Annotated in this window: 47 protein-coding genes, 2 tRNA genes and 1 riboswitch (2 of these 50 cut by a window edge); of the genes, 31 read left to right on the top strand and 18 right to left on the bottom strand. The window is 64.7% G+C overall.

Annotation, left to right across the window (positions count from 1 at the left end):
* On the top strand, positions 1 to 315 hold the 3' end of the coding sequence (locus OOZ51_RS11470) for a VOC family protein (protein ID WP_265979693.1). Its footprint begins 465 nt before the window's first position; the window shows 315 of its 780 coding nt (coding positions 466-780); the start codon falls outside the window, past its left edge; its stop codon occupies positions 313 to 315.
* A gap of 118 nt (positions 316 to 433) precedes the next feature.
* Here OOZ51_RS11470 and OOZ51_RS11465 read toward each other — a convergent pair whose 3' ends face one another.
* On the bottom strand, positions 434 to 2,425 hold the full coding sequence (locus tag OOZ51_RS11465; protein ID WP_265979692.1) for an FAD/NAD(P)-binding protein: 1,992 nt from the start codon (positions 2,423 to 2,425) through the stop codon (positions 434 to 436).
* A gap of 59 nt (positions 2,426 to 2,484) precedes the next feature.
* Between OOZ51_RS11465 and OOZ51_RS11460 the strand changes: the two genes are divergently transcribed.
* Together OOZ51_RS11460 and OOZ51_RS11455 are read left to right on the top strand one after the other, a co-directional pair.
* Entirely contained in the window at positions 2,485 to 4,746 is a 2,262-nt protein-coding gene (locus OOZ51_RS11460) for a prolyl oligopeptidase family serine peptidase (RefSeq protein ID WP_265979690.1), read from the top strand.
* 96 nt (positions 4,747 to 4,842) lie between these two features.
* A tRNA-Ser gene (locus OOZ51_RS11455) sits at positions 4,843 to 4,930 on the top strand.
* A 190-nt stretch (positions 4,931 to 5,120) separates the two neighbouring features.
* Here the strand turns inward: OOZ51_RS11455 and OOZ51_RS11450 are convergent.
* Positions 5,121 to 6,560 (bottom strand): MFS transporter, encoded by a 1,440-nt coding sequence (locus tag OOZ51_RS11450; RefSeq protein ID WP_265979688.1) that lies wholly within the window; start codon positions 6,558 to 6,560, stop codon positions 5,121 to 5,123.
* The gene (locus OOZ51_RS11445; RefSeq protein WP_265979686.1) at positions 6,557 to 8,728 is read right to left on the bottom strand and encodes a RecQ family ATP-dependent DNA helicase; all 2,172 of its coding nucleotides are present in this window, start codon (positions 8,726 to 8,728) and stop codon (positions 6,557 to 6,559) included. The genes OOZ51_RS11450 and OOZ51_RS11445 overlap by 4 nt, the downstream gene beginning before the upstream one ends.
* A gap of 123 nt (positions 8,729 to 8,851) precedes the next feature.
* On the opposite strand from OOZ51_RS11445, the gene OOZ51_RS11440 reads away from it, so the two are divergent.
* The 4 genes from OOZ51_RS11440 to OOZ51_RS11425 all read left to right on the top strand — a co-directional run bounded on the left by OOZ51_RS11440 (position 8,852) and on the right by OOZ51_RS11425 (position 12,556).
* A complete protein-coding gene (locus OOZ51_RS11440) occupies positions 8,852 to 10,270 on the top strand; it encodes a phosphomannomutase/phosphoglucomutase (RefSeq protein WP_265979685.1) in 1,419 nt (472 codons plus the stop codon).
* 30 nt (positions 10,271 to 10,300) lie between these two features.
* Positions 10,301 to 10,753 carry a hypothetical protein gene (locus tag OOZ51_RS11435; RefSeq protein WP_265979684.1) on the top strand — a complete coding sequence of 151 codons (453 nt, stop codon included), beginning with the start codon at positions 10,301 to 10,303 and terminating at the stop codon, positions 10,751 to 10,753.
* Positions 10,754 to 10,777: 24 nt separating this feature from the next.
* Positions 10,778 to 11,227, top strand: a complete 450-nt coding sequence (locus tag OOZ51_RS11430; protein WP_265979682.1) for an RrF2 family transcriptional regulator — start codon at positions 10,778 to 10,780, stop codon at positions 11,225 to 11,227.
* Between the two features lie 168 nt (positions 11,228 to 11,395).
* The gene (locus OOZ51_RS11425) at positions 11,396 to 12,556 is read left to right on the top strand and encodes a globin domain-containing protein (RefSeq protein ID WP_265979680.1); all 1,161 of its coding nucleotides are present in this window, start codon (positions 11,396 to 11,398) and stop codon (positions 12,554 to 12,556) included.
* A gap of 18 nt (positions 12,557 to 12,574) precedes the next feature.
* On the opposite strand, the gene OOZ51_RS11420 is transcribed toward OOZ51_RS11425, so the two are convergent.
* The 4 genes from OOZ51_RS11420 to OOZ51_RS11405 all read right to left on the bottom strand — a co-directional run bounded on the left by OOZ51_RS11420 (position 12,575) and on the right by OOZ51_RS11405 (position 19,348).
* Positions 12,575 to 13,231 (bottom strand): TetR/AcrR family transcriptional regulator, encoded by a 657-nt coding sequence (locus OOZ51_RS11420; protein ID WP_265979679.1) that lies wholly within the window; start codon positions 13,229 to 13,231, stop codon positions 12,575 to 12,577.
* A gap of 1 nt (position 13,232) precedes the next feature.
* On the bottom strand, positions 13,233 to 15,794 hold the full coding sequence (locus OOZ51_RS11415) for a PEP/pyruvate-binding domain-containing protein (RefSeq protein WP_265979678.1): 2,562 nt from the start codon (positions 15,792 to 15,794) through the stop codon (positions 13,233 to 13,235).
* Positions 15,787 to 17,364: an MFS transporter gene (locus tag OOZ51_RS11410; RefSeq protein ID WP_265979676.1), complete on the bottom strand. Its 1,578-nt coding sequence runs from the start codon at positions 17,362 to 17,364 to the stop codon at positions 15,787 to 15,789. Before OOZ51_RS11410 ends, OOZ51_RS11415 begins: the two co-directional genes overlap by 8 nt.
* Positions 17,365 to 17,512: 148 nt before the next feature.
* Positions 17,513 to 19,348: a phosphoenolpyruvate carboxykinase (GTP) gene (locus OOZ51_RS11405; protein WP_265979674.1), complete on the bottom strand. Its 1,836-nt coding sequence runs from the start codon at positions 19,346 to 19,348 to the stop codon at positions 17,513 to 17,515.
* A gap of 283 nt (positions 19,349 to 19,631) precedes the next feature.
* Here OOZ51_RS11405 and OOZ51_RS11400 point away from each other — a divergent pair.
* Positions 19,632 to 19,705 (top strand) — tRNA-Arg (locus tag OOZ51_RS11400).
* Positions 19,706 to 20,234: 529 nt separating this feature from the next.
* Here OOZ51_RS11400 and OOZ51_RS11395 read toward each other — a convergent pair.
* Entirely contained in the window at positions 20,235 to 20,963 is a 729-nt protein-coding gene (locus OOZ51_RS11395) for a FadR/GntR family transcriptional regulator (RefSeq protein ID WP_265979673.1), read from the bottom strand.
* A gap of 350 nt (positions 20,964 to 21,313) precedes the next feature.
* On the opposite strand from OOZ51_RS11395, the gene OOZ51_RS11390 reads away from it, so the two are divergent.
* The 12 genes from OOZ51_RS11390 (at position 21,314) to OOZ51_RS11335 (ending at position 36,008) form a co-directional block, all read left to right on the top strand.
* Complete coding sequence (locus OOZ51_RS11390; protein ID WP_265979672.1) at positions 21,314 to 22,954, top strand: ABC transporter substrate-binding protein; 1,641 nt, start codon at positions 21,314 to 21,316, stop codon at positions 22,952 to 22,954.
* 142 nt (positions 22,955 to 23,096) lie between these two features.
* Complete coding sequence (locus OOZ51_RS11385; protein WP_265979671.1) at positions 23,097 to 24,053, top strand: ABC transporter permease; 957 nt, start codon at positions 23,097 to 23,099, stop codon at positions 24,051 to 24,053.
* A 2-nt stretch (positions 24,054 to 24,055) separates the two neighbouring features.
* A complete protein-coding gene (locus OOZ51_RS11380) occupies positions 24,056 to 26,230 on the top strand; it encodes a dipeptide/oligopeptide/nickel ABC transporter permease/ATP-binding protein (RefSeq protein ID WP_265979669.1) in 2,175 nt (724 codons plus the stop codon).
* A complete protein-coding gene (locus tag OOZ51_RS11375; protein WP_265979667.1) occupies positions 26,227 to 27,033 on the top strand; it encodes an ATP-binding cassette domain-containing protein in 807 nt (268 codons plus the stop codon). The genes OOZ51_RS11380 and OOZ51_RS11375 overlap by 4 nt, the downstream gene beginning before the upstream one ends.
* A gap of 50 nt (positions 27,034 to 27,083) precedes the next feature.
* Complete coding sequence (locus OOZ51_RS11370; RefSeq protein ID WP_265979666.1) at positions 27,084 to 28,001, top strand: dihydrodipicolinate synthase family protein; 918 nt, start codon at positions 27,084 to 27,086, stop codon at positions 27,999 to 28,001.
* 554 nt (positions 28,002 to 28,555) lie between these two features.
* Positions 28,556 to 29,512, top strand: coding sequence for an ROK family protein (locus tag OOZ51_RS11365; RefSeq protein WP_265979665.1), 957 nt, complete (start codon positions 28,556 to 28,558; stop codon positions 29,510 to 29,512).
* 46 nt (positions 29,513 to 29,558) lie between these two features.
* Entirely contained in the window at positions 29,559 to 30,245 is a 687-nt protein-coding gene (locus tag OOZ51_RS11360; protein WP_265979664.1) for an N-acetylmannosamine-6-phosphate 2-epimerase, read from the top strand.
* A gap of 157 nt (positions 30,246 to 30,402) precedes the next feature.
* Positions 30,403 to 31,863: a dihydrolipoyl dehydrogenase family protein gene (locus tag OOZ51_RS11355; protein ID WP_265979663.1), complete on the top strand. Its 1,461-nt coding sequence runs from the start codon at positions 30,403 to 30,405 to the stop codon at positions 31,861 to 31,863.
* Positions 31,864 to 31,938: 75 nt separating this feature from the next.
* Positions 31,939 to 32,658, top strand: a complete 720-nt coding sequence (locus OOZ51_RS11350) for a sugar ABC transporter ATP-binding protein (RefSeq protein ID WP_265979661.1) — start codon at positions 31,939 to 31,941, stop codon at positions 32,656 to 32,658.
* Positions 32,655 to 34,691 (top strand): YhgE/Pip domain-containing protein, encoded by a 2,037-nt coding sequence (locus OOZ51_RS11345; protein ID WP_265979660.1) that lies wholly within the window; start codon positions 32,655 to 32,657, stop codon positions 34,689 to 34,691. The genes OOZ51_RS11350 and OOZ51_RS11345 overlap by 4 nt, the downstream gene beginning before the upstream one ends.
* Complete coding sequence (locus tag OOZ51_RS11340) at positions 34,688 to 35,320, top strand: TetR/AcrR family transcriptional regulator (RefSeq protein WP_265979658.1); 633 nt, start codon at positions 34,688 to 34,690, stop codon at positions 35,318 to 35,320. Before OOZ51_RS11345 ends, OOZ51_RS11340 begins: the two co-directional genes overlap by 4 nt.
* Before the next feature lie 64 nt (positions 35,321 to 35,384).
* A complete protein-coding gene (locus OOZ51_RS11335) occupies positions 35,385 to 36,008 on the top strand; it encodes a hypothetical protein (RefSeq protein ID WP_265979657.1) in 624 nt (207 codons plus the stop codon).
* On the opposite strand, the gene OOZ51_RS11330 is transcribed toward OOZ51_RS11335, so the two are convergent.
* Positions 35,981 to 36,919, bottom strand: a complete 939-nt coding sequence (locus OOZ51_RS11330) for an EamA family transporter (RefSeq protein ID WP_265979655.1) — start codon at positions 36,917 to 36,919, stop codon at positions 35,981 to 35,983. The two genes, OOZ51_RS11335 and OOZ51_RS11330, sit on opposite strands and share 28 nt — an antisense overlap.
* A 72-nt stretch (positions 36,920 to 36,991) precedes the next feature.
* Between OOZ51_RS11330 and OOZ51_RS11325 the strand changes: the two genes are divergently transcribed.
* Positions 36,992 to 37,963: a LysR family transcriptional regulator gene (locus OOZ51_RS11325; protein ID WP_265979653.1), complete on the top strand. Its 972-nt coding sequence runs from the start codon at positions 36,992 to 36,994 to the stop codon at positions 37,961 to 37,963.
* 9 nt (positions 37,964 to 37,972) lie between these two features.
* Here the strand turns inward: OOZ51_RS11325 and OOZ51_RS11320 are convergent, their stop codons facing one another.
* The 3 genes from OOZ51_RS11320 to OOZ51_RS11310 form a co-directional block, all read right to left on the bottom strand.
* Positions 37,973 to 38,500 carry a SixA phosphatase family protein gene (locus OOZ51_RS11320; RefSeq protein ID WP_265979651.1) on the bottom strand — a complete coding sequence of 176 codons (528 nt, stop codon included), beginning with the start codon at positions 38,498 to 38,500 and terminating at the stop codon, positions 37,973 to 37,975.
* Positions 38,501 to 38,646: 146 nt separating this feature from the next.
* The gene (locus tag OOZ51_RS11315; protein ID WP_265979649.1) at positions 38,647 to 39,516 is read right to left on the bottom strand and encodes a winged helix-turn-helix domain-containing protein; all 870 of its coding nucleotides are present in this window, start codon (positions 39,514 to 39,516) and stop codon (positions 38,647 to 38,649) included.
* Positions 39,517 to 40,181: 665 nt separating this feature from the next.
* Complete coding sequence (locus OOZ51_RS11310; RefSeq protein ID WP_265979647.1) at positions 40,182 to 41,024, bottom strand: hypothetical protein; 843 nt, start codon at positions 41,022 to 41,024, stop codon at positions 40,182 to 40,184.
* A gap of 337 nt (positions 41,025 to 41,361) precedes the next feature.
* Between OOZ51_RS11310 and OOZ51_RS11305 the strand changes: the two genes are divergently transcribed.
* The 6 genes from OOZ51_RS11305 (at position 41,362) to OOZ51_RS11280 (ending at position 50,432) form a co-directional block, all read left to right on the top strand.
* Positions 41,362 to 42,102: a response regulator transcription factor gene (locus OOZ51_RS11305; protein ID WP_184740899.1), complete on the top strand. Its 741-nt coding sequence runs from the start codon at positions 41,362 to 41,364 to the stop codon at positions 42,100 to 42,102.
* 13 nt (positions 42,103 to 42,115) lie between these two features.
* Positions 42,116 to 43,591 (top strand): sensor histidine kinase, encoded by a 1,476-nt coding sequence (locus tag OOZ51_RS11300; protein WP_265979644.1) that lies wholly within the window; start codon positions 42,116 to 42,118, stop codon positions 43,589 to 43,591.
* A gap of 164 nt (positions 43,592 to 43,755) precedes the next feature.
* Positions 43,756 to 43,928: riboswitch (cyclic di-AMP (ydaO/yuaA leader) on the top strand.
* Positions 43,929 to 43,930: 2 nt separating this feature from the next.
* On the top strand, positions 43,931 to 44,659 hold the full coding sequence (locus OOZ51_RS11295; protein WP_265979643.1) for an aggregation-promoting factor C-terminal-like domain-containing protein: 729 nt from the start codon (positions 43,931 to 43,933) through the stop codon (positions 44,657 to 44,659).
* Positions 44,660 to 44,793: 134 nt separating this feature from the next.
* On the top strand, positions 44,794 to 46,251 hold the full coding sequence (locus OOZ51_RS11290) for a glycosyltransferase (protein WP_265979642.1): 1,458 nt from the start codon (positions 44,794 to 44,796) through the stop codon (positions 46,249 to 46,251).
* A complete protein-coding gene (locus OOZ51_RS11285; RefSeq protein ID WP_265979640.1) occupies positions 46,248 to 48,335 on the top strand; it encodes an ArnT family glycosyltransferase in 2,088 nt (695 codons plus the stop codon). Before OOZ51_RS11290 ends, OOZ51_RS11285 begins: the two co-directional genes overlap by 4 nt.
* 6 nt (positions 48,336 to 48,341) lie before the next feature.
* Positions 48,342 to 50,432 carry an ArnT family glycosyltransferase gene (locus OOZ51_RS11280; RefSeq protein ID WP_265979639.1) on the top strand — a complete coding sequence of 697 codons (2,091 nt, stop codon included), beginning with the start codon at positions 48,342 to 48,344 and terminating at the stop codon, positions 50,430 to 50,432.
* A 19-nt stretch (positions 50,433 to 50,451) separates the two neighbouring features.
* Here OOZ51_RS11280 and OOZ51_RS11275 read toward each other — a convergent pair whose 3' ends face one another.
* The 3 genes from OOZ51_RS11275 to OOZ51_RS11265 form a co-directional block, all read right to left on the bottom strand.
* Positions 50,452 to 51,129, bottom strand: a complete 678-nt coding sequence (locus OOZ51_RS11275; RefSeq protein WP_265979638.1) for an HAD-IA family hydrolase — start codon at positions 51,127 to 51,129, stop codon at positions 50,452 to 50,454.
* 54 nt (positions 51,130 to 51,183) lie between these two features.
* Positions 51,184 to 51,561, bottom strand: a complete 378-nt coding sequence (locus tag OOZ51_RS11270; protein ID WP_265979637.1) for a VOC family protein — start codon at positions 51,559 to 51,561, stop codon at positions 51,184 to 51,186.
* A 162-nt stretch (positions 51,562 to 51,723) separates the two neighbouring features.
* Entirely contained in the window at positions 51,724 to 53,193 is a 1,470-nt protein-coding gene (locus OOZ51_RS11265) for an MFS transporter (protein WP_265979635.1), read from the bottom strand.
* Positions 53,194 to 53,294: 101 nt separating this feature from the next.
* Here OOZ51_RS11265 and OOZ51_RS11260 point away from each other — a divergent pair, with 101 nt between their 5' ends.
* Complete coding sequence (locus OOZ51_RS11260) at positions 53,295 to 54,002, top strand: TetR/AcrR family transcriptional regulator (RefSeq protein ID WP_265979633.1); 708 nt, start codon at positions 53,295 to 53,297, stop codon at positions 54,000 to 54,002.
* Positions 54,003 to 54,163: 161 nt separating this feature from the next.
* On the opposite strand, the gene upp is transcribed toward OOZ51_RS11260, so the two are convergent.
* Positions 54,164 to 54,799: a uracil phosphoribosyltransferase gene (gene upp, locus OOZ51_RS11255; protein ID WP_265979631.1), complete on the bottom strand. Its 636-nt coding sequence runs from the start codon at positions 54,797 to 54,799 to the stop codon at positions 54,164 to 54,166.
* Positions 54,800 to 54,822: 23 nt separating this feature from the next.
* Between upp and tadA the strand changes: the two genes are divergently transcribed.
* The 3 genes from tadA (at position 54,823) to OOZ51_RS11240 (ending at position 56,084) form a co-directional block, all read left to right on the top strand.
* A complete protein-coding gene (gene tadA, locus OOZ51_RS11250) occupies positions 54,823 to 55,332 on the top strand; it encodes a tRNA adenosine(34) deaminase TadA (RefSeq protein ID WP_265979629.1) in 510 nt (169 codons plus the stop codon).
* Positions 55,333 to 55,422: 90 nt separating this feature from the next.
* The gene (locus OOZ51_RS11245; protein WP_265979627.1) at positions 55,423 to 55,809 is read left to right on the top strand and encodes a VOC family protein; all 387 of its coding nucleotides are present in this window, start codon (positions 55,423 to 55,425) and stop codon (positions 55,807 to 55,809) included.
* Positions 55,806 to 56,084, top strand: coding sequence for an acylphosphatase (locus tag OOZ51_RS11240; RefSeq protein ID WP_265979625.1), 279 nt, complete (start codon positions 55,806 to 55,808; stop codon positions 56,082 to 56,084). Before OOZ51_RS11245 ends, OOZ51_RS11240 begins: the two co-directional genes overlap by 4 nt.
* A 25-nt stretch (positions 56,085 to 56,109) precedes the next feature.
* On the opposite strand, the gene OOZ51_RS11235 is transcribed toward OOZ51_RS11240, so the two are convergent.
* Together OOZ51_RS11235 and OOZ51_RS11230 are read right to left on the bottom strand one after the other, a co-directional pair.
* A complete protein-coding gene (locus OOZ51_RS11235) occupies positions 56,110 to 57,330 on the bottom strand; it encodes a DNA glycosylase AlkZ-like family protein (protein WP_265979623.1) in 1,221 nt (406 codons plus the stop codon).
* A 48-nt stretch (positions 57,331 to 57,378) separates the two neighbouring features.
* A protein-coding gene (locus OOZ51_RS11230) for a 6-pyruvoyl trahydropterin synthase family protein (protein ID WP_265979621.1) crosses the window boundary here: on the bottom strand, positions 57,379 to 57,671 show its 3' portion. It continues 103 nt past the right edge of the window; only the last 293 of its 396 coding nucleotides appear in the window; the start codon falls outside the window, past its right edge — the gene reads right to left on this strand; its stop codon occupies positions 57,379 to 57,381.

Here is a 57,671-nt window from a genome sequence, read left to right as displayed (position 1 = left end):
TCCTTCTACCAGAACGTCTTCGGCTGGGAAACCACCGTCGTGGGCGACACCCCGGAGTTCCGTTACACCACGCTCGGCGCGGGCGACGACTCCAAGGCGGGCATCATGGATGCCTCCGGTTTCTTGCCTGCCGAGGTGCCGTCCTACTGGGGCGTCTATTTCGCTGTGGACAAGGTCGATACCACTATCGAGCAGGCCGTCTCCCTGGGCGCTACCGTCATCCAGGCAGCTGAGGACACTCCCTACGGCCGCATGGCCACCCTGACCGATCCGACGGGTGCTATCTTCAAGGTCATCGAAAACCAGGCTTCATAAGCCCACACCACCACGGATGAGCATGCTCTCCCCCGGCCTTGGCGAATGGACATATTGGGATTATGTCCACGCGCAGGATCGGGCGGGGAGCATGCTCATTATTCTTGGTGGAATATGCTCATTTTTGCAGGGGTAGGCCGAGCATGTCCCTGGCGATTTCGTCCGCGTCGCGGAGGGTCCGCTGGCCGCTGCGGTAGGCACGACCATCGGAAGGCCGGGCTTCGGCGGCGATGGCCGTCCCCCACTGGGCGGAGGAAAGTTGCAGGCCCAGGGCGTACATCCCGGGAGTCACGGAACCGTTCGCACCCACCAGACGGTAGGGGTGCGCCTCGACATCCAACCCGGAGGTCTGCACCGGCATTCCTTCGGCCGACATCATCACCTTGGGCCGCACCAACCCGTCGGCGAGCAACTGCCGCAGGAACGGAGAAACGCTCGCGCCCACCCTGTTCGCCGGGGACATGGCCTCAATCAGCGTCTTGGCTTCCCCGGCGTCGTCGTGCACCCAGGCTGATACCGCACGGAAGACCCCCCTGCCACGGTCAACGTTGAATCGCGGATCCGGGCCCACGAAACTCGCGACGCCGGCACGCGCCAAAGCGGCCAACTGTTCGGCGCGCACGGCGGGCGGACCGCTCGCGAGCCCCTCGACGAAGGACTCGAACCAGCCCCGAAGTTCACCCACCCACGATTCGTCGGTGATGCCGCCGTCGGCCACGGCACTCTTCAGGATGGCCCTTCCCGTGTGCAAGGCACCGATGGCCATCTTCACGGGATCCGCCTCTCCGAGCGCGGAGCGGCGGGCGTCGTCGTCCAGATAGTCCACGACGGCGGCGTCGAGTTCCTTCCTTGACGCGAAGGAACGCGCAGCCAATGGCGCCGCGAGGCCCAGAAGGTCAAGGCGGCGCGACGCTGCAACGTGGTTGGCAACCAGCTCTGCAACCTGGTTTTCCCACCGCCCGGTGGCATGCGCATGCGGCTGCAACAGGTCCTCGAGGGCAGCCAGGAATTCCGTCGCTTCGGGAACGGCCACGGGTTCCGAAACAACCAAAGTGGAGTAATAAGCCCACAAGGCATCGCGATGCAGGAGGGGCCAGAGATCGTGGTCGAAGCCAGGTTGGATTCCCGCCGCGGCGAAGCGCTCTATGGCGCCTTCCGTCAAGTACCGCAAACGCACCGACTTCGGGTAGTAACCGTCCAAGCCGGCCTTGGCCCGGTACGGAGTGCCACGCCTGGATGCCGCGAAGATCTTCGGTTCCCGGCCCGAGGGCAAGTACTTGAGCTTCCCGGGGAGACCGTCGCCAGCCGCCACGAACTGTCCGCCGCGGCCTTCCGTCAACTGGCCCATGACGTCAAAGAAGTTCAGTCCCATGCCCCGTACCAGGACCGTCTCTTTGTCCGGAACCAAGGCCCAGTCGACGTCGGCAGGAGCGGCCGGCGGGAAGTACAGCAGCCCGAGCTCCCCCGCCGCCTCCCTAAACGAACGCTGTTCCGGGTTCAGCCGGGACTCAAGGTGACCCAGCGAAAGGACGAGGGAATCAACGGTGAGCCTGCCGCCGTTGTCGAGTTCGACGTCGAACCCTCCGCCCGGGGGGCCGCCCGGCAAACCGTCGGCCGCGCCGCCCGGCAGGGGACGCGCCGCCACAGCATGGCACCTGTGGAACGCGATCTCGACGCCGGCAGGGACGCGTTCCAGCAATTCCTCCAACGTTGAGCGCAAATACCGTCCGTAGAGGGCACGGCTTGGAAAGTCGTGGGAGGCGAGGATGGCAAGTTCCGCCCGCTCCTCGGGGCTCAGGCCCTTGCCGCCGGACGCACGCTTTTCCGCGCGCCATTGCTCGAAAGATCCCCCGGCCAAGGGCGGCGCGAGCTGCTCGTCCTCTGGAATCAGGGTGGGGTAAAACGACTGCGTGTTCATGAGGTATAGGCGGGACTGTTCGGGCTGCCAGACGTGTCCGGGACCGGCCGGATAGGGGTCTACGACGTCGATATGCAGGGAACGGGCTTCCGTTTCCGTCGCGGCCCAATTGGCGAGCAATCGCTCAAGCACACTGGTGCCGCGGGGACCTGCCCCGATCAGCCCCACCCGAATGTTCTGCGATTTACCCACGCCCAAGCCTAACTTCTTGTGACTTGCTTCCTTCTCAGACAGTCGCTCTAGGATGAGGGATGACCACCACAGCAGCTGATCAAGCGCCCGCGCCCGACAACGAAACTGCCCAGGGAACCGCGACCGCCTCCGAACCTGTCGACGAGAATATCTGGCTCGAAGACGTTCATGGCGAAGAACAGCTGGCCTGGGTGCGGGAGCAAAATGCCCGCACTGAAGACTTGCTAGACGACGCCGATTACGCCGCCTTGGAAGCCGGAATCCTGGAAGTCCTGGACTCCACGGACAAGATCGCCATGGTGAACAAGCGCGGCGAGCACTATTACAACTTCTGGAAGGACCGGCAGAACCCGAAGGGTCTCTGGCGACGGACCACATGGGAGAGCTACCTTAGCGACTCTCCGGAATGGGACGTGCTTCTGGACATCGATGCACTGGCCGGGGCTGAGGGCGAAGAATGGGTGTTCCACGGCGCCAACTTCCTGCGCCCTGCCGAGGGCGAACCGCACCGCCTCGCCATCATCGCGCTCTCCCCCGACGGCGGCGACGCCAACCGCCACCGCGAGTTCGACGTCGAGACCCGCACCTTCGTGGACCCTGCCGCAGGCGGCTTCGACCTTCCGACCGCCAAAGGCAACGTGAGCTGGCTAGACGCCGACACGCTGCTGGTATCCACAACCGCGGACGGCCTACCGAAAACCACCTCCTCCTACGCGCGGACCGGAGTGAAGCTCCGGCGCGGCCAAAGCCTGACTAAAGCCGAGCGGATCTTCGAGATCCCCGAAGACCACATGATGGCGCTCGTCGCCCACGACTCCACCCCGGGTTTCGAACGCACCTTCGCCGTGGACTGGATCGACTTCTTCAACCGAACCACCTCCGTGCTGCGTGACGACGCGTGGCTTGCCATCGACGTCCCCACAGACGTGAACCTCAGTTCCCACCGCGAATGGCTCATGTTCCGTCCGCGGCAAGACTGGAACGTTGGCGGTGCAACGTACCCGGCGGGCTCGCTGCTTGCTGCCGAATTCGAGGGCTATCTGTCCGGAGCACGCGACTTCACAGTGCTCTTCACCCCGGACGAACACACTTCCCTGCAGTCCTGGAGTTGGACGCGGGACTACCTGCTCATGAACCTGTTGCACGATGTCTCTTCCGAGATCAGGGTGCTCGCTCCCGCCCGAAAGGACTCCGCCGGCGAGTGGGCGGTGACCTTGCTCGATGCGTGCCCGCCGCTGCACGATGTGAACGCCTACGCGGTGGACGACGAAGACGAAACGGAAGGCGACGACGCTGGCAACGACTACTGGCTCGTGGCGACGGGCTTCACCACTCCCACCACGCTCATGCGCGGCACGCTGTCCCCGGGCATCGCCACCCACAGCCTCGACGCTGGCCACGACGGCGGGGTGTCCAGCACGCACGCCGTGGTGAAGTCATCGCCGTCGTTCTTCAACGAGACGGACTACGAGGTGCAGCAACACTTCGCCACCTCGGCAGACGGCACGCGGGTGCCCTACTTCCAAGTGGCGTCCAAAGATCTGGACCTCGACGGCGAAAACCCCACGCAGCTTTCGGGCTACGGAGGCTTCGAGATCTCCAGAACCCCGGCCTACAGCGGCGCCATTGGGCGCGCGTGGCTGGAACGCCGAAGTGAAAGCATCCAATCCGACGATGGCTCCTCGGAGCATTCCCGCGGCGGCGTCTACGTCGTGGCCAACATCCGCGGCGGCGGCGAGTATGGCCCAGCCTGGCACCGCGCCGCCTTGCAGGAAAAGCGGCACCGCGCGTTCGAGGACTTCGCCGCGGTTGCGCGGGACCTCATCTCACGCGGCGTCACAAGTCCGCGCCGGCTCGGCTGCGTGGGCGGATCCAACGGCGGGCTGCTGGTGGGCAACATGCTGACCCAGTATCCGGAGCTGTTCGGAGCGGTCTCCTGCGGTGTCCCATTGCTGGACATGCGCCGCTACACCAAGCTTTCGGCCGGCTACTCCTGGATTGCCGAGTACGGCGATCCGGACGTCCCGGAGCAATGGGAATTCATCCGAACCTTCTCTCCGTATCATCTGTTGCGCGACGGCGTCGACTACCCGGAGACGTTCATCTGGACGGCCACCTCCGACGACCGTGTGGGCCCGGTCCAAGCCCGGAAGATGGCCGCCCGGATGCAGGCGATGGGCATCCCCAACGTGTGGTTCCACGAAGCACTTGAAGGCGGTCACGCAGGCGCTTCGGACAACCGCCAAGCGGCCTCCCTCCAGGCCCGCAGCCAGCACTTCCTCTGGCGGGCACTCGCTGGCAAGCAGGGCGCGGGGCAGTGACGGTCGCCTAAGATCCACGCCCGCGGCTCCTCGGCTCCCCCGTTTTGCACTGGGTGCCCAGTTCTGCGTATCCTTGGTTGGCTAGCAATAGCAACTGGAGACGTGCCAGAGCGGCCGAATGGGCTTCACTGCTAATGAAGTGTGGGGCACAACTCCACCGGGGGTTCAAATCCCCCCGTCTCCGCGTTTTGGCCCCGGTCCTTGGACCGGGGCCTTTTTGCGTTCCGGGCCGGTCGACCGGATCCCGTTCACGCACACCGCTTCCTAACTAGAGCGATCCGGGCAGCACCTTGGGCCGAGCTAAAGACGCCGGGCGCAAGGATGCTGGGCCTCTGTTGGCGAGGTTCCGGGGTCTTTGGCTTCTCCTCGCGCCCCTAGCCTCGGCGCTTCTCGGCCTTGCTCACTGCACTACGGCTGACTTCGGCTCCGGCGTGCCTGTGCAGCGTGAGGCTGTCCGCGGTGCTCAACAGCATCGCGGCGGCCATCGCGAGGAAGGCGCCCCGGTACGCCGAGGAAGGGCCGCCGCCGAAGAGCGAAACATGGTCGAAAAGGCGCAGGAAGAGCGCACCTACCGCAATGCCGGCACCCGCGGCCAGTTGCACAAGCGTGGCTGAAACCGCGTTGGCCGAGGGAAGCTCCCCCGGAACGATGTCCGCATACTGCACGGATGCGTAGGCCGAGAACCCGATCGAACGGAAGGCGCCGCTGGCCAGCAGCAAGGCAAAGATCAAAGCTTCAGGGGTTTCGGGGGTGAGCATGGCACACGCGGCAAAAGTGACCGCCGAGGCGAGGGACGCGAAAACCAGCACCGGTTTGAAGCCGAACCGCCGGATGGTGGGCGTCGTGGCGGGCTTGATGCCGATGTTGCCAATGAAGACGGCAGCCACCATGGCCCCGGATTTGAGCGGATCCCAGCCAAAACCGTCTTGGAACAACAGCGGCAGAAGAAAAGGCACCGAACTGATGGTTAGCCGATAAACGAACCCTCCGGTGGAAGTGGCCCGGAACGTGCGGGTGGCGAAGACACGGAGGTCGAAGAGCGGAGCCTTGGCCTTGAGCATCCACCAGCCTGCCCCGGCCAAAGCCAATGCTCCGGCCAACATTACGACCGCGGGGATCACGCCCGCGCCATGACCTCCAACCCCTTCAAGACCTACTACAAGGGATCCGACGCCGAAGGTGGTAAGCGTGAGCCCTAGCCAGTCGAGCCGGCGACCCGCATTGCCTCCCGTGCGGGGAACCAGCCTCAGCGCCGCAATGAACGCAGCAATCCCCAGAGGAACGTTGATGAGGAAGATCCAGTGCCACGAAAGGTATGTGGTGAAGGCTCCGCCCACGAGGGGCGCCAGAACGGGAGCCAGCAATCCGGGCCAAATCAGGAACGCGGTGGCCCGGAGGAGCTCCGACTTAGGCGTACCTCGCAGCACCACAAGGGTTCCTACAGGCACCATCATCGCCCCGCCGGCCCCCTGCGCCACCCGGCTGAGGGTCAGCCAAGTGAGGTCTTGGCTCACCGCGCACAACAGCGACGCGACAGTGAACACCGCGATCGCCAGGCAGAAGATTCGGCGTGCCCCGAAGCGTTCTGCGAGCCAGCTGCTCAACGGAATTCCCATGGCCACGGTCACTAAGTAGGCCGTCATCGTGACGTTGACATCGGCCGAAGCCACTTTGAAATCGGCAGCGATGCTCGGCATGGCGGTGGTGAGGACTGTGCCGTCCAGGAACTCCATGAAGAAGGTGGCGGCAACCAGCAGCGCGAGCCGCGGCTGCCATTGGGACTCGGACTGGACGTCCGATGCCGCGCCGCTCAAGCCGCTTGACCAAGGACGAGGGGCAGCACCGATCCCGCTCCGGCTTGCCTGAGGACTCGCCCCGCAACCGTCATGGTCCAGCGGCTGTCCGCAAGATCGTCGACCAAGAGGATGCCCTGCCCGCCTAGCGCCGCGAGGTTCTGTCCGAGTTCCGGGCCCACAACGAGGCGGTCCCACACGCCGGCCAGCCGGTAGGCACTGTTGCCGCCCCTCCCGCCAGTAGGTCCACCGTGCTGGAGCTGGAGGGAACCCAGATACGGCATCTGGCCGATCCCGGCTATACCGCGCGCCAGGGATTCGACAAGCGCGGGCTTGTTCCTGGACGGGATGCTCACCACGGCTGCGGGCCGTCCTTGGCCGCTCCATCCTGCAGATCGGCCGTCTCCTGCGGCCCATTCCCGCAACACCTGCACGCAAGCCTGCAGCATGGCAGGCTCAACATCGCGGTCAGCTGCGCCGGAGGCAAAGAGTTCACGGAGGGCGCCTCCCCATCCGAGGTCGGTCAGCCGCGCCAGAACGCGGCCCTCGGCCAGCAGCTCGTCGGGCTTGATCTTGCCCTTCACGGCAACGCCCAGCCGGTCCATGCCGCTGGGCCATTGAAGCCGTGGTTCCAAGGCAAGACCCGCGCGCCTGAGGGTCTGCCCCGCGACGTCGGCGGCTGCTGCTGCCACGTCTGCCGGGAACCACGTGCCAGCGCAATTGTCGCAGCGACCGCATGCACGTGCCGACTCGTCGTCCAGGACGGCGGTGATGTACTCCATGCGGCATCCAGCCGTGTCCTGGTAGATCACCATTGAATCCTGTTCGTCCACCCGGGCCTCGGCGATACGGGCGTAACGCTCGGCGTCGTAGATCCACGGGCGTCCCGTGGACCTCCAGCCGCCACCCACCCGCTCCACCGCACCGTCAACCGCGAGGACCTTCAACAGGAGTTCCAGTGGCGTCCGGCGCAAGTCCACCCTTGCTTCGAGAGCCACAGTGGATAGGGCCGTGCCGGACTCAGCCAAGACGTTGAGGACGGCGGCAGCCTTTTCCTCTGACGGCATGGAAGCCGTGGCAAAGTACTGCCAGATCTCCCTGTCCTCGGATCCGGGTAGGAGGAGCACATCGGCGTTGGCGGCCCCACGGCCTGCGCGGCCCACTTGCTGGTAATAAGCAACCGGTGATGACGGGGCACCAAGGTGGATGACGAAACCGAGATCCGGTTTGTCGAATCCCATGCCAAGCGCCGAGGTGGCCACGAGCGCCTTCACCTGGTTGTCCTTGAGGAGTTGTTCAGCCCGTTCACGGTCGGCGGGGTCCGTGCGGCCGGTGTAGGACAGGACGTTGTGGCCGGCCTCGGAGAGCAGCCGGGCGGTGTCCTCCGCGGCGGAAACGGTCAGGGTATAGATGATTCCGCTGCCTGGCATGTCAGCCAGATGGGTCAGCAACCAGCCGAGGCGATCCCTTGAGTCTGCGAGCTTCAGAACGCCCAGACGCAGGGACTCACGGCCAAGTGTCCCGCGGATGGTGAGCACACCCGCTCCAAGTTGCTCCTCGATGTCATGGACCACCCGGGAGTTGGCCGTGGCTGTGGTTGCCAGCACGGGGACGCTTCCCGGCAGTTGCTCGATGAGATCGGAGATACGCCGGTAGTCGGGACGGAAATCGTGGCCCCAGTCCGAAATACAGTGTGCCTCGTCAATCACGAGGAGGCCGGTACGGCGGATGAGCTCGGGAAGCTGGTTCTCGCGGAACGCTGGATTGGTGAGCCGCTCCGGTGAAACCAAGAGAACATCGACCTCATCCGCAGCCAGTTGCTCGCGAACGTTGTCCCACTCGAGCTGATTGGCGGAATTGATCGCCACGGCGCGAACGCCGGCACGTGCGGCTGCCGCCACCTGGTCCCGCATGAGCGCGAGCAGCGGCGAAACGATGAGCGTAGGCCCGGCGCCCCGACGCCTCAGCAACAAGGACGAGACGAAGTACACGGCCGACTTGCCCCAGCCAGTCCGTTGCACCACCAAGGCGCGCCGCCCAGCGTCGACGAGGGCCTCGATCGCCTCGTACTGGCCGTCGTGGAATCGGGCGTCCGCGTTTCCCACAAGCTCCTTCAGTACCTCAAGGGCCTGCGGTCGGGTGGTGGACGGTTCCGCTGCGAGGAGGGCAGCATCCGGGTTGTTGGGCATGGCTTCAGTATTCCAGCACCGGCAGACAGCCAGAACCCAGGACTTCATCTATGTGGACAAAGGTTTTCCACACTGCCGGGTTCTGGCGTAGTGCCGACGGCGGTCCACAGTAAGATTGAGCGCGTGACTAGCGAGCAGAACAAAACATTCGACCTCTCGGCTTCCTTCAAGGCTTATGACGTCCGGGGGATCGTCGGTGAATCCATCACAGCCCACATCGTGGAGTCTGTCGGCGCGGCGTTCGTCGACACTCTAGGCCTCGCGGGCGAGACGGTGCTGGTTGGCGGCGACATGCGCCCGTCCTCCCCGGAATTCATCAAGGCGTTTGCGGACGGGGCTGCCCGCCGCGGTGCCAACGTCCAACTGCTGGACCTCATTTCCACCGACGAGCTTTATTACGCTTGCGGTGCCCTCAATGCTGCAGGCGCTACGTTCACCGCAAGCCACAACCCGGCTGAATACAACGGCATCAAAATGTCCAAGGCCGGAGCCCAACCGATCTCCTCGGAATCGGGCCTCAAGGAAATCCAGGCTCTGGCGGAGAAATACCTCAACGAAGGCAACATCCCGGATGCGGATGTGCACGGCAAGATCAGCGCCCGCGATGTCCTGAAGGACTACTCCGAGTACTTGCGAAGCCTGGTTGACCTCAAAGGCTCCCGTCCGTTGAAGATCGTCGTCGACGCCGGAAACGGGATGGCTGGGCTGACCACTCCCGCCGTGCTCGGTAGCGAACTGCTTCCTGCCCTGCCGTTCGAGATCGTCCCCCTGTACTTTGAGCTGGATGGCTCGTTCCCGAACCACCCGGCCAATCCGCTTGAGCCTGAAAACCTCCGGGATCTGCAAGCCGCAGTGATCGAACACGGCGCGGACATCGGCCTGGCTTTCGACGGCGACGCCGACCGTTGCTTCGTGATCGACGAGAAGGGCGAACCTGTGTCCCCCTCCGCCATCACTGGCATGGTTGCGCGCCGGGAAATCGCGCGTGCCCAGGCAGCGGGTGAAGAGACGCCCGTGATCATCCACAACTTGCTGACCTCGCTGGCTGTCCCGGAACTCGTGGCCGCGGATGGCGGCCGCGCCGTCCGTACCCGTGTGGGGCATTCGTTCATCAAAGCCGTCATGGCTGAAGAAGGTGCCGTCTTCGGCGGGGAGCACTCTGCGCATTTCTACTTCCGCGATTTTTGGAACGCAGATACCGGCATGCTCGCAGCCATGCACGTGTTGGCGGCACTGGGTGAGCAGGACGGCCCGCTGTCCGAACTTGGCCGTCAGTACGAACCATACGTCTCTTCCGGCGAAATCAACTCCGAAATCGAGGACAAGGTGGGCGCCATTGAGCGCGTCCGCGCCGATTTTGAGAACGAAGACGCCGACGTCGACACCATGGACGGCAGCACCTTCACCGCGAAGGACGGCACCTGGTGGTTCAACCTTCGCCCGTCCAACACTGAGCCGTTCCTGCGGCTGAACGCAGAGGCGAAGGACGTGGCCACCATGGAAAAGATCCGCGACCGCGTCCTTGCGCTGATCCGCTCTTAACCGGTCATCCCGACGAGCAATACGGAGAGCATGAACTCCCAGATCGACGGCCTTGAAAGTCCCGAGGAACGCGAACTCCGCGAGGTCCGCGAAACCCTTGGAACCGCCCTGGCAACAGCGCAGGAACACCTGGAACAAAACGGGGGTTTCATGCCTTTCGCAGTCACCCTTGCGGACGACCACGAGTTCCGACTCGTCTTTGTTACACCCGGAGAGCCGGACGACGAAGGAAACTTCGACACAGGGTCGATGCTGGCCGATATCCTCGAATTGCTCCGCCAAGGCCGTGACGGATACCGCGCGGTTGCCATGGCCAGCGATGTGGTCCTTCCGGAACACGGCTCAGACGGGATCCACGCCGCGGCTGAACATCGCAGCGGCGGACTTATGGCAGCCGTCGTCCCATACGTGCAGACTCCGGAAGGCTACACGTTCGGAGCTGCCGAAGCGGATGGACACGAACGCGCCGTCTGGGTGGACTAGACCTGACTCCGTAAGCTTATTGGCATGAAGATCAATGCCTTCGCGGATGTGAGCCTGCGCGCGCTTCTGGTTCTGTCGTCCGCGCCCGTGGGTGAACTCCTGACGACCCAAAACATCGCAGACGCCGTGGGGACTCCTTACCACCACGTCAGCAAGGCCATCGTTCGGTTGCGGGAACTGGGCCTGATCGACGTCGAGCGTGGCCGCAACGGCGGATCCCGGCTCAGCGCGGCCGGACAGAAAGCCACAGTGGGCCAGCTCCTGCGGGAGCTGAATACCAGGGCGGATCCCGCGGAGTGCCATTCCACCAACGGCGACTGCCCGCTCATTACCGAATGCGGCTTGCGCCATGCGCTGGCCCGTGCGCGGGAAGCCTTCTACCGGGAGCTGGACGACGTCGTCGTCTCTTCCCTGCCTCGCCTACGGCAAATGACGCCGGTATTCCAGGCAATCGGGTTGCGCCCCGGGCTGTAAGCCAGACGAAAGCGCCCGCGCGGTTGCGCACGCCGAAGGTCCCTGGGCCTGTCGATTGGCAAAAATCTTCTACAGCGTGTAGAACTTAACTAAAGATACTTGCATTTCAAATACAAGTATTGATCCCGGTCCGCTCGCACCCCACGGGCCACTACGACAGGAGTTCCCATGCTCTCGGACAAGTCCTTCCCCGTCATCGAAGCCACGTTGCCGCTCGTCGGCTCCCGGATTGGCGACATCACCCCCAAGTTCTACGCCCGCCTCTTCGCTGCGCACCCCGAACTGCTCGATGGGCTCTTCAGCCGTTCGAACCAACGCTCGGGCAACCAGCAGCAGGCCCTGGCCGGAAGCATCGCCGCCTTTGCAAGCCATTTGATCAGCAACCCGGGAACCTTGCCGGAGACAGTGCTGTCCCGCATCGCGCACCGCCACGCCTCACTCGGGATAACCGAGCCGCAGTACCAAGTGGTCTACGAGCACCTTTTCGCCGCCATCGCTGAGGATCTCGCCGAAGTCATCACCCCTGAAATCGCCGAAGCCTGGACAGAGGTCTACTGGCTCATGGCGGACGCCCTGATCAAGATCGAAAAAGGACTCTACGCGGCGCAGGCCAATGGAAAGATGTGGAGCCCTTGGAAGGTCGCGTCCAAGACTCCCGCCGGCACCGGATCCAAGACCTTCACCCTCGAGCCGGCCGACGATACCCCCATCACCGAAGCACTGCCCGGCCAGTACATCAGCGTCAAGGTCACGCTCCCGGACGGCCTGCGCCAGGTCCGTCAGTACTCTCTTTCCGGCGACGCCGGCACCAGCCGAAGCTTCACCACCAAGATCGACGACGGCGGCGAAGTCTCGCCCGTGCTGCACCACACCGTAGAGGTTGGCGACGTCCTCGAGATCTCCAACCCCTATGGCGAGATCACGCTGAAGGACGGCAACGGCCCAGTGGTCCTCGCCTCCGCCGGCATCGGCTGCACACCCACGGCATCCATCCTGCGCTCGCTCGCAGACTCCGGCTCGGACCGCCAGGTCCTGGTCCTGCACGCGGAGAGCAATCTGGACAGTTGGGCGTTGCGCGGTCAGATGACGGACGACGTCGAACGCTTGGATGGAGCCGAACTCCAGCTCTGGCTGGAGGAACCGCAGCCCGGGTCCAATGCCGGCTTCATGTCACTGCGCGAAGTGGACCTGCCGGCCGACGCCTCGCTGTACCTGTGCGGGCCGCTGCCGTTCATGAAGCACATCCGCAACGAAGCCATCAATGCCGGAATCCCTGCCACGAAGATTCACTACGAGGTCTTCGGACCGGACATCTGGCTGGCCAACTAGCCCACCTAACCGCCGTTGTCAGCCCGCCGTCCCCGGCGGGCTGACAACCAAGCCTGGCGGCCTGACTAGCAGCAGCGGCAGCATCACCTCGTCCACCACCTTCACCAGGAAATCGGCATCGATCGGTGCTCCCGAGAAAATGAACCGCTGCCGCAGCAAGGCGGGGCCGGCCTCGATTCTTGTCTCCGTGGCCACGTTGGGATCGCATTCGCCGCGCGCCGCAGCCTGCTCAATGATGGCTCGCATGATCTTTCCTACGTTGCCGCGCGTGTACTCGTGGACTTCAGCAGCCACCGCTGGGTTCTGGAGCGCTTCCCCCAATAGCCCGCGCATGGCTTGCCCCACTGCTCCTTCCAGCTGTTGCGCTACTAGCCTCAGGATCGCCAGGGCGTCCTCACGCAGGCTACCCATATCCGGCGCGGACGAAGGACTGGGCATGGCGTCGTAGGCCGCCTCGAGCACCAACGCCGCGCGCCCGGGCCACCGCCGATAGAGCGAGGCTTTGCTCGCCCGGGCGCGATCCGCGACGCTGTCCATGGTCAGAGCGGCGTACCCGAATTCAGCGATCTCCGCCCGGACAGCTTCGAAAATTGCACTGTTCAGGGCGGCTCCGCGCCGGCGCGGCAGCTTGCGGTGGTCCTGCCGTTCCGCCGAAAGGTCCCGCTCCTCCGCCATGTCAAACACTCCCCGACGAAGCGGCCGGCAGGACCACTCCCAGATTCCCGTCGACGAGCACCCACTGCCCGTCGGCCAAGACGCTGGTTCCCGAACCTGTGCCCATGACTGCCGGAATTCCGTATTCCCTGGCCACGATCGCCGCATGGGAGCCGAGTCCGCCGGCATCCACTACAACCGCGGCGGCCCGTTGGAACAACGGGGTCCAAGCAGGGTTGGTGTACGGGCAGACCAGGATTTCGCCGCTGCGGAGCCGGCCGAACTCGGCCGGCCCACGGATCACGCGGACAATCCCGCTTGCTTGGCCGCGGCTGGCCGGAGTACCGGAGACAAGTGCCCCTGACACGCGGCGGCCTCGAACACGGTGATCTCGGCCAAAGAGCAAAGCCGGATCAAGCAGCGGAATACCCTCCAACTCGCGCCGTTTGGCCGCGCGCGCCAGCACCAGCGGCCGGTAACGATCCCGTAGGGAAGTTGGCAGCGCACCGCCGTCGTCCGCATCCATGATGGATTCCAATTCCTCGAACCGCAGGTGATAGATGTCGTCGGGTTCGTCGATCACGCCAGCCAACACCAACCGGCGGCCGAGCTCCCGGTAGGCGCGGCGGATGGGCGGGATGACCTTGGTGGCGTAGAAGTGGCTGTCCTCGCGGAACGCCATTCCGGCTCGCGCGGATTCGACGGCGGCGAGCACCGTCCGTCTCACTGGTTCGTAACGGAGAGCCGGGTGACGCGTCAACTCCGCAAGCGCCGTCCCGGTCTGGTCGTCCGTTTGGTGCCGCTCTCCGGACATGGCTTTCACCAGCCCAAGCACCACTTCGGGGGCATCGGACCAGGTGGGCGAACTACTCAGGACAACGCTGGTGGTTTCCCGGTGGCCGTATTCGAGCTGAAATGCCTCGAAGGCTTCCCTGAAAGCACGATGCTCGGGATCCTTTTCCACCAGGTCCACCAGTTGGCGGGGGTCTGCTTCGAGAAAGGCGTGTGACAAGCTCAAGTCCTCTGCCGCTAGGGAAGCGAGCCGTTCAAGTGCCCGATTCGCCTGGCTCGTCCGGGTTTCCGCCCCAGCGATCAGCGCAGGCGCAAGCCTTGTCTTGCCGAGGAACAGGAGCATGAAGCGCATCTTCAGCGCCGGCACCAGAATGCCGGGCAGGTAGGAGACCCTCAAGTCCGTGATACCCCGCATCGTCGCGAAGCATCCCTCCAGGAAAGCAATGACCGCACCCCATCGCAGCGGACCGAGATCCTTGCCGTTGAGCCGTTCGACATTGCCAAGGAAGAGGGCGAAGCGCGGATCTTGGGTCCACGCTTCGGGCTTGAATTGCCTTGACCGACGCAGCAAAGACACGGGTGCGGCGAGCGTGCGGATGGTCGGGCGCGGCACCGGCGGAATGAGCTGCACCACCACGCCGTCGTCTTCCGGCAACAACTCCTCAACCTTCGGGAAGACCACGCCCACGCTCCCGGCCATCCCCTGCAACATGGCCAGGATTCCCCGGCTCATCCACCCGGAGACGTCCAACGGATACGGCCGTTCCTGGAACATCTCGATGAAGAACGGCCCCACCCGCCGTTGGACCGCGTTGAGGCTGGGCGGTTGCGGCGGGAGTGCGGTCATCGGGCGCGACTGCAGCACGTACATCACGCCTCCGGCCATAGCCCACTCGATGTCCTGTGGCCGCCCGAAATGCTGCTGGGCTTCCTGTCCCAACCGGGCCAGCTCCGCCAATTGCCCTGCGACGAGCCCTGGCTTGGCGGCGGGCGTACCAGCCCTTTCCCGCGTCCCACCGCCCGCTGCCGCGCTGATCACCACCTCGCGGCCGCCCGGCCTGAAGCCAAGAACCTTTCCCCAACGGTCCAGGACGTAGTGCTCCGGCGTCACCCTGCCCGAGACCACGGCCTCCCCCAGCCCGGGATTCGCGTCCACCACGATTTCACCCCGCTCGCCCGTGACCGGATTCGCAGTAAACATGACACCCGCCATGGCCGCCGGCACCATTTTTTGTACGACGACGGCGATAGCCACCTCGTGCGGGTCGATCCCCTGCCGTCGGCGGTAGGCCATGGCCCGGTCGGTCCACAACGACGCCCAACAAGCGACCACCGCCTGGACCACGTCGTCCTCGCCAAGCACGTTGAGGTAGGTATCCTGCTGGCCGGCAAACGCGGCACCCGGCAGATCCTCCGCCGTGGCACTGGACCGGACTGCGACAGCTCCGCCGCCCAGCTTCGCATACGAATCGAGGATCTCATGCCGCGGCGAACCGGGCATTTCCGCCCCGGCAAAGAGGGCCCGGATGGCGGCGCCGCCGGTTCTGTAACCGCCGTCGGACGCTCCGGCGTCGGGCGCTGCGCCGGGCTCCCTGGACAGCAGGACGTCCAGCTCCACCCCCACTTTCGTTTCCGCCAGGAAGGACAGGAACGCGCCCGTGGTGATGATGAAGCCCGGCGGCACCGGAAACCCCTGGCGCACAAGCTCCCCCAAAGCGGCGCCCTTACCGCCCGCGGCGGCGATGTCCCTAGCGCCAAAATCGGCCAAGGGGGCTGCGGTTTGCTCAGTCATTTTGGGCTCCTGGTGCGGTGCTGTCGGCGGGGTCGGAGGCTTCCGGGATTGCGGCGTCGGAGCGGGTGGTATCTGCGTGAGCGGTGGTCCGCAGTTCCCGCTCGGGGAGGAAAAGCGTCAATACGAACGCCACAGCCAACACCACCGCGGCAAACCCGAAAACCGGCGGAACCGCATGGCCGAATGCCTGGGCAACCGCGATGCGGTCCGCGGCCGGCAGGGCTTCCAGGGCCTTGGGCGTCAAGGATTTGATGCGGTCGCCCAAAGCGGCGGCCAGCGGGGCCGGGACCGCCGCGGCGAATCGCGCCGTGATCAGGGAACCCAAGACAGCCACGCCGACGGCGGCACCCACTTGGCGGAGAAAGGTCACCGTGGACGTCGCAGCACCCAGGTCGCGGCGCTCCACGGAGTTCTGCACCACCAGCACCATGACCTGCATGACGAGCCCAATTCCCAGCCCGAGAAGCAGCATGGAGAGCAGGACGAGCCACGGGCTGCTACCCGAGTCCATGGTGCTGAAAAGCCAGATTCCGGGAACCGCAAGGAGCGTTCCGGCCACCGGATACAGCTTGTAGCGCCCGGTGAGGGTGATCAGTGCGCCGGATCCCGACGTCGTGAGCAGAAAGCCAACCATCAACGCAATCAGCATGCCGCCGGACGCAGTGGCCGACATGCCCATCCCCACCTGCAAGAACGCCGGAAGGTAATTCAGCGTGGCGAACATCGCAAAGCCGACCAGGAAACTCACCGCGGTCGGTATGGCAAAGGCAGGGTCCCGGAACAGGGACAAGGGGATGATCGGATCAACCGTGCGGCGCGCCCTGAACAGCCAGGCGGCCAACGCCACAAGAGCCACCGCGCCGAGGACCGGAGCCACCCAAACCGGCCCGGCGTAGCTGCCACCGCTGGACAGGAAGATCACTGCGACGATGGCAAGACCCAGTAAGGCCGCGCCTCCATAGTCCACGCGTCGTCCGCGCGGGGTGACCGGGAGCCGTAAGGTAAACGTCACCACGGCAAGGGCAGCCAAGCCGAGCGGAACGTAGAAGTAGAAGATCCAGCGCCACGAGAAATGGTCCACCACCGCGCCGCCTGCCAAAGGTCCGGTCACCGCGGCCATGACGAAGGCTGCGCCGATGATGCCCAGAAGCCTGCCGCGCTCGCGGGGACTGACTAGTTCGCCGATGACCGATTGCGCACCGATCATGAGCCCTCCGCCACCGATGCCCTGAACCGCGCGGAAGGCGATGAGCTGCGGCACGGACTGCGCCAGCGAGCACAGTCCCGCGCCGATGATGAAGAAGATAAGGGAAGCCTGCAGGATCCGTTTGCGCCCGAAAGCGTCGCCAAGTTTGCCTGTCAGCGGCATGGCGGCCGTGGCGGCGACAAGGTAGCCGGTGATGATGGTGGACATCTGATCCAGGCCGCCCAGCTCCCCGGCGACGGTCGGCAGGGCCGAGGCCATGACAGTTTGGTCCAGCGCGCCGAGGAACATCACCAACAGGATGCCCGGCAGCGCAGTCCTGATGGCAGAGTGGACTCTCTTGGTGTGCTGCTGGGCATCGTCCATGGCCCGGTCCCGGAAATTAGAGAACTGCTGGTTCTCTAAAAGCTACTCTCGCCGCTTGCGCGGCACAATGGCTGGAATCAAGGAAACGACGGCGGTCCCGCACCTTGAGCGCAAGGTGCGGGACCGCCGTCTTACGGGGACTGGTGGTCTAGGCCAGGCGGGACTTCAGGCCTTCGAGTTCGGACAACAGCGCGGCCGGCAGGGAATCGCCGAACTTTGCGTACCATTCCTCGATCGATGCCAGTTCGGTCTTCCACTCGGCGGGGTCGACGCGAACTGCCGCTTCCACCTCGGCGGGGGTCATGTCCAAGCCTTCGAGATCGATGGACTCGCCGGTCGGAACGAAGCCGATGGGAGTCTCGACCGCGTCGGCCTTGCCTTCGAGGCGTTCAATGGCCCACTTGAGGACACGGGCGTTGTCACCGAAGCCGGGCCATGCGAAGCCACCCTCGGCAGTGCGGCGGAACCAGTTGACCAGGAAGATCTTGGGCAGTCGGTTTTGTCCAAGTGAGTTCGCCTTGGCGGACAGGTTCACCCAGTGGTTCAGGTAGTCACCTGCGTCGTAGCCGATGAACGGCAGCATGGCCATGGGGTCGCGACGCACGACGCCGACGGCACCGGCCGCAGCAGCGGTGGTCTCCGAGGACAGCGTGGAACCCATGAAGATGCCGTTAGACCAGTCGCGGGCCTCGGTGACGAGCGGGATGGTGGTCTTGCGGCGCCCGCCGAACAGAATCGCGGAGAGTTCCACACCTTCGGGGCTGAAGTACTCCTCGGCGAGCATGTCGATCTGGTCGATCGGCGTGCAGAAGCGGGAATTCGGGTGTGCCGCAGGCTTGTCGGAGCCCCGGGTCCACGAGTTGCCCTGCCAGTCAGTCAGATGCGCCGGAGTTTCCTCCGTCATGCCCTCCCACCAAACGCCGCCGTCGTCGGTCAAAGCAACATTGGTGAAGATGCTGTTGCCCTTGGCGATGGCGCGCATGGCGTTGGGGTTGGTGCCCCAACCGGTGCCGGGAGCGACGCCGAACAAGCCGGCCTCGGGGTTGACCGCACGGAGTTCGCCTTCCTTGCCGAAGCGCATCCAGGTGATGTCGTCGCCGAGGGTCTCCACCTTCCAGCCCTTGATGGTGGGGTCGAGCAGCGCGAGGTTGGTCTTGCCGCAAGCGGAGGGGAACGCCGCAGAGATGTAGTAGGTCTTCTGCTCAGGCGAAGTCAGCTTCAGGATGAGCATGTGCTCGGCCAGCCAGCCTTCGTCACGGGCCATGACAGACGCGATGCGCAAGGCGTAGCACTTCTTGCCAAGGAGGGCATTGCCGCCGTAGCCCGAGCCGAACGACCAGATGGAGCGTTCTTCCGGGAAGTGCACGATCCACTTGTCCGGGTTGCAAGGCCACGCAACGTCTGCCTGGCCGGCTTCCAGCGGAGCGCCCAGGGAGTGCAGTGCAGGGACAAAGAACGCGTCGGTCTGGGTGATACGTTCCAGGACGTCGGTGCCGATGCGGGCCATGATGCGCATCGAGGCAACAACGTAGGCGGAATCGGTGATCTCGACGCCGAACTTGGGGTCTTCAGCATCCAGGTGGCCCATGACGAACGGAATGACGTACATGGTGCGGCCACGCATGGAGCCGGCGAACAGTCCGCGCAGCTTCTGCTTCATCTCGGCCGGAGCCATCCAGTTGTTGGTGAAGCCGGCGTCGTGCTCCTTCTCGGAGCAGATGAAGGTCTGCTCTTCCACGCGGGCTACGTCCGCGGGATCAGAGAATGCAGCGAAAGAGTTGGGGAAGAGCTCCTGGTTCAGCCTCTTCAGGGTGCCGGCGGCGACGAGTTCGTCGGTCAGCTTCTTGTTTTCAGCTTCGCTGCCGTCAACCCAGTGGATGCGGTCCGGCTGTGTCAGCTCGGCTACTTCCTCCACCCAGGCCAGCAGACGTGCATGCGTAGTAGGTGCCTTCTCAAGCAGCGGCAGTCGCGCCAGATCGCCCATCGTGGTTCCCTTCCTCGGGTTCAGTGGTGTGTCCTAAATGCTAGGGGTCGCGGAGTAGACCAATCTGGGTTCGGACGTGGGATCTCTTGACCATTTCGGAGCAAAACCCCTAAAAATCAAGGATCCGCGTCGGGGATTCCTCAATTTTAGTGACTAAGGTCACATAGACCGGTCTAGTTAGGCAGATTACACCACGTCGATTTGGCACCAACAGGGATCTCGCGTAAAGTTTATTGAGGTTCGAGGGGGGAACGAGTTTGAAAATCCCGAGAATCACGAAAATGCGCCCATAGCTCAGCTGGATAGAGCGTCTGTCTACGGAACAGAAGGCCGGGGGTTCGAATCCCTCTGGGCGCACAAAAAGAAGACCCGCACCGGGACCGGTGCGGGTCTTTTTCGTTGGATTCCGGGCTCGGGTTTGGTTGCCGTACCGCCCTCCCCTAGTTTGCTCCGCGAATGACGGGACTCGCCGTGTCGCACAGGCTTTCTCAAACCAAAGATGGGGACGACGATGCGATCGCCTACGGCCCCGACTGCTGCTCGCCCAAGTGAAAGCCAGTACGACCGGGTACGATTCTGCTGGATCACCGGCGCTGCCAGACGTCGGCACCCGTGGAATCACGCGGCCGGAGACCTTCCCCAAGGGGAGTGATCCAGCAGAATCGACGCCTACCCACGGCTTCGGCTTGCCGGCAAACCGACGTCGCGCTCTTCTACGGGTTTGCCAACGCCCCGGAATGACGAGACTCGCCGTGTCGCAAACGCTTTCCCAGACCAAAGAAGGTCAGGACGGCCCAGGCTCCCGTGAGACAGCCAAAAAAAGAAGGGCCGCCGTCGTACTTTATGAAAAAGTACGACGGCGGCCCTTGCGCTCGAATGCTCGGCGTTAGGCTGCGACGGCCTCGCTGATGCGGCGGCGGATTCCGTCAAAGTGACGGTTGAGCAGTTCGGCCGCCGCGGTCTTGTCTCCGGTTGCGACGGCGGTGTAGATGCTTCGATGCATCGCCGCGGTGGCCACAAGGTCTTCGTTGGCGGAGCCGATTTCAACGTGGATCTTCCGGTAGACCTTCCAGAAGACGCCCATGAGGTTGATGAGGAGTTCGTTGTTCAGCGGTTCGAACAGCCGTCGGTGGAACTCGGCGTCGGCGGCCACGAAGTTCTCGCCGGCGTGTGCGAGCTCTTCCATTTGCTTGACGGCTTCCTCGATCAAGGCGAGCTGTTCGGTACTCATGACGTCCATGGACGAGCCGATTAGCCCGGACTCGAGGGCCTGTCGCACGTCGACGAGCTGCAGCGCCTCAAGGCCCTGGTGGCGCAACGACAAGCGTCCCCGGAACGTCAGGCCGTCAGCGAGTGCCTCGAAGTTGCTGGGCGCGACGAACATGCCAAAGCCATGGCGAATCTCGATGACACCCAGGGCTTGCAGCACTTTCAGGGATTCGCGCAGGGTGTTTCGGCCTACCCCCAGCGCCATGGAGAGTTCGTTTTCCGTGGGCAAAGGATCACCCGCCTCAAGCTCGCGCTCAAGGATCAATTCCATAATGTCCGCTTGCAGCGCCCTGAGCCGGGCCTGTGCGCTGAACCGCGCCTGCGGAACGACACCGGAAGTGGTCATGGCTCTCCTTGCAAAAGTACTCATCCCTGGCCGGTCCCCTTTCAGGAACCGGGACAAGGAATCAGTGCGGTGTTAATGTTGAGGTGAGCCTAGCGCCCACCGAGAATACAGTGCTTCGCAACATACAATATCGGATGTCCCATCTCCTTGATAGATGTTCGCCTCGATTTTTGACTGAGCGGCCAAGGTAGACGGCGCCGCAGTCGGCCGGCAGCCGCCCGCCGGCAACGCCACAGCTGGCGGCGCGGCCGCCAGTGATCCACATCTCGCTTGACGACTTCATGTGACCGCCCTTACAGTTTTCTTTACGAGCATCGGATGTCCTACATCCGATAACCAGAAAAACTTGAATGGTGAGGCATCTTATGAGCAACACGATTAACAAACTGCCGCTGGTCAGCGACGCCAGCCGACGCAACTTCCTCAAGCTGACCGGGGCGGTTGGAGCCGCGGCGGCCTTCACGGCCACCCTGTCAGCATGTGGCGGTCCTGCCTCCACCACTACGGGCGGAGCGAGCAACATCGCTGCCGTCAACAAGGACCTCACCATCGAGGCAGGCATCTCCTATGCCCTGTCCACGGGTTTCGACCCGCTGACTTCCTCCGGCGCCACCCCTCTGGCGGCCAACCTGCACGTCTTCGAAGGCCTCGTGGAACTCCACCCGGCCACCCGCGAGCCCTACAACGCACTCGCCGCCAGCGACCCCAAGAAGATCAACGACACCACGTACCAGGTGACCATCCGCGACGGCGCCAAGTTCCACAATGGCTCCCCGGTCACCACGGAAGATGTGGCCTACTCCTTCACCCGAGTGATGGACCCGGCCAACAAGTCCTTGTTCTCCCAGTTCATTCCATTCATCAAGGACGTCAAGGCGCTTGATGCCAAGACGGTCGAGTTCTCGTTGAAGTACCCGTTCCCCGGCTTCGGACCGCGAATCTCCGTGGTGAAGGTGGTTCCGAAGGCACTGGTTTCCACTGACCAGAAGGGCTTCGATGCCAAGCCGATCGGCTCCGGCCCCTACAAGCTGATCTCGGCCGTCAAGGACGACAAGATCGTCTTCGAAGCATTCGCCGACTACAACGGCCCCAAGCCTGCGCTCGCAAAGGGCATGACGTGGCTGTTGCTCTCAGACGCCGCCGCCCGCGTCACTGCGGTCCAGTCGGGCCGCGTCCAGGCGATCGAAGACGTCCCCTACCTGGACGTTGACGGACTCAAGTCCAAGGCGCGGGTTGAATCCGTGCAGTCGTTCGGTCTCCTGTTCCTGATGTTCAACTGCGCGAAGGCGCCGTTCAACAACAAGCTGGTCCGCCAGGCGCTCCACTACGGGCTGGATAAAGACGCCATCATCAAGAAGGCCCTGTTCGGCAATGCCAAGGCTGCGTCGTCGTACTTCCAGGAGGGCCACCCGGACTACGTCAAGGCCAAAAAAGTCTACGGCTACGATCCCCAGAAGGCCGCGGACCTCCTCAAGCAAGCCGGCGTGAGCAACCTCGAATTCGAGCTGCTGACCACAGACACCGCGTGGGTCAAGGACGTTGCCCCGCTGATGCTGGAGTCCTGGAACAAGATCCCCGGCGTCAAGGTCACCGCAAAGAACTTGCAGTCCGGCGCGTTGTACTCCGACAGGGTAGGCAAGGCCGACTTCTCGGTGGTCGCTGCCCCGGGTGATCCTTCCGTCTTCGGCAACGACGCAGACCTGCTCCTGAGCTGGTTCTACTCGGGCGCCACTTGGATGACAAAGCGCGCCTACTGGACCACTCCCGAAAGTGCCACCCTGCAGGATCTGATGGACAAGGGCTCGCAGGCCGCGCCGGCTGATGCCAAGAAGATCACGGGCCAGATTGTGGATCTCGTCTCCGAGGAAGTCCCGCTGTACCCGCTCTTCCACCGCCAGCTCCCCAGCGCGTGGGACGAAAAGAAGCTCTCCGGTTTCAAGCCGCTGCCCACCACGGGACTGTCCTTCATCGGCGTCGGCCGCACGGCCTAGCCGCACCTCCCAGCCAGCTGCCCCCAACTGGCTCGCATTTGTTGTCGTTTAGACGGCTCAAAACGACAACTACTGCGAGCTAGTTGGGCCGACCCCGCGAGACCGCCACCCAGCGGCCGCACCAAAGCAACCGGAGAACACATTGGTCATGATATTGCGCCTGCTTGGACGCAGACTCGCGGCATTGCCCTTGATGATCCTGGGCATCACGCTTCTGGTCTTCCTCGTCCTTCAAGCAGCCCCAGGCGACCAGGCCAGCTCGGCTCTGGGCGAAGCCGCCAGTGAGGAAGCCAAGCAGCAGTACCGCCAGGAGAACGGCCTGAACGATCCCCTGTTCGTCCAGTACTTCCGTTTCCTAGGCAGGCTCCTTCAGCTCGATCTTGGCGTAACCACTCCCCCGTCCAAGTCGGTGGCTGGCATGATCGCCTCGGCTTTTCCGCTGACGCTGCAGCTGACCTTCCTCGGGGTGATCATCGCCGTCGTCCTGTCCTTGGTCTTCGGCATCATCGGTGCCCTCTACCGTGACAAGTGGCAGGACCAGTTGGTCCGGGTCTTCTCCATCGCAGCCATCGCAACCCCGTCCTTCTGGCTGGGCATCCTGCTCATCCAGTGGTTCGCGCTCGGTGACAACCCGCTGTTTCCCTCGGGTGGGATCGCGACGCCGGAGTCCGGCTTCGGCGGTTGGCTCAACTCGATGGCGCTCCCGGCCCTCGCGCTCGGCATTCCGGTCTCCGCTTCCTTGATCCGGGTTGTCCGGACATCCATGGTGGAAGAACTGGACCGCGACTACGTCCGCACGGCCATCGGCAACGGCGTCCCGCACCGCGAGGTGGTTTCCAGGAACGTCCTCCGCAACGCGCTCGTCACTCCGGTGACCGTGCTGGGACTGCGCGTGGGCTATCTCCTGGGCGGCGCCGTCGTGATTGAAATGATCTTCGCCCTTCCGGGCATGGGCCAGCTGATCCTCAACGGCATCACCAACCTGGACGTCAACCTGGTCCAGGGCGTGGTCCTCACCATTTCCGTCACCTTCGTCTTGGTGAACATCGTGGTGGACCTCCTGTACCTGCTCATCAACCCCCGAATCAGGACGGTATAGCCATGCGCAGCAAACTTGCTGAACGGCTCAGCGCCCCGGGCGTCCGCTTCAAGTCCCTCCCGTGGGGACCGCGTTTTGCCCTGTTGTTCCTCGTGATCATCGCCCTCGCAGCGATCTTCGCGCCGGTCATCGCGCCGCACGATCCCCTGGAAACGTTCATTCCAGCGCAAGCGCCGGACGCAGACCACTTCTTCGGCACCGACCGCTTGGGCCGCGACGTCTTCTCCCGGTTGCTCTACGGCTCGCAGTCTTCCCTCATGATCGGCCTCGGCGCAGTGGCCCTCGCGATCGTCGTCGGCGCCGTGCTTGGCTCACTCGCCGCGACGTCCAGCAAAGCCATCAACGAGATCATCATGCGCCTCATGGACATCCTCATGGCGTTCCCGGGCATCGCCCTCGCAGCCGTACTCCTGGCCGCGTTCGGCAACTCGGTGCCCACCATCATCATCGCGATCGCCATCATCTACACCCCGCAGCTTGCCCGTGTGGTCCGCGCCAATGTCCTCTCCCAATACGGTGAAGACTACGTCCGCGCCGAACGCGTGATGGGTGCCGGCCGCGCCTACATCCTGCTCAAGCACATTGTCCGCAATACCGCGGCACCGGTGCTGGTTTTCGCCACCGTCATGGTGGCCGACGCCATCATCCTCGAAGCCTCGCTGTCCTTCCTCGGTGCCGGCGTCCAGGATCCTGCGCCGTCGTGGGGCAACGTGATCTCCTACGGACGCAACCTGGTCCTGTCCGGCGGCTGGTGGGCAACCACCTTCGCCGGTCTCACCATCCTGCTCACCGTGCTCGCCCTGAACATCCTCGCCGAGGGCCTCACCGACGCCATGGTGAACCCGAAGCTGCGCAAGGCTCCCGTCGTGAAGGACGACGACGGTGCTGCCGCGGCTTTTGCGGCCGCGGCTGTGGCCGGCGCCGCCGTCGATACCGAGATCGCGACGTCGGTGGCCCAGCCTTCCGTTGTGGAACAGCACGAGCTCGACGGCGTGCGCGCCGCCAGCGGCGATCCCCTCTCCGAAGAGGACTACGCGGCGTCGGTCCTGAACGATAGACGTGTCCTGAAAGATCCGCGGCTCGCAGCAGAGAATCCGCACGCCCTGCTGGACCCCATGTCGGCGCTGAATCGGGAGCTCGGACTCCTGGCTTCAATCGAGTCCAAGCGCACCGACCGTCTCCCCCAGGTCCCCGCCTACGCCCGCAACGTGCTCGAGGTCAAGAACCTGTCCATCCGCTTCCCCGGGCGTTTCGGCGAAATCGCGATCGTGGACAACGTCTCCTTCACCGTCCGCGAAGGGGAAACCATGGGCCTCGTGGGCGAATCCGGTTGCGGCAAGTCCATCACGTCCCTCGCGATCATGGGTTTGCTACCGAAGACCGCCGAGATCACCGGTTCCATCACCTTCGATGGCAAGGAACTCCTGGATTCCAGCTCGAAGCACAGCAACGCCAAGGCCTACCAGGGCCTGCGCGGCGAACAGATCGCCATGGTCTACCAGGATGCGCTGAGTTCGCTCAACCCATCCATGAAGATCAAGGAGCAGATGACCCAGCTGACCAAACGCGGCGGCCGCAAGACCCCCACCGAGTTGCTGGAAATGGTGAAACTCGATCCCGTCCGCACGCTTGCCAGCTATCCGCACGAGCTCTCCGGCGGCCAGCGCCAACGCGTGCTGATCGCCATGGCGCTCTCCCGCTCACCGAAAATCGTGGTGGCAGACGAACCCACCACCGCCCTGGACGTCACTGTCCAGAAGCAGGTAGTGGAACTGCTCAACGAACTGCGCGAACAGCTCGGCTTCGCCATGGTCTTCGTCAGCCATGACCTCGCCCTGGTTGCCTCCCTGGCGCACCGGATCACGGTCATGTACGCCGGCCAGGTAGTGGAATCCGCGCAGGCGTCGGAGCTCCTGCAGAACCCCCGCCACGAATACACACGCGGTTTGTTGGGCGCCGTCCTGTCGATCGAGGCCGACGCCGTCCGCCTCCACCAGATTCCCGGCACGGTTCCGTCGCCGCGCGATTTCGCTGCCGGCGACCGCTTTGCAGCACGCTCGTTGAGGCCCGACGCCGATCCGAACCAGCAATTGGTCCTCGCAGTTGTTGAACCCGCGGGCGGCGGAGCGGACCGCGACCACTACTGGGCCAGCCACCTGAAGGAGGACGCAAAGTGAGCGTTTCAACCGGCAAGCCGGTCATCGAGCTCAAAGACGTCAAGGTCCACCACAGGGCCCGCACCGGCGGCCTCTTCCGGCCCAACATCGTCAAGGCCGTCAACGGCGTGGACTTCCGCATCAGCCGCGGTGAGACGGTCGGCATCGTCGGTGAGTCCGGCTGCGGCAAGTCCACGCTCGCATCGGTGCTCGTGGGACTCCAGGCTCCGACGTCGGGCCAGGTGCTCTTCCACGGCAAACCGGCCGTCAAACGCAATGCGCGCATGCGCAAGGAATTCGGGCGGGCCGTATCCGTGGTCTTCCAGGACCCGGCCACGGCACTCAATCCGCGCATGACCATCCAGGACATCCTCACCGATCCCCTGCAGGTTCACGGCATCGGAAACACCGCGTCCCGCTCGGACAAGGTCAAGGAACTGCTGGCCCTCGTGGGCTTGCCGCAATCGGCGGCCGAGGTCACGCCGTCGCAAGTTTCAGGCGGCCAGCGCCAGCGCGTGGCGATCGCACGCGCCCTCGCCTTGGATCCGGACATCATCGTGGCGGACGAGCCGACGTCGGCCCTCGACGTTTCCGTCCGCGCCCAAGTCCTGAACCTGCTGTCCGACCTGAAGACCCAGCTGAATCTCGGCATGGTCTTCATTTCGCACGATATCCAGACCGTCCGCTACGTCTCCGACCGCATCTGCGTCATGTACTTCGGACAGATCGTGGAGGAGGGCCCGGCCGCGCAGGTGTTCGACAACCCGAGCAACGACTACACCAAGAAGCTGCTCGGCGCCGCGCCCAGCCTGCTCCACACCTAAGTTTTCCCTTTCAGATCCAATCAAATCAGATCCAAGCAATGGAGTTTTCTGTGTCTACTCAGTTCCAGGGCGTCATCCCCCCGGTCATCACCCCCCGCCACGCCGACGGCCGCGTTGACACCGCGTCCCTGAAGAACGTCACCAAGCACCTGGTCGACGGCGGCGTGTCCGGCCTTTTCGTGTTGGGCTCCTCGGGCGAGGTCCCCTACATGACCAACGAAGAGCGCGAACTGGTGGTCTCAACGATCGCCGACGCGAACGCCGGCGCGGTGCCCCTCATCGTGGGCGCCAACGAACAAACCACCAACCGCGTCATCGAAGAAGCACGCAAGGTTGTGGACCTCGGCGCCGACGCGATCGTGGTCACCTCCATGTACTACGCCATCGGCAACGCCCAGGAAACCGAAACCCACTTCCGCAGCATCCACTCTGCCGTGGACAAGCCGATCTTCGCCTACGACGTCCCCGTCCGCACCCACTTCAAGCTGCCCACCGACCTCCTGGTCCGACTCGGCCGCGACGGCGTCATCGCAGGCGTCAAGGATTCCTCCGGCGACGACGTCTCCTTCCGCCAACTCGTCCTAGCAGCCAAGGACATCCCCGACTTCGACATCTTCACGGGCCACGAAATCGTAGTGGACGGCGCCCTCCTCGCCGGCGCCCAGGGCGTAGTCCCCGGCCTCGGCAACGTGGACCCCGCCGGTTACCGCCGCCTGTTCGACGCCGCCCAAGCCGGAGACTGGACCACAGCCGCCGCCGAACAGGACCGCTTGGCCGACGTCTTCAACATCGTCTACACCCCCAACGGCCGAGTCTCCGGCGGCGCAGCAGGACTAGGCGCCTTCAAGACCGCCCTCCAAATCATGGGCATCATCGAATCCAACACGATGAGCGCCCCGATGCTCCCCCTGAACGCCGAAGAAACCGCCGCAATCCGCACGATCCTCGAGCGCAACGCGCTGGTCTAGGGAGCGGCGCCGTTCTTCTCGCCTGAGTTTCGGATCTGTGCTCGCCGGGGCGGGTTTCCGAGCCGTCGCCAGATCTTGTTGCGGTGGTCGGGTCGTGTCGCAGTGCCAGTTTTGCCGTCCCTTAGACACCTCCCGACGCCGCATTCCCGTCGCTGAGCGACGTCCATGCAGCTTTGGTCGGCGATGCGGGACTACACAAAACCGTCCCTCCGACACTAGGGCGATCGGGTCACCGCACGCTTCGGGAACGTCGGCATCAGTCGGCGCGGCGGTCGACCGGTGAGTCGACAGTTCGCAGCGTCAGGTGGGATATCAGCGCAAAGCGCGGGCGCATTGTTTCGTGTAGGCGCGCATCGCCGACCAGAGCCGTTCGTAGGTCGCTCAGCGACCGAAGGACTGCGTCGGGAGGTGTCTAAGCGCCGGCGAAATGATGGGTCCGCGCTGACCCAGCCACAACTAACCCGACGACAGACAAACTGCCGCAAAGACGTGACCCAGCCACAGCTAACCTGACCACAGGCGCAACCGCTGCAGCAGAGATCCGGAGGATAAACATGATGTACGTGATCGGGGTTGATCTTGGCGGGACTAAGACGGCCGCCGGGGTTGTGGGGGCCGACGGGGAAGTGTTGTTTTCGGAGCAAATTCCTACGCTGAATCGGGGTGGGGGCGAGGCTATTTTGAGGGCGACCGCGGGGCTCGTGGGGCGGCTCCTGCGGCGGGCGGCGGGTGAGGGAATCGACGTCGGGCGTGTTGGCGTTGGTTCGGCTGGGGTCATCGATGCCGTGAATGGTGAGGTCGTTTCCGCAACTGATGCGATTCTTGGGTGGGCTGGGACCAGGTTGACGGCGGGTTTGGCGCAACTCCTTGGCTTGCCGCGGGGGTCGATCATGGCCGTCAACGATGTGCACGCGCATGCTCTTGGTGAGGCGTGGCGTGGGGCGGCTGCCGGGTCCTCGAGTTCGCTAATGGTGGCTTTCGGAACGGGTGTTGGCGGCAGTTTTGTGTTGGACGGCGCTCCTTTGTTGGGGCACCACTATGTGGGCGGGCACGTGGGTCATTTTGCTTCGCCGTATGCCTATCACGAGGGCAAGGCGCTCCCGTGCGTGTGCGGCGGGTCGGGCCACGTTGAGGCGATCGCCTCCGGTCCGGCCATCCATGAGTCCTTCCTCCGTTTCGGAGGCTCTCCTGATGTCCCGGATACCCGTGCAGTGTTTGCCTTGGCGCGGGCCGCTTCCGCTGACAGCCAAGGCGGGCCTGCCGCGATCAAGGCAATCGGCGTCGGTGCCGGTGCCGCCGGGCAGGCGATCGGTGGGCTCGTCAACATCCTCGATCCGGAAACGGTGGTGGTCTCCGGCGGTCTCGCAGACGCCGGAGACTTCTGGTGGAAACCCATGGAACGCGCCCTGCGCAAAGAGCTCATGGCCCCGCTTGCTGACATTCCCGTGCTTCGCGCGTCGCTGGGCAATACCGCGGCCATTGTGGGCGCGGCCAAACTCGTCCTCAACTGACACTCGAACGCCCAAACACCCGCACACCTCGCAAGGAGACACCCCCATGATCCTGACCCCCGATGACCTCGAAGCCCTCCGCTCGCAGTTGATCGTGTCGTGCCAGGCTTACCCGGGCGAGCCCATGCGCGATCCCCGGACCACCGGCCAGGTGGCGGCGTCGGCGGTTATCGGTGGTGCCGCGGCAGTCCGCGTCCAAGGCCTCGCGGACGTCCAGTTCACCCGCGCCGCTGTGGAGGTTCCGGTGATCGGGCTCTGGAAGGACGGGCACGACGGCGTTTTCATCACCCCCACACTCCGGCACGCCCTCGCCGTCGCCAACGCCGGCGCCCACGTCGTTGCTATCGACGGCACGCGACGCCCGCGTCCCGACGGCTTGAGCCTGAAGCAGACGGTTGATGGAATCCACGCCGAATCGCATGCCTTGGTCATGGCCGACTGCGGTTCCTACGCCGATGCGGTGGCCGCCGTCGAAGCCGGTGCTGACCTGATCGGCACGACGCTGGCCGGGTATACCGGGGATCGTCCTAAGACAGAGGGCCCCGATCTTGCGCTTCTCGCGGAGATCGCCGGCGCCGGACTAGGCAAGCCGCTCATCGCCGAGGGCCGCATCCATACCCCAGCACAGGCCCGCCAGGCCAGTGACGCCGGTGCGTTCGCCGTCGTCGTCGGCACCGCCATCACGCATCCGGCCAGCATCACCGGCTGGTTCAAGGGCGCGATGCACGCCTGACTGAGGCCAAAGACGTCGGATTTTGCTGGATCATTCGGATCCCGCGAAAAAAGACCCGCGCAAACACGGGCCGTGCGATTTCGCTCCGAGGAGTGATCCAGCAGAATCCGTCGCCGGGTCCCTGATCCCGGCCTGCGTCCGGGCGTAGGCTTCTCCCATGGCTGAGGAGAATATCCGGGAGTTCGATGTCATTGTGATCGGCGCTGGAGCGGTGGGGGAAAACGTTGCAGACCGAGTGGTCCGGGGCGGCCTTACCGCGGCCATTGTGGAAGCTGAGCTGGTCGGCGGGGAATGCTCCTACTGGGCCTGCATACCGTCCAAGGCGCTCCTCCGGCCTGGAACTGCCCTGCACACCGCCCAATCAGTGCCCGGAGCATCGGACTCCATCACGAAGGTCCTTGATGCCGAGCCTGTCCTGAAATACCGCGACTACTTCACCAACAAGTGGCAGGATGACGGCGCAGTGCAGTGGCTCGTGGACACGGGCATCGAACTCATCCGGGGCCGAGCGCGCATCACGGGCCCCCGCGAAGTCCAAGTGGACGGCAAGGATGGCAACAGTTATTCGCTCAAGGCCCACCACGCCGTTGTGGTGGCCACCGGATCCACCCCACTCATCCCGAAAATCGACGGCTTGCGCAACGTCCCCTACTGGACAACCCGCGGCGCCACCTCGGCGCAGCAAATCCCCAAGCGGTTCATCGTGCTGGGCGGCGGTGTCGCCAGTGTCGAGCTTGCCCAGGCGTTTGCCCGTTTGGGCTCGTCGGTTTCTATCGTTGCCCGAGGCCGGCTGCTGAGCGCGTTCCCCGAGGAAGCCGCCAATCTGGTTGCGGCAGGACTCCGGGCCGACGGCGTCGATCTCCACCTTGGGACAGACACCACGCTCGTCGAATACAACCCGGACCATGCCTTCAGCGTCACACTCGGCGACGGGACAGTCTTGAACTCCGACCAGTTGCTAGTGGCGACTGGTCGGCGGCCGGCCCTGGACAATTTGGGGCTCGAGAACGTAGGGCTCGACGCCGAAGAAGGCAAAGCTTTGCGCCTCACCACGGATTCGAGCGGCCTGGTTGAGGGCGCCGCCAGCGACGGCACCAGCGGACTGTGGCTCTACGCAGCCGGCGATGCCGCGGGATCGGTCTTCCTCACCCATCAGGGCAAGTACGAGGCCCGGGCCACCGGCGACGCCATCGTGGCCCGCGCCAACGGAACGCTCCACGGCACCCCGAAACCCTGGAGCGCCTTGGCAAAAACGGCTGACGAATACGCGATCCCCAGCGTGGTGTTCACGGATCCGGAAGTGGCATCCGTGGGTCCGAACCTCAAGCAGGCGCTACAAAAGGGCATCAACGCAAGCTCGGTGGAACTCCCCATCAACGTGTCCGGCTCTCAGCTGCATTCGGAAAATTACGAAGGTTGGGCACAACTCGTGGTGGACGAGGACCGGAAGGTAGTGGTTGGGGCAACGTTTGCCGGACCCGGCGTGGCTGAGCTGTTGCACGGCGCCACGATCGCGATTGTGGGTGAAGTCCCGCTCGACAGGCTGTGGCACGCAGTGCCGTCCTTCCCCACTATCAGCGAGGTGTGGCTGCGGCTTCTGGAGAAGTACGGGCTGTGATTGAGGTCTATTTGAACTGACCGGTCAGTTCAGTTACGATTGGAGCAGAATACAGCTTCTGCGAAAGGTCCAACTGTGCTGTCCGTACAGCAACTCCAGATCGACGGCCGCCGGGACGATCTCCTTCCTCCCACATCCCTCGAAGCCCGGCGCGGGGAGCTCCTCCTCGTAAGCGGCGACGGCCAGGACCAGCGCACGGCTTTGGCGCTAGCGCTGAGCGGCCGAATGAAACCCAGCAATGGCTCCCTGAGCTGGGACAACTCAGCCAAGACCAAGGAAGTCCGGGCAGCGAGCGCCCTGATTGACTCCCCCGGCGTCAACGAACCCGAGCAGCATTTGAGCGTCCGCGACCTCGTCACCGAAGACCTCTCCCTCATCCCCCGCCGCTACCGTGGCGCGCTCCTCAGCAAGCCGTGGCTCAAGGTCAATCGCTTCGAGGACATCGCCGGGCTGTGGATTGAGCAGCTCCCTGCGGACCGGCGCCTCGAACTGCTCACGGCCCTGGCCCTCGCGGACCCCGCCCTCGATCTCCTGGTGCTCGACTCCCCGGACCGGCACAGCGCGAACACCGCGGACTGGCTCACGCGCCTTGAGCAGTTGGCGTACGACGCCGGGCGGCCGCTCGCCGTCGTCGCGGTCGTTTCTGCCCTCCCGGACACCTGGGACGGCCCGGCCGCGGTGATCGGCAACTCGGTCACCTACACCGCTGCAACCGCGGAACCCGCCGAACCCCTCGACAACCTTCCGGAATATCTCGAAGAAGTACCCGAAACCCTGCAAAGGACCGCAAAGTGACTGTTCTGCGGCTGGCCCGCTCCGAACTCAAGCGCATGACCGGCGGGCTTCTGCCTAAGCTGACCATCCTCGCCCTGACCATGGTGCCCCTGCTCTACGGAGCCGTGTACCTGTACGCGAACTGGGATCCTTACGGCAACCTCAACCAGATCGACGCCGCGCTGGTCGTCGAGGACGCGGGAGCCAAGCCGGCCGACGGCCCCGAACTGCAAGCGGGCAAGAAGGTTGCCGACAGCCTCGTGCAGAGCCATGTCTTCAATTGGCAGCGGGTGACCACCACGGCGGAGGCCGATGCCGGGGTTGAATCAGGCAAGTACGCCTTCGCCCTGAAAATTCCGAAGGACTTTTCGGCCAACCTGGTCTCACCGGGCAGCTTCGACGCCGCTAACCAGGCGATGCTCAACGTCACCACCAACGATGCGAACAACTACCTTCTCAGCACCATCGTGGACAAGCTCACCACCGCTGTTCATTCCACCGTGGCCAAGGAGGTGGGCGAGGAAACCGCCAACCAACTGCTCACAGGATTCGGCACCATCCATGCCTCCATCGTCAAAGCGTCCGACGGCGCCTCCCAACTGGCCGATGGCGTCGGGAAGCTCAGTGACGGCGCGGCCACCCTCCACGACGGCACTAGCAAGCTCAGTAGCGGCGCGTCCGACCTCCTTGCGGGCCAGAACAAGCTGCGCGACGGCGCCAATCAGCTGAACGACGGCGCCGGGCAGCTCAGCGCCGGACTCGCCGAGCTGAAGAACAAGACCGCGTCCCTCCCGGCTGATTCCCAAAAGCTCGCCGACGGCGCCGCTCAAGTAGCCGCCGGAAACGCGCAGCTGAACGCGAAGGTCCAGGACGTCGTCGGGCAGCTTTCAGCGTTCGACGCCGGAGCGCGCGACCGCGTGGTAGGCAGCACCCAGAAACTCGTGGCGAGTGGTGTCATCACCCAAGATCAGGCCAACAAGATCCTGGCGGACTTCGACACCGCCGGCGCATCCACCCCCGTGACGGCTGCCAAGGCCAAGCTCTCGGCGGATGCCGCGCAGATCCAGCAACTCTCCAATGGCTCGGCCGCGGTCAGTGCCGGTGCCGCCAAACTTGCGGGCGCCACACCTGCCCTGACGGGCGCCATCGGCCAGGCTTCGGCCGGGGCGGACCGGCTCAGCTCGGGCGCTGCCAGCTTGGCGGCAGGCGAACAATCTGCCGTCAACGGCACTGCGGCTCTCGCCGACGGTGCGGCAAAGCTCGACGACGGCGCAGCGCAACTAGCGAGCGGCGCCGCGACGGCCGCAGACGGATCCCGCACCCTGGCGAGCGAGTTGGCCAAGGGCGCAGGGAAAGTCCCGAACCCCAACGACGCCCAAAAGAGCGAAGTATCCAAGGTGATCGCGGACCCGGTCGCGGTCAACAATGTTTCCCAAGCCAAGGCAGGGTCCTACGGCGCAGGCCTGGCCCCCTTCTTCCTGACGTTGTCCCTCTGGATCGGCGTGTTCATGCTGGTCCAGGCGATGCGTCCCATCACCCAGCGGGCCTTGGCCTCGAACGCTCCCTCGTGGAAAATCGCCGTCGGCGGCTGGCTCCCGTTCTTCGTGGTGTCCGTCCTGCAGGCCAGCATCCTCACCCTCGTGGTGGACCTGGGGCTTGGTCTCAATGCGGCGCACCCGGTGATGATGTGGTTGTTCATGCTGGCTGCGGTCATGGCGTTCACGGCCCTCATCCAGGGCATCGTGGCTTTGCTGGGGACTCCTGGAAAGTTCGTGGTGCTGATCCTGTTGGTCCTGCAGCTGGTATCTTCCGGCGGAACGTTCCCGTGGCAAACCACTCCCATGCCTTTGCACGTGGTGCACGAGATCATGCCGATGGGATATGTGGTGACGGGCATGCGGCACTTGATCTACGGTGGCGACCTCTCCATGATCTGGCCGATTGTCCTGGGGCTGCTTGGCTACACTGTGCTGGGGGCGGCGCTTTCCACACTGGCCGTCCGTAAGCACAAGACCTGGACCCTGAAGACCCTGAAGCCGGAGATCGCGGTATGAGCATGCAAGACCCGGACTTCCTTGAGCCCTCGGAAAAGAAGCTCCGTCCGGCCCGCACCAACGCGACCAAGCAGCGCCTCTTCGACGCATCCATGGAACTGATCGGCGAGCGCGGCGCAGCAGGCGTCACGGTGGACGAGATCGCGGCCGCAGCCGGGGTATCCAAGGGAACGGTCTACTACAACTTCGGCAGCAAATCCGATCTGATCGCACAGTTGTTGCGCCATGGAGTGGACATCATGCTCGGCCGGCTCCAGACCATCGAAGGCTTGCACGCCGATCCGCTCGAGGCCATGGAAGCCATGCTCGGCCAGGCCATGGACTTCATGGACGACTACCCATCCTTCGCGCGCCTCTGGATCAGCGAGAACTGGCGGACGCCCAGCGAATGGGGCAAGCTCTTTGTCGAGCTCCGCAGCGAGTTGTTGGCTGTGATCGGCGCTGCGATCGAGAAGGTCGCCACCACGTACACGGTGGATACCGGCATTGCCCGGGGCAGCCTCGAAGCGGCAATGTTCGGAGCGATCTTCGTGGTGGGCCTGGACCGGCAGACGTACAACCCGGAGCGCACCCGGGAGCAGAGCATAGCGGCCATCATGACCATCATGCGCGGCTACGTGCTGCGGTAACGGTATGGCAACTGCTGCGCCAAGCGAGCGTGGCGATGCCGGACGGTCAGGGATGATTAATCCCATGCGTCACATGGGGAACAGTGGAAAGCTCGCGATCATCTCTGCCGTTGTGTCCGCTGGTTTGCTGGTGCTCCTCGCCATCACCCTTGAGGAAACCGTGATGTACACCTTCCTGGGGGTCTTGGCGCTCGGCTACTTGGCGTGCGTCGCCGAGGTTTTCACCCGCCGCCGCTACTTCATGCTGGTTCTCGGAGCCATCTCATCGATCCTGTTCATCGCGTTCGGAATCGCGTTCCTGCGCATGTGGGGCCTCGCCTTCAACCAGGACGAGAATGCCCTGGGCAGCGCGGTGAGCACCAAGGACTCGGACATCTACTTCTACCTCGCGGCGGCTTCGGGCTGCGGTTCCCTGCTGGTCCTGTTCGTGGGGGCTGTGTGGCCATCCCGAAGTTCCCGCAAGGGACGCCCAATTCCGGCGTCCCGACCGGTTGCTCGGCAGGCACCCCGCGCGGTCCAGCGCCCTGCCTCAGCGGGCCGTCCGGCCCAACGGCCTGCGGCCCGTCCGGCGTCGGGGGTTGTGAAACGCCCCGCTCCCCGGACGCCGGCAACCCCTGCCAAGCGCCCGACGTCGGGATCCCCTATTGCGGGATCGCCAGCTCAGCGCAAGCCCGCGTCCAAGCGCTGACGATTTTCGGCCGCCGGAACTTTGGGCTTGGCGCGCTGCTGCAACACCGCCGTCGCCACACCGCCAAGCAGAAGCAGACCGCCGGCCAGTTCCGCCGTCGTCGGGACCTCTGCGATGAGGAGCCACGCCGCGGTCATTCCCACCACCGGGACCAACAGCGTGAATGGCACCACCGCCGAACTCGGGTAGAGGCTGAGCAGCCGGTTCCAGATGCCGTAGCCCACTAATGAGGCGAACACCGCCGTGTAGAGGGCGCTGAGGATGGTTGCCGGTTGCAGGTTGGTGAGGGTCCCGACGACGGCCGCCGGACCGTCCACGATCAGCGACAAGGCCGCGAGCGGCAATGGGACCACGGCACCGGACCAGACCACGAGCCCCAGGCCAGAGGCCGCCTTGGCCTTGCGCGCGATGATGTTGCCGGCAGCCCAGGACAACGCGGCGGCGAGAACGATCATGAGCGGCACCACCGGGGCCACCAAACTGCGACCCACCGCCACCAGGGCAAGCCCGGCGACACCCAACACCACCCCCGCCAGTTGGCGTTTGCTGGGTCGCTCCCCCAGGAACCGCGCAGCCAACAGCACCGTCAGGAGCACTTGCGCTTGCAGCACCAGGGAAGCGAGTCCGGCCGGCATGCCGAGAGCCATGCCCAGGTAGAGCAGGCCAAACTGCCCAGCGCTCATGAAGAGCCCGACGCCAATGATCGCCTTCCAGCTGACGTCCGGTTTGCGGACGAAGAAGATGCAAGGGAACACCACCAGTACGAAGCGGATGGCGACGAACAGCAGGGGCGGCACGTCAGCCGCGCCTCCGCTCCCGTTGCCGGGGTGGAGTCCAAAGTCGATCGCGACGAAATTCAGGCCCCAAAAGACGGCGACAAGGACGGCGAGTGCTGAGTGGCGGATATTCACGATTCAACTCTGACAGCCAAGTGGATGAAGCACCAGCGTTGAATTGTGCGTCAAATCATGTACGTTTGCTTCATGATTGAAATTGCAGCGTTGCGGGCCCTCGTAGCAGTGGAACAGCAAGGCTCCGTGGTTGCCGCTTCGGAAGCCATGGGGTTCAGTCCCTCGGCGGTCTCCCAACAGATCAAGAAACTGGAGAAGCAGAGCGGCGTGACCGTCCTGGAGCGCCACGGCCGCGGCGTGCTGCTGACGGATCGGGGCATGGCGTTGGCCGAATACGGACGGCGCATCCTGGGAGAGCTGGAAGAACTGCAGGCCACCCTGCTTGCCGACCCCGCGAAACCGAGCGGCGTGCTGCGGCTGGTGGCATTCTCCACGGCGTGCCGCGGGTTGGTGGGGCCATTGCTCGGGAAACTGGATGGATCAGGTTCGGCGGCCTCCGCCCGGGATACGGCCGGCTCTTCGGCGGGCTCTTCGGCCGCGGCGGGCTCCGGGCTTGAGATCCGGGTGGTGGCCGAGGATCCACGGGAGGCCGTCCAGAGGGTCGCAACCGGGGAAGCCGATCTCGGCGTCGTGCACAACTGGCACTCGGTACCCTTGGTCATTCCGGAGAACATGGTTCACGAGGACCTCTGCCTGGACACCGCCGACGTCCTGTTGAACTCAGCGCACCCACTGGCCGGGCGTACCGCCGTCGAGCCTTCCGACCTGGTGGGCGAACGCTGGATCAGCACGCCCGCTGGCGCCATCTGCAATGAGGCGTTGCTGGCGATCCTCGCGGGCCTGGGGCGGGTACCGGACATCCGCGTCTACGATCCCGACTTTTCCACGCATATCGCCATGGTCCAGCAGGGCGTCGCGGTGGCGCTTGTCCCCCGGCTTGGCCGGCCCGGGCTCCCCGCCGGGGTGGTGGCGGTGCCCGTGGCCAACCCGATGCAGCAACGCCAAGTGGGAATCGTGTACCGGAAGACCATGACGGCCAGCCCCAGCATCCGCCACGTTGTGCGATTGCTGCAGGACGTAGCCGCGGATCTCGACGTGGACTAGCTCGGACTACTACTTTGGGCGAGGAACAGCGAAGTGGGTCAGGCGTGCATCCTGCCCATCAAGTTCGGCCCAGGGCTTCTCCAGTTCCATCACTGTCATGGCACTGGTCGGATAGCGCGTGGCGGCGTCCATGTAGGCGTCGTGGTCCGAGTCGCGGGACGCCAAGTGCATGGCGAGGTCCTGCACACCCGGCATGTGCGAGAAAATCATGAGCGTGGTGACGGTCTCCGGCACGTGATTGATGACGGTCAGCATGCGCTGCGCGGAGGCGGCGTACAGGCCGTCCTCGAGTTTCGGCGTCGGCGCCTTGTCCCCCAGTTCGCTGCATACCCAAGTGCAGGTCTGGCGGGTACGCAGCGCGGACGAACACAGGATAAAGTCCGGAACCACATGGTGTTTCAGGAGCCATTTCCCGGCAAGTGGCGCTTCCCGGTGGCCACGCTCTGCAAGGGGCCGTTCATGATCCGGCACCCCGACAGGCCAGTCCGATTTCGCATGCCGCATGATCACCAGCCGTTTGATGTGGTGCTCGCTCATCCCCCCACCCTACTATCCCAACTGACTGGCACTAGTTGTCGTTTTGGGGCGCGTAAACGACAACAACTGCGAGTTAGTTGGGTTGGCCAGGAACGCTAAGGCGCCCGCCCCCTAGACAGGGAGCGGGCGCCTTGAGCGGGTGGAGACTAGATCGAGTATTCCGGAGCGGCCCAGACAATGACCTCGGGGTGCTCGTAGAAGCGGTAGCCTTGGCCGCGCACGGTGCGGACGGTGTTCGCGAGGCGGCCGAGCTTGGAGCGGAGGCGCCGGATGTGGACGTCGATGGTGCGCTCGTTGGGGACCTCTTCGGCGTTGCGCCACAGGCCCTCGAGGAGTTCATCGCGGCCCACAGTGCGGGTGCCGTTTTCGACGAGGTAGTTGAGGAGCTCGAACTCCTTGAACGTGAGGTTCAGGGATTCGCCGTCGAGGTGCACTTCGCGGCGGGCCAGGTCGATCAAGACGCCGGACGGGCGAGCCTCCTGTGCCGGCTGCGGGCGGAGCGCCTCGGAACGCTGGCGGTTGCCAACGGTCGGGTCACCGAAAGTCGAGCGGACTACGTCGAGCGCCGAACCCGGCGCGCCGGCCGGGGCTACCGCGACGGCGGCGTAGCTTTCGGCGCCGGAAACGAGGGACTGTGCGTAGGCACGGATTTCCTGGGCAAGCTTGGCGATGGATGTTCCGGCAGCCGCCGCGGTGTCTTCATCGATGCCCATGTAGAGCACGAACCCACGGGCCACATTGTCGTTGGCAACGGGGCGGATGGCGCGGTCGGCGGGAGCCAAGACAGGCGTGGGTGCAGTCATCGGCGAGGCCTCGTTGGCGGGAACGGCGCGGAGCTGGCCGTAAGAGTTGGGGTTGTAGCCCTGGGGCACGTAACCGGGCGCCTGGCTGCCGCCCTGTGGTGCAGGCTGGGCATAGGCCGGGCGGTTGCCGAAGCCGGGACGAAGGCCGGCGTTCGACGCAGCCTTGTTGGCGTTACGGACGGAGATGTGGACGTATCCGGATGCAACTGACATGGATTGCTTACCTCAAAGTGAATAGCCGTCATCGCGGCTTCGAATGCTGGTCTGATCCCCGCAATGAGATGGGGAGGGGCGCCCGACGCTGGGCAGGGGGCGAATGCCTGAAACTTTTTGGGGTCGAAAGTTAGGCATGCATTCGACAACAGCTCATCGAAAAACCAGCGGGTGTGCTGGGTCCGATCGCTGCGGCTGCAGATGCTGTTGAGTTCTTGTTCACATTTGAAGTGTGCAACGTAACAAAGGGAACTTGCAAGTAACAAAGGATCAAACCGTCCACATTTTGAGACGAATCGCACTATTGTGCCGCATGTCACAATTCAAGCATGTCCAAATGTGACCCATTCTCGTTCGTCACAATGGCCGTCTGGAACGCAATATTCGAAGATAATTTGATAGATGTGCCAATTTTTGAATCTTAAGTCACGTCACGCGCTTGCCTTTGAATCTCGAGATATGAAACAACCCTTGTCCAATCCCGAATCTGCGTCTCATGAAAATTTTCCGGCAAATCGTCTGCTAGGGGCCTTGCAATCGCCCCAGCGGAGACGCCGTCCTGACCCTCTTTGCCTTCGGAAAGCGCTTGCGACGCGGCGAATCGCGCCGTTCTGAGGCCAAAGCGCGGCAAAGAGGGTCAGGACGGACAGGTGGAGCACCCATCATTAGTTGGTGGTGCCGGTCCCTTGGGTGGTGGTCGAGGTCGTGGCAGTCACGATCTGGATGGACTGGGCCGTGTACTTATCGGAATCCTTGAGCGCGGTGACCCTCACGCTGGATCCGGATTTCACATCGGCAAGGGTCAGGGTGGTGCCGCTGGTTCCACTTCCACGTTGCCGCACGCCCTCCGCCACCACAACGTCCGTTCCAAGGACGTAGGTTCGGGTGAATCCATCCTCGCTCTTGACGGTCATGGAGTTCGCCGAGATGTCGGTGACCGAGCCCAGCTGCCCCGCCATGGTGGCGTAGCTACCGTTTTGGAGAACCACGTACTCAGAATGGATGGCCGCATTCAGGCCGCCCATTCCCACACCGAGGCCGCCCGGGCCGGCGTTCGTGCCACCCGGGCCACCGAATCCGCCCTGGGCGTTCTGCCCGGCCTGTCCCGCGGCACCGGGTCCAAGGGCATTGCCGGTATCAGCAGCAGTTCCATTTCCAGCAGCGTATGCACCCGCTCCGGCCGCCGCAGCGACGACGACGGCGACCCCTCCGACGACGAGCCCCTTCTTCAGGGTCCAGTTCTTGAAGAACGAGGGACGGGGCTGCCCGGGGGTGTATTGCGGCGGGGCACCCCAGCCGGCCGCCGGTTGTCCCGGCTGCTGGTTAAGCGGCTGCTGGTTAAGCGGCTGCGGCGGCGCACCCCACCCAGCGGCGGGCTCCCCGGCCAAAGGCTGTCCGGAATCATCAAGGGGCCGGATCACAGGCTGCTGCTGCTCATTCCCCGGTACGGCCCCCGGTACGGCCCCAGGTACGGCCCCAGGTACGGAGGGGTTGTTTTGCTGATCCATGGTGTTCTCCATCGAAGTCGGGACTGTTTGGGTCGTAGTTTTCCTTGTCCCAAACAGCGTCAGCCGCTTTGCTGTGTGCGGGCTGTGCCGCACTGCAGGCCTTCCTGTGACCTGCGGCAGTGTTGCGTCGGATTCTGCTGGATCATTCGCGGCGAGCTTGTGCCAGGGCCAGTGATCGCGCGGATCGACTGGCTGAACCAAGGAGTGATCCAGCAGAATCCGACGCCGCCCCTCCTCGAACCGGCACAACCTTTGGACAGGTGGCTAGGCTGAGACTCACAGGGTGCTCACAGCATTGGCAAAGCACCGGCAAACCGGCAGATTGGAGAGTTGTCCCATGGCATCCTCGCACTCCATGACAAACAACCTTCCCCAGCTCAGCCACCCGGACGGTTCCCCCATCCGCGCCCTTGTGGTGGACGACGAACCCAGCCTCGCCGAGCTCATGAGCATGGGCCTCCGCATGGCGGGTTGGTCGGTGGCCGTGGCCGGCGACGGTCCAGCGGCGGTCAAGCTCGCCAAGGACTTCCGGCCGGATGTCCTGGTGCTGGACGTGATGCTTCCAGGGTTCGACGGCGTTGAGCTGCTGGGCAGGATCCGCGCCTTTGCGCCTGAGGTTCCTGCGCTCTTCCTCACTGCGAAGGACGACGTTCAGGACCGCATCGTCGGGTTGGCCGCCGGCGGGGACGATTATGTCACCAAGCCGTTCAGCATGGAGGAAGTCCTGTTGCGGCTGCATCGCTTGGTCCAGCGTTCGGGCGTTGCCGCGATGGACACAGCCGAGCTGGTTGTGGGTGACTTGACCCTCAACGTGGACACCCGGGAGGTCACCCGCGGGGGCGAAGACATCCAGCTCACGGCAACCCAGTTCGAGCTCCTTCGCTACCTCATGGAAAATCCCAAGCGCGTGGTCAGCAAGGCCCAGATACTGGACCGCGTGTGGGACTACGACTTTGGCGGCCAAGCCAACATCGTGGAGCTCTACATCTCATACCTGCGCAAGAAGATCGAAGCCAACCACCCGCCCATGATCCACACTGTGCGCGGTGCCGGCTACGTCATCAAGCCCGCCGAATAGCCCGGGACGCCGAATGTCCGCACTCTCGGGTATCCCCCGCCAGACCGATCATCAATGGTTCGATCCTTCAACCTGGCACCTGCGCACACGCCTGATCCTGGTCTCCATGGCACTCCTGGTGGCCATCTGCGGAGCCGTGGGCGTGGTCAGCTACGCCTCCATGGACGTGTTCCTCACGAAGCAGCTCGACCAGCAATTGATGCAGGCTTCCCATGGCCGCCCGCCCATAGGTGATCCGAATGGACGCCCAGATCCTCTGGACGCCCGGGGCCAGAGCATCGGCACGCTGAATGCACGTATTCTTGGCAGCCAGGTGAGCAGCGCCGGGTTCTTGTCCTCCGATGCCACCCGTACGTCCTTGTCGCCCAACGATGCCGGAATCCTGTTGGCTCTCCCCCACGATGGCCACCCGGTTGATCGGACCCTTTCCAACGGCGGTTACCGGCTGGTTGCCACTGAAACTCCTTACGGCGATGTTGTCATCACGGGCCTGCCGCTCGCCTCGAAAGAGGACACCGAGGCCTCGCTCGTGTGGACCATGGTGCTGGTGTCCTTGGGCGGGCTGGTCCTGATCGGGCTGGCCGGAACCGTGCTGATCCGCCGCACCATGCGCCCCTTGGAGCAGCTCTCGGACGTCGCCACGAAGGTGTCGAAGCTTCCGCTCGACGCTGGCGAGGTGGCCCTCGCGGTGCGCGTCCCGGCGTCGGCGGCCCACCCCGGCACCGAGGTGGGAAGCGTCGGCCATGCTTTGAACCTGATGTTGGACAACGTGTCCAGCGCCCTAGAGGCGCGCCAGCAAAGCGAAACAAAGGTGCGCCAGTTCGTGGCCGACGCCTCACACGAGCTGCGCACTCCGCTGACCGCCATCCGCGGCTACACCGAGCTCTTGCGCATGACGGAGACGTTCACCGAGGACGGCCGCAAGTCGCTGGGCCGGGTGCAAAGCCAGTCCGAACGGATGACCACCCTCGTGGAGGACCTCCTCTTGTTGGCCCGGCTGGACGAAGGGAAGGCCCCCGAGTTCACCGATGTGGATCTCACGCAGTTGGTGATCGAAACCGTCAGCGACGAAAAAGTCATGGCCCCCGAGCACATCTGGCAGCTCAAGCTCCCGGATGAGCCCCTCACGGTCCGCGGCGACACTACGCAGCTCCACCAGGTTTTGGCGAATCTGCTCTCCAACGCCCGCAAGCACACTGAGGCGGGAACCACGGTAGTCACGGGAGTCATGCGCTCGGCCGATGGCAGCGCCGTTGTCACCGTGACCGACAACGGGCCCGGCATTCCGCCTGAATTCCAAGGCAGGATCTTCTCGCGCTTTGCCCGTGCCGACGCCGCCCGTTCCGGTTCCGAGGGCACGTCCGGGCTCGGCCTGTCGATCGTGGAATCGATCGTTCATGCCCATGGAGGCACCGTCGAGGTGGCCTCGCGTCCCGGCCGGACGGAGTTTGCCGTGCGGCTTCCAGCGCTCAGAACCGTGACGGCCTGAAGGTCTGCCGAGAAGACCGCGACGCCGGAGCGTGGCAAGCGCAAGTCGGCGCACCGGCATCGTGATCTCCGTTACCTAAATGTGACTTAACCGGAGTCCTCCTGTACCGTCGAATGGGTGCGCGGGATCATTCCGGCCACCGCCGGGTAGGCGCCGAGCTCTGCCACTCCCCGGTGCCCAAACTCCAGGCAGAGACGGGGGACCCAGGTCTCCGGGCAAACGCTCATGTTGAGCCAGCCCTAGGGGTGAAGCCGTACCGCCACGATTCCCAGTGGCCACGGCCGGATGACCTCATCCGAATCCGACAGCTAACTCCGCAGGCGTCGAGAGGCAATCACCATGTCTGGTTCCAAGAATCAGTCGCGCCCTGTTGCGCGCCACCGCGGCGAAACTGCCCGGAAAAACAAGTCCCGTTCCACCCTGAGGCGAGCCGCCGCCAACCTAGGCACCAGCCAGCGCATGGCAGTTGTTGCCGGCGTCGTAGCCGTGTTCCTCGGGGCAGGCGCCGCCACCCAGGCCGCCGGTCAAGCCATCAGTGCCCAGGACATGAGCCGCACGGCCGAATCGCGCGCGGTTGCAGAGCACAACGCGACGCCGTCCGCCACCGCCACGCCATCGGCTAGCGAGAGTGCCAAGCCGAGCACCGCTCCGGCGCAGGCACCCGCTCCCGTTCCTGCCGCCGTCGCACCCCAGGCTGCCGCACCGGCCGCTCCCGTGGCACCTCCCGCTCCGGCAGCCCCGGCTGTGCATGTCGCCGTCGATGACCCCGCCGGCGCCCAGGCTTACGCCGCGAGCATGCTTTCCTCCTACGGGTGGGGCCAGGGCGAAATGTCCTCCTTGATGACCTTGTGGAACAAGGAATCCGATTGGCGGACCACTGCCACCAACGCCTCGAGCGGCGCTTACGGCATTGTGCAGTCGCTGCCGGGCGAAAAGATGGCCTCCGAAGGCCCCGATTGGCAGACCAACTACCAGACCCAGATCCGCTGGGGCCTGAACTACATCAAGGAACGCTACGGATCCCCGTCTGCGGCTTGGGCCTTCCACTTGGCCCACAACTGGTACTAAGCGCGCAAAGTACGTAGAGGTCCGTCCCTTCAGGGGGCGGACCTCTACTGCATTAATCAGGCCTCCCCTACATCCACAGCCGCGTCACAGGTTCCGCCTAAAGGACTCATAATCGGCGGCGGCACTCTGGATACATGACGCTCATCGAATCCACCACAGGAACCCTGAAGGACCCCGCGGTGGTGCCGCCGGGCCTCCCGATTCAACCCAGAACCCCCATTCAACGCAGCACTGCCGTTCAATACAGCACTGCCGTTCAATACAGCACTGTGCGGCGCGCCCCCGTGGACATCCACACCACAGCCCCCGTCCTCGACGTCACGATCCCCGTCTTCAACGAGGAGCGCGACCTCGAAGAGTGCCTGCGCAGGCTTCACGGCCATTTGCGCGAATCTTTCCCTCACGGCTTCCGCATCACCGTGGCCGACAACGCCAGCACGGACAGCACCCTGAAAATCGCCGAACGGCTGGCCAGGGAATTGCCGGAGCTCGTGGTGGTCCATTTTGAGGAGAAGGGACGCGGCAACGCGTTGCGCAAGGTGTGGCTCGCATCGCCGTCGCCCGTTCTGGCCTACATGGACGTGGATCTGTCCACGGATCTCGCGGCACTGGCACCCCTTTTGGCGCCACTGATCTCCGGCCATTCGGACCTCGCCATCGGCACAAGGCTGACCCGAAACTCCCGGGTTGTCCGCGGCCCCAAGCGCGAATTCATCTCGCGCAGCTACAACCTGATGCTGCACTCGTTCATGGGCGCCCGCTTCAGTGATGCCCAGTGCGGCTTCAAAGCGATCCGGGCCGACGTTGCCCACCAGATCCTCCCCCACACCATGGACAACTCGTGGTTCTTCGACACGGAACTTTTAGTCCTCGCGGAACGCTGCGGCCTCAGGGTCCACGAAGTGCCCGTGGACTGGATCGACGATCCCAATTCCAGCGTCGACGTGGTGCGCACCGCGCTGGCCGACATCCGCGGCATGGTCCGGCTCACGCGGGACCTCCTCTCCGGACGCATTCCCATCCCGGAACTCCGTGCGGCCCTTGCCCGCGGCCCGCTCCCGGCGTCGTCCCGTGCGGCAGAACAGAATCCGCGCAGCAGCCTGTTCGGGCAACTGGTCCGGTTCGCCGCGATCGGTGCCGCGTCGACCCTCGCCTACGTGCTCATCTTCTTGTTTTGCCGCGGTTTCATGGACCCGCAGCTGGCCAACTTCCTTGCGCTGCTCATCACGGCCATCGCCAACACCGGCGCCAATCGGCGCTTCACGTTCGGCATCCAGGGCGGCAATCCCGTACGGCATCACTTCGAGGGATTGATCGTCTTCGGCATCGGCCTTGCGCTCACTTCCGGGGCGCTCGCCTTGGTGCACAGTACGACGACGCCGGACCGCTGGGGCGAGCTCCTCACCGTGGTCGGGGCAAACCTCGCCGCCACTGCGGTCCGCTTCCTGTTGTTCCGGCTGTGGGTCTTCCGGCGGCCCGGAACACGGCCGGCGCCGCCTCCGCTGCCGGTCCCGTCGGCGGAGGCGCGGCCGGAGCCCGCGATCGAATCAACCTCACCAGACAGCCCGCTCACAGAAACGGCAGCATCATGACCTCCACGATCTCTCACGCAGGCACAGAGCCCGCCGCCGGAACTGTCACTTCTGGCTCTGGGGACACAGCCCACGGCAGTCGCTCCACAGGCCCATCAACTCCCGGGGCCCCGGGAGTCACTCCCCGCTGGACCCGATACGCCTTTGGCAGGCAGCCCCGCTGGGTACGGCCGTCCGCCGCCGGGCTTCTCGTGGCCACCGCGTTCCTGTATCTGTGGAACCTCGCGGCCACCGGCTACGGAAACTCCTTCTACGCCGCGGCCATCCAGGCAGGTACCAAGGACTGGACAGCATTGCTGTTCGGTTCGCTCGACGCAGGCAATGCCATCACGGTGGACAAGCCACCGGCATCGCTATGGATCCCGGCCTTGGTGGGCCGGATCTTCGGCTTCTCGTCCCTAAGCATGCTGGTTCCTGAGGCACTGATGGGCGTAGCCGCCGTCGGCTTCCTCTATCTGGCGGTCAAGCGCGTGTCCGGACCGGGCGCAGGCTTGCTGGCCGGTGGCGCGCTGGCGCTGACCCCCGTGGCCGCGCTCATGTTCCGCTTCAACAACCCCGACGCCATGCTGACCCTATGCCTGGTGGTGGCGGCGTACTTCACCACTCGCGCTATTGAACGCGCGGGCTGGAAGTGGCTCGCCGCAGCCGGAGCCGTGGTGGGTCTGGCCTTCCTGAGCAAGATGCTGCAGGGTTTCCTGATTGTTCCGGGCCTGGGACTCGCGTACCTCTGGGCCGCCCCCACCCCGTTGCGGCGGAGGCTGCTGCACCTGCTCGGCGCACTGGCCGGTATCGCAGCAGTGGCAGGCAGCTACATCGCTCTTTTCCAACTGACTCCGGCTTCGGCACGGCCTTACATGGCAGGGTCGACAACCAACAGCTTCCTCGAGCTGACCTTCGGCTACAACGGGCTGTCCCGCATTACGGGCTCGGGCGAAGGCATGCCCGGCGGCGGAGGCGGTGCAGCCGGTGCTCCAGCAGGTGGCCTGGGCGGCTTCGGTGGCGGCGGTAGCGGTGGCGGCAACGCCGGCTTCGGTGGAGCTGCGGGGATCGCCCGCATGTTCGGCACGAGCTTCGGCGCCGAGGTCTCCTGGCTTCTGCCTGCGGCCTTGATCCTGCTGGCTGCCGGCCTGTGGTTCACCCGCCGGGAAGCACGAGCCTCGCGTACCCGGGCCTCGTTGATCCTGTGGGGTGGCTGGCTTCTGGTCACCGCGGGCGTCTTCAGCTTCATGAGCGGCATTGTCCACCCGTACTACGCAGTAGCCCTCGCCCCGGCAATCGCGGCCTTGGTGGGCATCGGCAGTGTGGAACTGTGGCGGGGCCGCGGGTACTGGCCCGCCAGGATCATCCTGGCCGTGGTGGTCCTCGGCAGTTCGGTCTGGTCCGCGGTTCTTCTGGGCCGTGATACCTCGTGGCTTCCCTGGCTGCGCATCGTGATCGTCGTCCTGGGCGTGGTGGCCGCCGCCGCAATCCTGCTTCGCCTCGACTCAGTACGGCCCGCCGGCCGGTTCCGCAGCGCGGCGGCCGCAGCCGTCGTCGTCGTTTCCCTCCTGGCGGGCGGCCTCGGCACCGCGGCGTGGACGCTCGCGACGGCGGCTACCGCACACTCCGGTTCCATCCCGACGTCGGGTCCCAGCGGCTCCGCCATGGGCGGTTTCGGAAACCGCGCCGGGTTCGGCGGCCGGGATTTGGGTACGGGAGATACGACAGGCGCTCCGACCCAGGCCGCAGGCGGCCCGGGTGGCGAGGGGACGGCCGACGCCGGACTGACCGCGCTGCTGACGTCCACCACCACCAAGTGGTCCGCGATCGTTTCCGGCGCCACCCAGGCGGCCAGCCTCGAGCTCGCAACGAACACCAACGTGATCGCACTCGGTGGCTGGAACGGCGGCGACCCCTACCCCACGCTGGCACAGTTCCAGGACATGGTAGCCAAGGGACAGATCGGCTACTTCATCGCTGGCGGCGGCATGGGCGGCGGTGGATTCGGCGGCCAAGGCGGAAACTCCGAGGTGGCTGCTTGGGTCCAGGCAAACTTCCAGGCCCAGACTGTCGGCAACTCCACCGTCTACAAGCTGACAAAGTAGCCTCCGATGACCACTTCCTACTCGACAGACACCGGCTCGAAGCCGGACACCGATCCCACATCAGAGCACGAGGCTCCACCCCTGCCGTTGGTCTCGCGATCCCGCTTGATACTTCTGCCGCGAACACAAGCGCCGCAAGTCCAGGACGGCCGGTCCCGCATTGGCCGAAGCCGCCAAACCCTTCGCCACCGCGTGGAACTGGCCAGCGTGCTCGTTGCGACGGCGGTCCTGTACCTCTGGAACCTCGGTGCTTCCGGCTGGGCCAACCCGTTCTATTCCGCGGCAGCCCAGGCCGGTTCGCAGGATTGGGCTGCCTGGTTCTTCGGATCCTCCGACGCCGCCAACTCCATCACCGTGGATAAACCGCCGGCATCGCTGTGGATCATGGGCCTCTCGGTGCGGATCTTCGGACTGAGTTCCTGGAGTGTCCTGGTTCCCGAGGCGCTCATGGGAGTAGCGACGGCCTGGCTGCTGTACTTGGCAGTGCGGCGAACCGGGGCCCCGGCAACGGGCGATCCTCGGCTCGCCCACCGAGCGGGGCTGCTGGCCGCCGTCGTCATGGCCATCACGCCTGTAGCCACGCTGATGTTCCGCTTCAACAACCCGGACGCCCTGTTGGTGCTGCTCATGACGGCTGCCGGGTACGCCACGCTGCGGTCCATCCAAGACAACAAGCTGCGCTGGCTCCTGCTGGCCGGGGTGTTCCTGGGCTTCGGGTTCCTCACCAAACAACTCCAGGTCCTGCTGGTGGTTCCTGGATTCGCCGTTGCCTATGTGGTCGCCGCGCAGGGTGGAGTGGGCCGTCGGCTGCTTCGGTTGCTGAGCGCAGGGGCAGCCATGGTGGGAGCCGCTGCTTGGTGGCTCGCCGTCGTCGAACTCATTCCGGCGAACATGCGTCCTTACATAGGCGGCTCCCAGAACAACTCAATCCTGGAACTGACGCTCGGCTACAACGGCCTGGGCAGGCTCAGCGGCCAGGAGACCGGCAGCGTTGGCGGCGGCAATGGTTGGGGCGTTCCCGGCCTGTTCCGGATGTTCAACAGCGAGTTCGGCGGCCAGATCGCGTGGCTGCTGCCTTCCGTGCTGATCCTCGGGGCGGGGCTGCTGTGGCTGGGTCGACGTGCCCCTCGCGCGGATGCCGTCCGCGCCTCGGTGATCGTGTGGGGCGCGTGGGTGCTCGTCACCGGACTGGTCTTCAGCTTCATGGCCGGCATCATCCATCCCTACTACGCTGTGGCCCTGGCTCCGGGCATCGCCGGGCTAGCCGGCCTGGGCGGGGTGCTTTTGTGGCAGCGTCGCGGCCAGCTCGTCGCCGCGGCACTGCTTGCCGCAGCCGTGGCCGCGGCCGGATTCATGGCCTTCGATCTTCTGGGCAGCACCACAGCGTATGGCCCATTCCTACGCTGGCTGGTGCTGTTGGGCGCCTTGGTGGCCGCGGCCGCGCTGCTGCTCGCCGGGCGCTTCACCTCCCGCATCTTCCAGCGCACGACGGCGGCGCTCGCTCTCGCGGCGTCGCTCGCCGGCCCCCTGGCGTACTCGATCTCAACCGCATCCGCGACGCACAGCGGTGCAATCGTCAGTGCGGGTCCGACCACTGGATTCGGTGGCTTCGGCGGAGGTGGCAGGGGAGGTTTCGGACAAGCCGGCCTTGGCCAAAACACCGCCCAAAACACGCCGCCGCAAGCACTCCAGCAGGGCACGCAGGGCGGCTTTGGCGGGAACCGGCAAGGTGGCGGCATGGGCGGCCTGCTCGGCGCCACCACGCCGTCGTCGGAGTTGGTTGCCGCATTGAAAACCGGCGCGTCGAGCTACACCTGGGCGGCCGCCGTCGTAGGTTCCAACAACGCGGCGGGCTACCAGCTTGCCACTGAACTGCCCGTCATGGCGGTGGGCGGATTCAACGGAACGGATCCGTCCCCTACGCTCGAGCAGTTCCAGCAACTCGTGGCACAGGGCAAGATCCACTACTTCATCGCCGGCGGCACCATGCAGGCTGATAGTGGATCGGCGGCTCCGGCCCAGATTGCGCAATGGGTGGCCGCGAACTTCCAGGCGCAAACCATCGGCGGGACCACGGTGTACGCGCTGGCCGGCTGAGCTGCCTGGCCTCGACCGGTTAGAACCGCAGTTCGATGACCCTGCGGCCCGAAGCGTCCAGAACGGCTGTGGCAGAGACGGCGGAGTAATCCGCGATCTGCCACAGCCTATCTGCCACGTGGCCACCGGCGTCGCCCACTACGACCGTCCTCATTCCGGCGGCGAGCGCTGCAGCGATGCCCGCCGGAGCGTCCTCGAAAACGACGACGTCGGCCGGCTCGGCGCCGAGCAGCGCGGCAGCCGTGAGGTACCCCTCCGGGTCCGGCTTGCCGCGGGTCACGGCCTCGGAGGTCACGGTTGTAGCCGGCATGCCGAGGCCGGCTGCTTGCATGCGCACCCCGGCGAGGATCCGATCGGCCGAGGTGACCATCGCGACGGCGTCGGCAGGCAAGGACTCCAGCAGCTCCGCGGCTCCGGGCAATGCCACAATCCCGTCCGTCCGCGTCCGCTCCATCTCCCCGAGTTCCTCGGCGAGCGCGTCGATGTCAGCTCCCGCCGGGGCGAAGCGGCGCACCGTGTCCTTGGCCTGGACGCCGTGGGAGGTCCGCAGGATCTCCTCGATGTCCAGTCCATAGCGGCTGGCGAATTCGCTCCACACCTGTTCCACGATCGCGGTGGAGTCCACCAAGGTACCGTCCATATCGAAGAGAACAGCCCGGACGGTCAGGGTTTTCACGGATTCAGCAGGCAGGTTCATGCATCCATCCTGCCCGCACGGCCCGGCCGCACACTAACTTTTACGGCGTGAGTCCTAGCCGTTGGGCCTGCTGGGGATGTACTGGACAGCCCATTTGTTGCCGTCCGGATCGGCGAAGTACACAAAGTGGCCCCAATCCTGGACGTCGATCTCGCTGACTTCCACGCCGTTGGCCTTCAGTTGGTCGTGTGCCTCCTGAATGTCGCCCACCACCATCTGCAGGCTGGGAGCAGTGCCGGGAGGGGCATCGTTGAGGCCCTCGCCGATGCAGATGGAGCAGGCCGAGCCTGGCGGAGTCAGCTGGACAAAGCGGATGCCGTCCATGGGCCGCTCGTCGTAGTCGGCATTGAAGCCCACCTTGTTGACGTAGAAATCCTTGGCGCGGTCCACATCGGACACAGGGACAAACACAAGTTCGAGTTTCCAGTCCATGTGCCAAAGGCTATCGGCGGAGCCGGAAAACTGGTAGAGGGCAATCGCTCCGGCTCCGCGGCAACGCCGAGACCGTGGGTGTGGGCCGGGGGGGGGGGGGGGGGGGCGGCGCGCCCCCCCCCCCCCCCCCCGCCCCACACCCGCGAATTAGCGGGGCGTTGGCTAGACCGTTTGAAGGGAAGGCTCGACGGCGGCGCTCCCCCGGGTGCCCACGCCGGCTGCGGTTTCCGCCTGGCTTGGGGCGAGTTGCTCGGCCAGGCTACCGGCGCGAGTGCGGGACGGAAGAAGCCACGCCACCAAGGTGGCAAGGACCAGCACGGACGCACCAACATAGATGGCGGGAATTGCTGCATCCACGTAGCCCGTGGGGGTGAGTTTGCCGCCAGCTCCGGTGAAGACCGCCGTCAGAACGGCCACACCGAGGGCCACACCGATCTCCCGGAGCGTGGAGTTGGTGCCGCTCGCCTTCGCGTGGTCCTCGGCGCGCATGTTGGCGAGCACCGCCGTCGACATCGGGGCGAAAACCAGGCCCATGCCGATTCCCGCCGCAATGAAGCCGGGCACCAGGGTTTCATACGGGACGGTCGCAGAAAGAACTCCGGCCAGCCAGAACATGCCCGCCGTGAGCAAGGCGAGGCCTGTGACCATAAGCGTCTTGGTGCCGAGCCGCGGTGCCAACAGGCCTGCGAGCGGTGCCACAAACATGGGCGCCAGGGTCCAGGGCATGGTCATGACGCCGGCCGCGAGAGGTCCGTGACCCTGCACCACTTGCAGGAACTGGATGAGGATGAAGACAGACCCGAAGATCCCGAAGCTGAAGGTCAGGCCGATGAGGTTGGCCACTGTGAAGCTGCGGTCGCGGAAGAGCCTGAGCGGAAGCAGCGGCGCTGCGACACGGGATTCCCACAGCACGAAGGCAAGCAGCAGGACGCCACCACCGATCAAGGCGCCGAGCATTTCGGCACTGGACCAGCCGGCGTCGTTCCCGCGGACAATGCCGAACACGAGCGCAAGGAGACCCAGTCCGGAGAGAAGAAGGCCTACGACGTCGGCGCGAACGCGGGCGCCGAAGCTATTCGGCAGGGCGAAGAGCGCTAGAGGAATCGACAGGATTCCGATGGGCACATTGAGCCAGAAGATCGCTTCCCAGCTCCAGCCTTCAACCACGGCGCCGCCGATCAATGGACCCAGGGCCACACCCAGGCCGGATACGCCGCCCCAGATGCCGATGGCGAGCGGACGCAGCTTGTCGCTGACCGAGCCCACCAGAAGGGTGAGCGAAAGCGGCATGAGGGCCGCGGAACCAACGCCTTGGACTGCGCGGGCGCCGATGAGCTGCCACGGTTCCGTGCTGACGGCTGCTGCCGCCGAAGCCAGGGTGAAGATGGCCAAGCCGGCGATGAAAACGTGGCGCCGGCCGAAGCGGTCCCCCAGGCCGACAGCTAAAAGCATGAATGCCGCGAAGCTGAGAGAGTAGGCATTGACGATCCACTGCAGTTCCTCGACGCTCGCGCCAAGGGCCTTGTGCATCACGGGCAGGGCATTGGTGACCACAAGGTTGTCCAGTGTGGCCATGAAGACAGGCAGGGAGGCGGCCACAATGGCCAACCAGACGGGAATGGTGCGTTTCATGATGACTCCACGGGGTCGCTGAAGTGCCGCTTTATCGGGATGTTGTAATCGAATGATTACTTAAACCCCAAAGTTAGTTATCGACTGATAACATGTCAAGTGTGGCGAAGAAAACAGTGGGCACCGGCGCCCCGGAGACGACCTCAACCAGTCAGGCAACTGCCGAGCGGATTCCTGCGGCGCAAAGGCGAGCGCTGATCCTGGAAGCTGCCACCGGCGTCTTCGCCGAGCGTGGTTACGCCGGCTCCACCACGGACCAAGTGGCCAAGGCCGCAGGGATCAGCCAGCCATACGTGGTGCGGATGTTCGGTACCAAGGAAACCCTGTTCCTTGAGGCCTTGGACCGCGCGCAAGGAAAGTTGCTGCGGGCGTTCCGCGAAGTCATCGCAGCCTACGACGCCGGTGAGCTCACCGAAGAACTGCAGCATCTAGATGCTGCCGCCGGGAGCGGCCGGCCGGAACAACTCAAACAGCTCATGGCCATTGCCTACGCGGATCTGATCGAGGACCGCGGGATCCTCATGATGCTGATGCAGGCTTTCGTGGCAGGTCACGAGCCAGCCATCGGGGCGCGGGCCAGGGAAGGATTCCTGGATATTTACCGCCTAGTGCGGGATGAAGCCGGCCTGCTCCCTGAAACCGCCCGCGATTTCCTTGCGCAGGGCATGCTCATGAACACCCTGATCGGCATCCGCCTGCCCGAGATCTACGAACAGGACTCGACAGCCGAGGAGCTGCTTGAATGCACCCTGCGGTCCAAGCTGCCCATGGTGCTCAAGGCAAGCAAGGCCCAGCGCCGGGCGGGCTAGTTCCTCGTGCCGGGACTTTGTCCCACCGGCCCTGTAGCTTTCTCCCCTTCTTTGCCGGGCGGAAGCCCCGAAATGGCGCGACTCGCCGCGTCGCAAGTGCTTTCCGGTACCAAAAGAGGGGAAACCGGTCCGGGGCATCCGGAGCGGGTAGCACGGACTCGTTAGCCGGCCACGCCGTACAACCGGTCTCCTGCGTCGCCAAGGCCCGGAACGATGTAGGCCTTCTCGTTGAGCTTCTCGTCGATGGAGGCGAGAACGATCTTCACGTTGGCGTCGGAAAGTTCTTCCTCGAGCTTGGCCAGGCCTTCCGGGGCGGCCAGCAGGCAGATGCACGTGACGTCCGAAGCGCCGCGCTTGAAAAGGAACTTGATTGCTTCGCGCAAGGTGCCGCCGGTGGCAAGCATGGGGTCCAAAACGAAGATCTGGCGGCCGGTGAGGTCCTCGGGGAGGCGCTCGGCGTAGGTGATGATGTCCAGGGTTTCTTCGTCACGGGCCATGCCCAGGAAGCCCACTTCGGCAGTGGGGACCAGCTTGGTCATGCCCTCAAGCATGCCGAGGCCTGCGCGCAGAATGGGAACCACCAGCGGCGTCGGCTTGGTGAAGGCTGTACCGATCGCCTTCGTGACGGGAGTTTCGATCTCCACCGGTTCGGTCCTGACCTCGCGGGTGGCCTCATAGGCCAGAAGGGTGACGAGTTCTTCGGTGAGTTGCCGGAAGACCGGTGAAGGAGTGTTCTTATCCCGCAGAACGGTGAGCTTGTGAGCGACCAGCGGGTGGTCCACGACGAGTGTGCGCATGAGTCCAAAACTATCATTGAGGCATGAGCACCAACGAGCCTTATCACGCAGAGCACGCGGCCTGGATGGGCATTGCCTTGGACGAGGCCCGCTTGGCACTCGATACGGACGATGTGCCGATCGGCGCGGTGGTTCTTGGGCCCGACGGCGGCGTGCTGGGTGCCGGACGAAACGAACGGGAAGCGCACGGCGACCCGACGGCGCACGCCGAGATCGTGGCAATCCGCGAGGCCGCGGCAGCCCTGCAACGCCACGCCCTTGAACTCGGCGAAGGTGGCGATGGTTGGCGGCTCGAGGACTGCACACTCGTGGTGACGCTGGAACCGTGCGCGATGTGTGCCGGCGCCATTGTGCTCGCGCGGATTCCGCGGGTGGTCTTCGGCGCGTGGGACGAGAAGGCCGGTGCCGCCGGATCCGTGTTCGACATCTTGCGGGAACGCCGCCTCAACCACTGGGTAGAGGTCTACGCAGGCGTGCGCGAGGACGAATGCTCGGCCTTGCTGCGCGATTTCTTCGCAGCCCACCGGAAATAGCAGCACCCCAGGCGCACTGGCCTCGAGCTCTTGAAATCTGCGGGTGTTGGACGTCAGATGGTCTCAGACAGCACACCTGAGGAGGACACCATGACGGTCTCTTTCAACCACACCATCGTCTATGCAACGGACAAGCGCCGTTCCGCGGAGTTCCTGGCCAGGGTGTTTGGACTGCCGAAGCCGCAGCCAATGTGGTCCTTCATGACCGTGTCCCTGGACCACGGAGTGGCCCTCGATTTCGCCGCCACTGACCGGCCCATCTCCCCGCAGCACTATGCCTTCCTGGTCAGCGAGGAGGACTTCGACGGGATCTTCGCGAGGATCCAGGCCGAAGGAATCCCCTACTGGGCGGACCCCGCGCGGTCCCGGCCGCAGCAGATCAACCACAACGACGGCGGACGCGGCGTCTACTTCGCGGATCCAGACGGGCATTTCCTTGAGGCGATCACGCGGCCGTATGGATCAGGTGCCGCATGAGTTCCCCTGTGCGGGTCACGGCTACAGTGACCGGCCGCGTCCAAGGCGTCGGTTTCCGCTACTCGACAATGCATCAAGCCCGGCTGTTGGGACTGTCCGGGGAGGCGGCCAACCAGATGGACGGCTCGGTGCAAGTGATCGCAGAAGGCGATCGCGACGCCGTCGATTCCCTGCTGGAATGGCTGCAATCCCGGGACGCCCCAGGGCGCGTAAAACACGTGGATGCCACCTTCACTCAAGCCACTGGCGAGTTCTCCGGCTTCTGGGTGGACTGAACCCACCTCTGGGCTGAACCCAGCCTTAGCCGTTTGCGGCGTTCGCCTCAACCAAGGCATCGATGCGCCTCTGCCGCGAGGCCGGAGAATCCAGGCTGAACGAGCGGAAATCCCCGAGGTCCTCGCGGATCCAGCTCTCCACTTCACTGATGCGCTGGGTAACGGCAGGGGTGGGCTTGTCGAACGTCCAGGCGGCGATCCCTGCCTTGCCAGGATTGTACTGCCAGAGCCCGATAATCCGTCCCCGGTCAAGGATCGGGTGGTCCGACAGGTCTGCCTGCAACGCCAGCGTTGTGTCCAGGACCTTCTTGCCCCGGTCCTCGTCGGCCAGCATGTCCGCTGAATTCCTACGCAACAGCACTAAGGAGTCGGTCCCGGCCAGAAGCTGAATCTGTTCCTCCTGGGGTGCCTTGAACGCGAAAAGGCGTTCGACGTCGTCGGGCAGCATCCACAGCGGCTCGCCCGCCGCGGTGGTCACTTCGCTGGCGGCGACGGCGGCCAGGGCCGCCTTGCTCTGCGCGACAGTGAAGCCCGTGAACCATTGGCTCTGCTTGAACGTCGCGCCGCCGGTCCAGCGCAGGTACCGTTCGATCAAGCGTGCGTGGGCGGCGTCGTCGTGGATGGGGCTCGGCGGCAGCACCCACGACGTGTAGGCGTAGCGCTGCTGGTCGAGGCGGCCGTTGACGGGGACGCGACGGATGCGGCCGTCGGCTTGCAGGAGGCCCAACGCCGTGGGAAGGGTGGTGGCCGCGCCCTTTTTCTTGCCTTCTTCGCCGAGGCTGCGGACGGATTCGCCGAGCTCGTCCTTGAGCTGCTTCGGATCCATGGGGTCGCTGGACTCCATGAGGGTGTGCAGCACCTGCTCTTCGAGCAGGGTGATCTCACCGCGTTCGACGCCGAGCCGGGCCAAGACCTTGAACGGCGCCACTGCGGCGTCCCGGCCCACCTGGAGGCCCCAGGCGAAGTCGTTCCGGCCCAGGACATAGGTGCAACCGCGGGCCGTGGGGAGTTCGTGGATTTTCAGCTCGGCGACGTCTCGATCCACCTGTTCGCGCCTGATCCCGGCCCGGGCGAAGAGCGTCAGGTACGGGTTGGCCCCGCCCACGGAGCGGGCCCAGCCTGCACGGTCCAGGACCTCCTCGGAGGTCTTGCCGGCGAGTGAGCCGTCGAGGCCCTGCCGGTGCCACGCCCAGGCACGGAGCAGTTCCGGAGTGAGCGTTTGGGTGGAAAGCACGGCGGACGTCATGGCCCCATTCTGCACCGTTTGCTCGGCGTCCGGGCGGTCCCGCGCGAGCTAGCGATCGAATTCCAGCGAGAAACCTGCCCAGGCGTCGGGATGCTCGCGCAACAGCACGTCGACGCCGGCGAGCGCACCGCCGTCGTCGCTCTCGCGGACCCTGGCGGCAACCGCCTTGGCGATGAAGTGGGCCAGGACCTCCGTGGTCGTAAGCTGCCCGGCGAAGTCGGGGTGCTCGTCGAGGTTCCTGTAGTTCAGGGGGGCGAGCACCTCGTCCAGGATGGTTCCGGCAGCACCGATGTCAAGCACGATCGCGTCGTCGTTCAGGTCCGCCCGGCGGAATGTCACCT

Source organism: Arthrobacter rhizophilus (genome assembly GCF_026241105.1).
Classification (GTDB): domain Bacteria; phylum Actinomycetota; class Actinomycetes; order Actinomycetales; family Micrococcaceae; genus Arthrobacter.
This window is presented reverse-complemented; position numbering and strand designations above follow the sequence as displayed.

Coding starts and splice junctions, on each gene's coding strand:
- OOZ51_RS11380 (WP_265979669.1), top strand. CDS start 24,056: ATGCGCAGCAAACTTGCTGAACGGCTCAGCGCCCCGGGCGTCCGCTTC.
- OOZ51_RS11320 (WP_265979651.1), bottom strand. CDS start 38,500: ATGAGCGAGCACCACATCAAACGGCTGGTGATCATGCGGCATGCGAAA.
- upp (WP_265979631.1), bottom strand. CDS start 54,799: ATGCGCACACTCGTCGTGGACCACCCGCTGGTCGCTCACAAGCTCACC.
- OOZ51_RS11390 (WP_265979672.1), top strand. CDS start 21,314: ATGGTGAGGCATCTTATGAGCAACACGATTAACAAACTGCCGCTGGTC.
- OOZ51_RS11415 (WP_265979678.1), bottom strand. CDS start 15,794: ATGACTGAGCAAACCGCAGCCCCCTTGGCCGATTTTGGCGCTAGGGAC.
- OOZ51_RS11335 (WP_265979657.1), top strand. CDS start 35,385: ATGCGTCACATGGGGAACAGTGGAAAGCTCGCGATCATCTCTGCCGTT.
- OOZ51_RS11410 (WP_265979676.1), bottom strand. CDS start 17,364: ATGGACGATGCCCAGCAGCACACCAAGAGAGTCCACTCTGCCATCAGG.
- OOZ51_RS11310 (WP_265979647.1), bottom strand. CDS start 41,024: ATGGATCAGCAAAACAACCCCTCCGTACCTGGGGCCGTACCTGGGGCC.
- OOZ51_RS11405 (WP_265979674.1), bottom strand. CDS start 19,348: ATGGGCGATCTGGCGCGACTGCCGCTGCTTGAGAAGGCACCTACTACG.
- OOZ51_RS11360 (WP_265979664.1), top strand. CDS start 29,559: ATGATCCTGACCCCCGATGACCTCGAAGCCCTCCGCTCGCAGTTGATC.
- OOZ51_RS11235 (WP_265979623.1), bottom strand. CDS start 57,330: ATGACGTCCGCCGTGCTTTCCACCCAAACGCTCACTCCGGAACTGCTC.
- OOZ51_RS11355 (WP_265979663.1), top strand. CDS start 30,403: ATGGCTGAGGAGAATATCCGGGAGTTCGATGTCATTGTGATCGGCGCT.
- OOZ51_RS11295 (WP_265979643.1), top strand. CDS start 43,931: ATGTCTGGTTCCAAGAATCAGTCGCGCCCTGTTGCGCGCCACCGCGGC.
- OOZ51_RS11425 (WP_265979680.1), top strand. CDS start 11,396: ATGCTCTCGGACAAGTCCTTCCCCGTCATCGAAGCCACGTTGCCGCTC.
- OOZ51_RS11435 (WP_265979684.1), top strand. CDS start 10,301: ATGAACTCCCAGATCGACGGCCTTGAAAGTCCCGAGGAACGCGAACTC.
- tadA (WP_265979629.1), top strand. CDS start 54,823: ATGAGCACCAACGAGCCTTATCACGCAGAGCACGCGGCCTGGATGGGC.
- OOZ51_RS11430 (WP_265979682.1), top strand. CDS start 10,778: ATGAAGATCAATGCCTTCGCGGATGTGAGCCTGCGCGCGCTTCTGGTT.
- OOZ51_RS11420 (WP_265979679.1), bottom strand. CDS start 13,231: ATGGCGGAGGAGCGGGACCTTTCGGCGGAACGGCAGGACCACCGCAAG.
- OOZ51_RS11290 (WP_265979642.1), top strand. CDS start 44,794: ATGACGCTCATCGAATCCACCACAGGAACCCTGAAGGACCCCGCGGTG.
- OOZ51_RS11280 (WP_265979639.1), top strand. CDS start 48,342: ATGACCACTTCCTACTCGACAGACACCGGCTCGAAGCCGGACACCGAT.
- OOZ51_RS11285 (WP_265979640.1), top strand. CDS start 46,248: ATGACCTCCACGATCTCTCACGCAGGCACAGAGCCCGCCGCCGGAACT.
- OOZ51_RS11305 (WP_184740899.1), top strand. CDS start 41,362: ATGGCATCCTCGCACTCCATGACAAACAACCTTCCCCAGCTCAGCCAC.
- OOZ51_RS11245 (WP_265979627.1), top strand. CDS start 55,423: ATGACGGTCTCTTTCAACCACACCATCGTCTATGCAACGGACAAGCGC.
- OOZ51_RS11275 (WP_265979638.1), bottom strand. CDS start 51,129: ATGAACCTGCCTGCTGAATCCGTGAAAACCCTGACCGTCCGGGCTGTT.
- OOZ51_RS11340 (WP_265979658.1), top strand. CDS start 34,688: ATGAGCATGCAAGACCCGGACTTCCTTGAGCCCTCGGAAAAGAAGCTC.
- OOZ51_RS11445 (WP_265979686.1), bottom strand. CDS start 8,728: ATGCCCAACAACCCGGATGCTGCCCTCCTCGCAGCGGAACCGTCCACC.
- OOZ51_RS11240 (WP_265979625.1), top strand. CDS start 55,806: ATGAGTTCCCCTGTGCGGGTCACGGCTACAGTGACCGGCCGCGTCCAA.
- OOZ51_RS11365 (WP_265979665.1), top strand. CDS start 28,556: ATGATGTACGTGATCGGGGTTGATCTTGGCGGGACTAAGACGGCCGCC.
- OOZ51_RS11270 (WP_265979637.1), bottom strand. CDS start 51,561: ATGGACTGGAAACTCGAACTTGTGTTTGTCCCTGTGTCCGATGTGGAC.
- OOZ51_RS11265 (WP_265979635.1), bottom strand. CDS start 53,193: ATGAAACGCACCATTCCCGTCTGGTTGGCCATTGTGGCCGCCTCCCTG.
- OOZ51_RS11395 (WP_265979673.1), bottom strand. CDS start 20,963: ATGACCACTTCCGGTGTCGTTCCGCAGGCGCGGTTCAGCGCACAGGCC.
- OOZ51_RS11315 (WP_265979649.1), bottom strand. CDS start 39,516: ATGTCAGTTGCATCCGGATACGTCCACATCTCCGTCCGTAACGCCAAC.
- OOZ51_RS11325 (WP_265979653.1), top strand. CDS start 36,992: ATGATTGAAATTGCAGCGTTGCGGGCCCTCGTAGCAGTGGAACAGCAA.
- OOZ51_RS11300 (WP_265979644.1), top strand. CDS start 42,116: ATGTCCGCACTCTCGGGTATCCCCCGCCAGACCGATCATCAATGGTTC.
- OOZ51_RS11460 (WP_265979690.1), top strand. CDS start 2,485: ATGACCACCACAGCAGCTGATCAAGCGCCCGCGCCCGACAACGAAACT.